Source organism: Vibrio scophthalmi LMG 19158, assembly GCF_000222585.1.
Lineage (GTDB): Bacteria > Pseudomonadota > Gammaproteobacteria > Enterobacterales > Vibrionaceae > Vibrio > Vibrio scophthalmi.
In genome coordinates this window covers 1-57,671 of the sequence record NZ_AFWE01000185.1, presented here as the reverse complement: position 1 = coordinate 57,671, position 57,671 = coordinate 1, and the positions used below count along the sequence as shown (strand labels likewise).

Below are 57,671 nucleotides of genomic sequence, written 5' to 3'. Positions count from 1 at the left end.
AGAGTACCGATTAGTGGGTAGATAAAGTACGCACCAAGAGCAGTCATATTTGGAGAAAGAGGGATTTTCTTCAGTTGGTATACAACGCCACCTGCAAGGAAACCTGCCACGATACAACCTAGGAAACCGCCGCCCATGTCAGCCATGATGCCAGAAGAAATCATGGCTGGAGCCAGTGCTGGTTTATCAGCGATTGAGTAACCGATGAAACCACCTAGAATGATTGGGAATAGTACTAAGCCTTTAATACCGATATTTGAAATATCTGCCAAGATGCCAGTTGCAGGAACCGCACCTTTACCAGATGCCATTACCGCAAGAGCCAGTAGAACACCACCCGCAACGATAAAAGGTAACATGTGAGAGGTACCAAAAAGTAGGTGCCCTTTTAATGTGCTGAGTGTCTTTTTAAAATCAGTATTGCTGGTATTTTGAGCTGTTAGGGTACTCATAAATAATCCACCTTAAGAATTGATTAAAATATTCAGAATTTCGTTTTGATCTTTCGCGTTATTAATATCTTGGATAAATTCATCACTGAATTTTCCAAATAGTTCTTGTAGTACATAAATATGATGGTCTGCACCGTTATCAGGTGAGGCAATCATAAAAAATACGGTTGGTTTGATACCGTCTTCGTCACCATAGTCAATACCTTCGCGCTTTACACCAACAGCGATTGCAGGATCGATAACGGCCTTGCTTTTCGCATGTGGGTAAGCGATGCCTTCGGTTGAAGTGACGCTGACAGATTCACGAGTTTCAATATCTTGTAAAAATGATTCTTTATTGCTGATTCGATTTTCATCAAATAGCATTTGAGCCAATTCTTCGAACACTTCTTTTTTATTAGTTGCTTGAAGTTCGTGTTTAATTAATTTGACGTTTGTTAGTGTAGTAATCATGTTTAACTCGGGTGTTGAAGTAATGCGATAAAATTAATCCAAGCGAGTGTTTTGCGAAATAGCAAAAAAAAACCATCCACTGTAGATTTGTATCAAGCGGATTTAAGTGTGATAGAAGTCATTATTAAAACGGTGAGATATTTGGCAATGGGCCGCTTGAGAATTGAGAATTGAGAATTGAGAATTGAGAATGGAGAATTGAGAATTGAGAATGGAGAGAAAAAAGCCCCGCGAATGCGAGGCTAAAGAAACATGGTTGTCGACTAACTGTAAGCGCGAGCCACACGTCCTTCGCAATCAATCGTGTAGTTTTGAGCGTAAGCAGGAATGAAAACCGATTGACCTTTTTCAATCAAACAAGATTCCCCATTAGTGTGTGTTAGTACCATTGCACCATCCAAAGGTAGCAATATCTCGGCGCTATCCGTGTGGATCTGACGTTGCTGTGAATGGGACACAATGGCGAATTTGAAATCATCAACCGGGATTGGGTATTCCAACATCGCATCACGTTCAATAGGATTTAATAACAAGCTGTCGTGGGGTTTCTCGTCAAATTTTGTACATGAAACAAGTTCGTTAATGTCCATAAATTTAGGTGTAAGACCGGCACGCAGTACGTTGTCTGAGTTGGCCATAATTTCAAGGCCCGTGCCTTTAAGGTAAGCATGAGGTGTTTCCGCATCAAGGAACATGGCTTGGCCGGGCTGCAGAGTGATCACATTGAGCATCAATGGAGCAAACAAACCAATGTCACCTGGGTATTGGGTTTCGAGCTCTACAATCAGTTGATATAGCGGTTCTTCGGCATTTCCTGCTCGCACAAGAAGTGCGGTGATTGCTTGATCTTTTTGCTCTCCATCGACAGAGAGTAGATCTGAGAAAAACATCGATAATCCGCGTGCGGTTGGGTTTGCTTTCAATTGAGCTAACAGTGGCTCAATGGTCGGAATCGCAAGGCGAGTAAAGTTCTCAATGATCTCGTTCACGGATCGAAAGCCGTTCATTGCATGGTATTCTGTTAATGCATAGACCAATTCTGGCTTATGGTTCGTGTCTTTGTAATTTCGATTCCCAGCACTTTGCGGAATGCCGAGCTGTTCTTCAAGAGCAAATCCGCGTTCTGCTTGGCTCTTATTAGGATGAACCTGAATAGATAACGCTTTTTCTGCAGCGAGCACTTTAAATAAGTAGGGTAATTCACCAAAGCGTGTTGCCACCTTTTCACTCAAGAATGAATTGATATTCTGCGCAATAAGCGAAGACAGCTTAGTCGGCTCTCCATTTTGGTTGTGCACGGTTGAACAACCGTTAGGGTGTGCCCCCATCCAAATTTCAGCTTGTGGCTCACCGGTTTGGTTTGCCATGCCAAATAATTGATTGAATGATGATGAACTCCCCCAAGCGTAGTTTTGTATTACGTTGGTCATCGGAAAAAAAACAGGGTTTGGCGCAAGATCAGACATAGCAATCACCGTAAGGACGAGTGTGGACGTTAAGAGACTTATGGGTAGTGATGGTGGTCATCGACGTTGCATGGCTGCACCTTAAAGTGAGATGCAGATATAAAACGCGATCACTGAGCGACCATCTCTCCGTTATTTGATGTGTTTTGTTACCTAGCGGATATTTTGCTGGGAGAGGGAGGCGTGCTGTAGTGAAGAAAAAACTCATTTACTGGAAGATTGTATCGGGATGCTGGTTGTGTGATTTAGATCGAGTAACACCTAATAAGAAGAGTTTTTCTAGGATGTGGAGGTTAACTATTTGTTATTTATAGCTTCATTCTCTAGATGGCTATTTGTTGAATGATAATAATGAGAGAGAATGGCAAGCTGCAATATTGGTGCTTTTGCTGGATTTTTGTAACGTAAGTTCTGAACTGTGACTTTACTCAGTAGCACGAAATGAGCGGGCGATGTATATCTATCTCAAGAGCATTTTTGGTGTATGCAAAGAGTAAATAATGATTTTCCACGATTTGATTTCGTCAGTATTGGCTGAGCGCGAGCCTCTGCATAACATATGGTTTGCTGGTGATTTTCATACCCCACCTGAATTTAGTTACCAAGTGAATTTTCCACGCTTAGAGTTGGTACTTGATGGCGAATATGTCAACGAGATGGAAAGCCACGATCGCAAAGTGACTCATATCACCGCGAAAGCTGGAGATGCGATTTTTATTCCGCCAAACTGTTGGAATAAACCTGATTGGGACACTAACTGTTCTGTTCTGAGTATTTTGTTTGGTCGTCGCCAATTAGGGCTTAGCTTGGTAAGCAAGCGCAAGGGTGAGACAGGTTTTTATGATATCCAAAAGCACAGCATCCAGACGCGTTCAGGATTTGCGATTGATAATATTCTTGAAGCACTGAGTTCGCTGGCGCGTGAGAGCCATAAAAAACCAATGGATGAACTGTTACTGCAAGCATTACTGCAATACAGCAAAACTATGTTGGAGGCGCCTGTCGAGCAAACTCACAGTCGCGTACAAGATCTCTATCAAGGGATTTGTATTTATATCCAAGAAAACTTTCACCGCCCGATTACGCGCGACAGTATTGCAGAGCGCTTTAGTATCTCTTCAAACCATTTGTCCCGCTTATTTCGTCAACAAGGCCACATGACATTGGCGGACTACATTACTTGGGTGCGTGTCGACCGCGCTAAGTTCATGTTGAAGAAATATAATTTTAAGTTGAGTGATGTTTCGGTACGTTGTGGATTTAAAGATGTGAACTATTTTTGCCGAGTCTTTAAAACGCGAACTGGCCGCACGCCAACGGAATATCGTGGTTCAGCTTAATTAAACATTGGGTTGATAATTGAAACTGAAATCGGCGCTTAAATTATGCGATTAGGCGCGACATTGAATACATCAATAGGGCTTGTAGGTCGACACTGCTTCTGGTTGATAACAGTCGTTCGGCCATTTGCCCGCTCAGCAGGTTACGGGTGAGGTTGGTGGCGGAAACGATTTGATCACGAGTGGGTTTGGCAGGAATTACCAGTGCTATTGCGATATGTACATCGCCCATCTTTGATGCCCAGTCTATTGCCTTATCATTCACTATAACGGCGATAGAAACGTGTTCAACACCACTAAACATAACATGTGGTAAAGCGATGCCGGGGGTGACGCACGTTGAGGAACGCTCTTCACGTTTGATGAAAGCCAGAATGAGCTCATCGGGGTTTTCTGGATGAATTAACTGGGCAAGCCCTTTTAAACATTCAAACTTTGTCAGCTCAGTGCGCGCTTTGGCATAGTGCCAATGAATTTCGCTTGGCGGGCAGATTTGCGGCAAGCGCTGAGCCAATTGACTGGAAAACTCATAATTGATCTGTGAACCCACCAGGGTGAAGTGATCAGCAATGATGTCTTTGATGACAAAACATGCCAGTTCCGCGTCAATACCGATCGCGGTAATTTGGCATAAATCGCCTTTCAAGAGCCCTGCTTGTAACATCGCCATTGACTGCGTCAACTTGGCGCAACGGTCTTGGGTGATGTTGAGGATATGCAGGGAGCTTTTGAATTTTTTAGCAATGCGATGCAGCGGCGAAGCGACATGAGCACTGGCGTTAGCATCATCAACTAGAAAGGTAATTTGGTATTCGTTCATCCGCAGTAGGCGCTTTTATTTGTCTATCGGCAATGAACAAGAAAGACTTTGTCGACGTTCAACAATACGTCTTCAATCGGGATTTTCACGATGTTCATACCTTCAAATCGGCCTGCTTGTTCAATCTCAATATCAGAGACGATCAGCACGCGATCTGCATGGGTAATATCAACAGGGGTTAATGGGTTTTCAATGCCCATCGCGCCTTGGGTTTCAACTTTAATTTGGACGTTAAATTTAGATGCCGCTTTTACTAAAGCGTCTGCGGCCATATAAGTATGTGCAATGCCTGTAGGGCAAGCTGTCACAGCAACAATTTTCATCATGAATCTCGACTCTATTTTTGCTGGATACTAGCATATCAAAGCGATAAAAGATCGATTTAAACCACTGATAGATAAGAGCCTCATCACAGTTTGAAATGAGTGTTACATTTTTCTAGTTAATGCTAGATTCCTCCTGTATCTCACCGAGACAAGTGTGGCTAATCTATGCACAAACCAGAACACTCCTCGGTCTTCTTAGCTATAGGTCATTTGGGTAAAACAGTAATGGATATCACCAATCTCATAGAGCCAGAGACGATTAGTTTAGAGTTAAAAGCTCAAACAAAAGAAGAAGTATTGCTGGAGCTTGTCGAGTTGTTAGAAACGGCAGGCAAATTGGACAATAAAAATGAATTTTTAGCGGATATATGGAAGCGAGAGAAGATAGGTAATACCGGTTTTGAGCAAGGTATTGCGATTCCTCATGCCAAAAGTTATGCGGTTTCGACTCCAGCGGTTGCTGTTGGCATTAGCCGCAGCGGTATTGATTATGGTGCGGAAGATGGTGAGCTATCGGACGTATTCTTCATGCTGGCTTCACCAGATGGTGATGATCACCACCATATTGAAGTCTTGGCGCAATTGTCATCGAAACTGATTGAAGATGGCTTTGTAGACTCGCTTAAAAAGGTAGAGACAGTCGAACAAGCGCTGGTTTTACTTACCGATGTCGAAACTGAGCAAAGTCCCGCCCATTATCAAGATCGAGTCGATCTATCTTCGGTTTACCCAAGCCCATTAAAACAGAGCTTGGCGCGAGCGAAAGAGCACTTGCTATTTGGCACTTCCCACATGATCCCTTTTATTGTGGCTGGTGGGGTATTACTGTCGCTATCGGTCATGATTTCCGGCCATGGTGGCGTGCCAACCAACGGCATCCTCGCTGACATCGCGCAAATGGGCATTGCGGGATTAACTCTTTTTACGGCAGTGCTTGGCGGTTACATTGCTTACTCTATCGCCGATAAGCCAGGTCTTGCGCCGGGGATGATTGGGTCATGGATAGCTGTTACCCATTACAACACAGGCTTTCTTGGTGCAATTGTGGTGGGATTCTTTGCTGGTTTTGTGGTTCATCTGCTTAAAAAAATTCAGTTGCCAAGCAGTATGACCTCGCTAGGTTCGATCTTTATCTATCCGTTGGTCGGTACTTTTGTCACTTGCGGTGCAGTGATGTGGCTGATTGGTGCTCCAATCGCCAATGCGATGGAGTGGCTTAACAATTGGCTGGCGGGCCTTGCAGGGTCAGGAAAAATTATCTTAGGTACGGTCCTCGGCGCGATGACGGCGTTCGATATGGGCGGTCCAATTAACAAGGTTGCGACACTATTCGCGCAGAGCCAAGTGAATACCCAACCATGGTTGATGGGTGGGGTTGGTATTGCGATTTGTACGCCGCCGCTCGGTATGGCATTAGCAACGCTATTTTCACCGAAGAAGTTCAAGCGTGAAGAGCGTGAGGCAGGTAAAGCTGCGGGCATCATGGGCATGATTGGAATCAGTGAAGGCGCGATTCCTTTTGCCGCCGCAGACCCAGCTCGAGTCATCCCAGCCATCGTTGCTGGTGGCATTGTCGGGAATGTGACTGGCTTTATGTTCCATGTCATCAACCATGCGCCATGGGGCGGTTGGATAGTTCTACCCGTGGTGGATGGTAAGTTGGGCTACATAATCGGCACTCTTGTTGGGGCAATGACGACGGCAGCTATTGTCATCTTATTGAAAAAGACCGTTAACGAAGATGAGCATTCATCGGATGCATTGCACTTTGGCGCGGTGGAAGGTGAAGGTGAGGCCGAAGTATTGGCAGTCACATCTTGCCCTTCAGGCGTGGCGCATACTTTCTTGGCGGCAAAATCATTGGAAAAAGCCGCGCAGGCATTGGGTGTGAAAATCAAAGTCGAGACGCAAGGCGCCAATGGGATTAACAATCGTATTACGGCGAAAGATGTTGAAAAAGCGCGATTTGTTATTTTTGCTCACGATGTGGCGATCAAAGATCCTGAACGATTTAATAATATAAAAATAATTGATGTCTGCACCAAAGATGCCATGTTAAGTGCGGCGGCACTACTTAAATCGAAAGCATAGAATGGCGTAATTCTTAGTGCAGTTATTTATCCAGTTCCCCCCTAAGCTGACTAGTCTTTCCCCCTAGACTAGTTTGCTCCTGTAATCCAACGTTGTTGGGCTAAAAGCCAGTCAGTATCTTGACTGGCTTTTTTCTATTTAACAGCTTCAGTCATTCATTAATGGCTCAAATTAATTTAATTATGACACCGCAACATTGGTGTTTTTATGTGCAAAACTATCTTGTTCTTCCCTTTTTATTTTCCTATAAAGTATTAAATATCAATGCATTAACGTTAATTGCATGGGGTAGAATGTTTAGAATAATAAAAATTAAAATGTCATGCAGCCTTCAATAAAGTGAAACACAACTGTCATATTTCCTCCCTAAAGTGGGCATCGTTGAATAAACACAACGGCAATAAAGCCATTAAAGGAACTTGTGATGAAAAAGACAGTTATCGGAGCGATTGCTCTACTAAGCACACTAGCAGTGACTCCAGCTTCAGCGAAAGAAACTATCTCTGCGGTAGGTTCTAGTAGCGTAACTCCGCTGATGGAAGTTTTCTCTGAAACATACATGAAAGACAATGCGAACGTATTTATCGAAGTACAAGGACCTGGTTCTTCGGCGGGCGTAAAAGCGGCAAAAAATGGCAGCGCTGACCTAGGCATGTCATCACGCAACCTAAAAGATTCAGAAAAAGAAGCAACATTGATTGAAGAAGTGGTTGCTCGAGATGGTATCGCGGTTGTGGTTAACCCTAACAACAAACTTGAAGGCCTAACCGCTGAGCAAGTAACCGCAATCTACAAAGGCGAAATTACCAACTGGAAAGATGTTGGCGGCGCTGACAAGCCAATCGTAGCGATTACTCGCGATACGGCTTCAGGCACTCGTGGTGCATTTGAAGACATCATGAAGCTGAAAAAGAAAGTATCGGGTATGAAAGTATCGGCTATTTCTCAACGTGCTCAAGTGGCGAACGGTAACGGTGCACTGAAAACCATGGTTGCTTCTAACCCATACGCAATTGGTTACATCTCACTAGGTACTGTCGATGGTTCAGTGAATGCGCTAGACATCAACGGCACACCAGCCTCTGTTGCAAATGTGAAGAATGGCACTTACCAAGTTGCTCGTCCTTTCCTAGTACTTTACCAAGAAGGCAAGCCTTCAGCTGAAACACAAAAATTCCTAGACTGGATGTTAACAACAGACGCACAAGCACTTGTTGAGCAAAAAGGCTACATCTCAGTTAACTAATACCCTGAAACATCAATTAATTGCTCAGCCTACTTTTGGGCTGAGCCTTTTGTTACACGACTGCCCAGATAGTTTGGGCAAGTACGGTGATTTTATATGTCCATCGCAACAAATAGTGAAAAGCTTATGAACACTGAAGCGACTCAAATTTCAAAGCCTGGTTTACGAGCGAAAAAGCGCGTTGACTGGAAAGAGCGCATCTTTCATGGCTTGTTTCTCACCAGTGCCGTTATTGGTATTGTCTCTCTAGCCGTTATTGCTTACTTCATCGTGCGTGAATCGCTACCCGCTTTTCAAGAAGTAGGTGTGAGTGGCATCGTTCTTGGTCAAGATTGGTTACCACCTGCGCTTTACGGTGTAGCAACCATGATTGTGGCATCGGTTGTATCAACATTTGGTGCTGTTGTCGTTGGTGTGCCTGTTGGCGTGTTAACCGCCGTTTTTATTGCAGAAATCGCCCCAAAGCGTTTAGCTGACGTGATCCGTCCGGCGGTGGAACTGTTAGCAGGTATTCCTTCGGTTGTGTACGGTTTCTTTGGTTTGGTGATTATTGTTCCGCTCATTCAAAATGTGTTTGATGTTCCTGCGGGTAATACGATTCTTGCCGGTATCATTGTACTTGGCGTGATGATTCTACCTACCGTGATCACGGTTTCTGAAACTTCAATCCGTGCCGTGCCACGAGCGTATAAAGAAGGTTCTCTTGCTCTGGGTGCGTCAAAGATTTATACCATCTTCAAGTTACTCGTTCCGGCGGCACGTTCGGGCATTATGACCGGTGTCATTTTGGGTATTGGCCGTGCTTTGGGCGAAACGATGGCGATTATTATGGTGATGGGTAATGCTCCTGCTATGCCTGAAGGCATTCTGGATGCAGCCAGAACGCTAACGGCGAATATCGCCATTGAGATGTCGTATGCAAGCGGCGTTCACGCAAGCGCACTTTACGCAACAGGTGTTGTTCTGTTGGCATTTATTATGATGCTCAATGCAGTGCTGCTTTATCTTAATCGTCAGAAGACCAAATAGAGACGGGTAATGATTATGGATTACGCAAAACTAAAACGCTCGCGTCAGTTTAAAGATAACATGCTTAGTGCTTTCGTATGGGCTGCAGCGGCGCTAACGGTTGGCTTCTTGTTCTGGATTATTTGGTACATATTGTCGAACGGCCTTCAGCACGTAGATTGGAATTTCATTACTGACGACTATACACGTACGGGTGATGAACACGGCATTTTCCCAATGATTGTGTCGACACTGTATATGGTTATTGCATCGATTGCCGTTGCTGCGCCATTGGGTATTATGACGGCCATCTACCTAACAGAATATGCCAAAGTGGGTAGTCGATTAGTGAAAGTGATCCGCTTCTGTACAGAGTCACTCGCGGGTATTCCTTCGATTATCTTTGGCTTGTTTGGTATGACATTCTTTGTTGCCATTCTTGGATTGGGCTTTTCGATTCTGTCAGGTGCGCTTACGCTAAGTATTCTTATACTACCTGTCATAATTCGTACCACTGAAGAAGCACTAATGTCCGTACCTCAAACATACCGTGAAGGTTCTTATGCTCTAGGATCTTCACGAATTTACACCATCTGGCGTTTGATCTTACCAAGTGCGATGCCAGGTATCTTAACTTCGATCATTCTAAGTACTGGTCGTGTCATTGGCGAGTCAGCTCCGGTGTTTTTAACGGCAGGCATGGTAGCGCGTATTCCAGATTCTTTATTAGATTCAGGACGCACGCTAACCGTACACCTTTACAAACTGACCACTGAACTCTTCACCATTGAAGAGTGGAACCAAGCATACGGAACCGCCACCGTACTGATTGTTGTTGTCCTGCTGATCAATATGGTCACTAAGTTAATTGCTAAACGCTTTAATACAGCAACTTACTGATTCGAATTTAAGATTTAAGAGAAATAGTTATGAACAAATTTAACATTGAAAACCTAGACTTATTTTACGGTGAGAGCCAAGCATTAAAATCAATTAACCTGCCGATCCCGACTCGCCAAGTGACCGCTCTTATTGGCCCTTCAGGTTGTGGTAAATCGACGTTATTACGTTGCTTGAATCGCATGAATGATCTGATTGAAGGCGTAAAAATCACAGGCAAACTGACCATGGATAATGAAGATATCTATGGCAATATCGATGTGGCAGACCTGCGAATTAAAGTTGGAATGGTATTCCAAAAGCCAAACCCATTTCCAATGAGCATTTATGAAAACGTAGCTTATGGCTTGCGTGCTCAAGGTATTAAAGACAAAAAGCACCTTGATGAGGTGGTAGAGCGTTCACTGCGTGGTGCTGCATTGTGGGATGAGGTTAAAGACCGCCTTAAATCACATGCATTTGGCTTGTCTGGTGGCCAACAACAGCGTCTTTGCATTGCACGTACCATCGCAATGGAGCCTGATGTTATTTTAATGGACGAACCAACATCAGCATTAGACCCGATTGCGACACACAAAATCGAAGAGTTGATGGAAGAGCTGAAGAAAAACTATACGATCGTCATTGTGACTCACTCAATGCAGCAAGCACGACGCATTTCTGATCGCACCGCATTTTTCTTAATGGGAGAGTTGGTTGAGCACGATGAAACCAATGTAATTTTTAGTACACCACGTGATGACCGTACACAAGGTTATGTCAATGGTGACTTCGGTTAAACCGTATTACTGGTACATACTATAACTATAAGCGATGGTAACTATTGCCCCTCATAATGAGGGGTTTTTTTATGTCTGAAAAATGGAAAATAGAGGCATCAAATGTGGCCATGAAGTTATTTGTATAAAAGGCGACCATTCTGTAAATTCCTTCCCCGTTACATCTGTGATTAATTTAGATTTCTAATGATAAAGTTGTAGCTTGCTTTATTTTTCATCACTTCAAATTGCTATAAAGCCATGCTTTATTTGTGGTTAATGGGTGGTTGAATAATACAAAATAAATAAATTTATCCTATTTTAGTGTTTTTTAAATGCCGTTCTCATTTATTGGAAATTTTGCAATCTCAAAGTCTGGAACAAGTTGAATGGAGAATAATTATAGTTTGTTTTTGTCGCAAATAAATACAGACTATGTGCTTGTTGAGATGATGTTAACTGCTCATTTAGAATGAGCTTCGTTATTTCGCTATTGAAAGGAATAGGTCTAGGGCAGGGAATAGAGCATGAGAGAAATAGGTATTATAAAGCAGCATGGTGACGAGCACGTAGTCGCTTACCGTGTGTTAGATATCGCGATTATTATCGCTACTATTTTAATGACCGCCAATATTTATGCTGACAGTTGGAATATTTATTATCTTTTAGCAACCAGTGTTGCGGTGGTTTCTTTTAGTGTCATGGCCGAGCTACTTGGTGTTTATAATCCTTCATATACATCGTCTCTGCGTCAAACTTTACCACCTATTTTGCTCTCCTGGTTTTGTGCTATTGGTTTGTTACTTGTACTCGCTTTTGGTTTTAAAATTACTGACTCGTTTTCTCGCATTGCGATGACGGTTTGGTTTGTTGGCACACCGGTACTATTGACCAGTTACCGTTTAGTCAGCAGTAAGGTTCGAACTTCAGCGAAGTCGGATTCTTATGAGAAAAAAAGCATCATCATTGGCGCAACACCAGCGGGTCTAGCGTTGGCGAAGGAGATCCAATCAAGTCGCCATCACGGCCTTAACCTCGTCGGCATTTTTGATGACCGCAGCCTCGATCGTCTTGCTGATGAGAACCTTGATGTGCAACTCCGAGGCTCAATTAATGATGCTTTGCAAATGGCGAAAGAGCGTGACTTCCGCCATGTTTACGTTGCCTTGCCAATGAAAGCCTCTAATCGAATTAAAGAAGTGATCAATTACTTCGCCGATAGCACCGCTCGTGTTTATATCGTGCCAGATTTTTTCACTTATGATCTTATTCAATCACGTTGGCGCAATGTGGGTAATATTCCCACGTTAAGTATCCATGATACGCCATTTTATGGTATGTCGACTTTTGTAAAACGTTTAGAAGATATCGTCGTTTCAGCGCTTATTCTTTTACTTATTAGCCCTGTTCTATTAGCAGTTGCTATCGGTGTGAAGTTGTCTTCTCCAGGTCCAATTATATTTAAGCAACATCGTTATGGTATTGATGGTAAGCAGATCAAAGTGTGGAAATTCCGCTCAATGCGTTCTATGGATAATGGCCAAGTAGTAAAACAAGCTACAAAAGGTGACCCACGAATTACCAAATTTGGCGCGTTTATTCGTAAAACCTCCTTGGATGAATTACCACAATTCATCAACGTACTCCAAGGCCGCATGTCAATTGTTGGTCCTCGTCCTCATGCTGTATCGCACAACGAAGAATATCGCCAAATTGTTGACCGCTATATGTTACGCCATAAAGTCAAACCTGGCATTACTGGCTGGGCACAGATTAATGGCTATCGTGGTGAAACAGATACTATTGATAAGATGGAAAAGCGTGTCGAATATGATTTGACCTACATTCGCGAATGGTCACTTTGGCTCGATATTAAGATAATTTTCTTAACCATATTTAAAGGTTTTGTAGGTAAAACCGCATATTAATTTAACCAATAAAATTAGGTGTGAAAGTGATTAACAAGCTGTTTAAAATCCTTGTGCTGAGTTGTATTTCTATTGGTTCGGTCAATGCAAATACCACAGATCTGTACCAACTTGCGGCTGGTGACGTCATCAGTATTAAAGTCTACGGTGAAGAGAATCTCACCATTGATGAGCAAAAAATCGATAACCGTGAAGTGATCGATTATCCCTATTTGGGGGTGATTAAACTCGGTGGTAAGACATTAGAGCAAGTTCAAAGTGAAATTACTCAAGGTCTGCAAGGTGATTATTTAGTTAATCCAAAAGTGAACGTTGCTATTGTCCAATATCGTAATGTTTACATTAATGGCCTCGTTAATAAACCGGGTGGCTATGAATACGAGCCGGGACTCACAGTACAAAAGGCGATTTCATTAGCGGGTGGCGTGATGAGTAAGTATCGACGTAGTGCGCGAGCTTACCGTACTAAGTCGACAGAATCTGATCAGTACGCGCATCTTAGTGCAGAGCAATTGGCTATCGAGTTTGATAAAAATACAGAAACTGAAGCTGAATTATACCAAGTCATTTACCCTGGTGACACGATTCATGTCGTTGCTTCATTTTGGTAATAACCATCACCAGCCAACTCAATTTGACGAATTATTAGGGAAAGTATGAAGTTACTAAGCGATGAGAAAACCTCGATTGAAGGGGAGTCGGTGGATTTTGGTAAGTACATCGTATTACTGAAACGCAGTTGGTTAAAAATAACACTGTTTACCACTCTTGTTACAGTACTTGCGGCGTTATTTGCGTTATCAATTGCTCCGACTTATCAAGCAACGGCGACACTATTGATTGAATCAAACACCAGCAAAGCGGTGTCTATTGAAGAAGTGGTGGGCATTGATTCAACTCAGCAAGAGTACTATTTAACTCAGTTTGAAATTCTAAAATCGCGCCGCATCGCCGAGCGTGTTATTGCTCAATTGAATTTGGAGCAAAACAAAGAGTTCAATCCCTATATTGAACCTAAGCAGTCCTTTAAATCTCTTGTGAAAGAGAAAATTCTGGCGTTACCGATGTTCAAGTCAGAAGAGGCGAAAGTGGAGCCTACCGCAGAAGAACTGGCGACTAAGGTACGTTATGCGGTGTTAGCGAACTTTCAATCGAGATTGTATATCTCGCCTATTCGTAAAACACAGCTAGTGCGTATTACTTTTGAATCTGTAGACCCACAACTTGCGGCAGATGTGGCGAATGCCGTGGGTGAGGCCTACATTCTCGAAGGACTTGATGCCCGATTAGATGCAACTGAACATGCATCGTCTTGGATTTCTGGTCGAATGGCGCAACTACAAGAACAATTGAAGCGCTCTGAAAATGCTCTAATCGAATTTCTGGCGCAGGAAAAACTGGTTGATGACGATGATAGCGGTATTGATGTTCAAGCGAGCGCAGTAATTAATGATCTTATCTTACGCTTAAGCGAAGTCACTGACCGTCGAATTCAACTGGAATCTGCTTATAGTACATTGAGCAGTGGCGGTTCATTGGCCATCACGGATGTCTCTTCAGTACCTGAAATATCTAAACACCCTCAGGTAATTAATTTGCGTGGTTTGTTGTCTAACGCCAAACATGAGCAAACAGAATTCTCGAAAACTTATGGCCCTAAGCATGAAAAGATGATCGCTGTTAGTGCTAAGCGCGCCAACCTTGAAGAGCAGTTGAATCAATTGATCCGTCAATTGGTCGGTGGGATTGGTAAAGAGCTCCAAGCCGTGCGATCTCAAGAGCGTTTGATTTCACGCGAGTTGGATAAGCGTAAACAAGAATTCCAAAGTTTGACGGTGAAAAAACGTCAATATGAAGCGTTACTGCGTGAAGAAGAGACTAACCGAAATATTTTAAATATCTTCTTAAATCGTCAAAAAGAGACCACTGCAACCAGCGATTTTGATTCACGAAATGCCCGCTTTACTGATGAGGCACTGGTACCGCAGTTCCCGGCTAAACCGAACAAGAAATTGATCGTCGGTCTTGCGATGATCGCAGCGCTGCTTCTGTCGATTTCGGTTGTATTGTTGTTGGATGCCTTTAATAACACCATTACGTCAATTAAACATTGTGAAGACCGACTCGGCATCATTCCGTTAGGCGGCATACCTAGGCTCAACAAATTTAAGAAGCGAGCGCTGGGTAGTGATGTGTTCTTTAGCGAAAAGTTCATGACATTTAACGAGTCGATCCGTTCGGCTAGGACTGCGCTAGCACTGGCTAATAAAGACAATAAGTTTATTACGATATCTTCCTCGTTACCGAATGAAGGGAAAACAACGTGCTCAATCAATCTAGCGCTCGCATTTTCAAAAGTTGAGAACACTCTTCTTATCGATTGTGATTTAAGAAAGTCAGCGGTTGCGGAGCGTTTTGGACATAAACGTTATAAGCCTGGTTTAACCAATCATCTTTTGATGAACGCGAGCTTAGATGAGTGTCTGTTTGTTGATGAGCGCTCGGGACTAACGGTACTGCCAGCGGGTATGCCAACTCAGAATCCACAAGAGCTGCTAAGTTCAGAACGCTTCTCACAGCTTTTACATCAACTTGCCGAGCGTTTTGACAAGGTCATTATCGACACACCACCAGCTCTAGTGGTCAGCGATAGCATGATCGTAAGTAAAATCACTGGCAAGGTTGTGGTGGTGCTAAGAGCGTCTAGTACACGTGTCGTCACTTTACGTAACACAATATCCAGATTTATGTCTCATGACGTGCAGTTTGAAGGTTTGCTGCTAAACCAAATTAGTGAAGGGAAAGGTAAGCAAGATTATGTTTACGGTGACTATATTCACCATTTGGACAAAGTTCCTCAAGCGCAGCAATCATAAGTGGGAAACCTAAAAATGGATTTTATGTATAGCATCGTTGTGCCGCACTACAACAGCGAGCAAGGCTTGAAACGGTTATTAGACTCGATTCCTACTAGACCGGATATTCAAATCATCGTTGTTGACGATAACAGCAGTGAAGCGCTGGATAGTCAGCGTCTAGCTGAGCAGTATAAGGGGCATCACCTAGAGTTTCTAACTAACAATACGGGTATAAAAGGAGCGGGTTCTGCTCGTAACGTAGGAATAAAACAGCTACGTAGTCGATATACCTTATTTGCGGATGCAGATGACTTGTTTTGTTCAGGGACTTTTGAACTACTCGATACGGTTTTGCATGGTGATGATATTAGTTATTTTTCTCCGACTAGCCGTTGTGATGTCACAGGTGAGCTATCGGATCGTCATCATATTTATGCCAATTTGGTACGTGCTTTTCTAGAGTCGGGTGATGAGGATATTCGTTATCACTTTTCGGTTCCATGGAGCAAAGTCTTTCGTACCGAGTTTATCCAAGAGAATGGGCTCTACTTTGACCAAGTCATTGCTTCCAATGATGTGATGTTCTCGCTGGTTTCCGGACGAAAAGCGGCTTCTATTTCGGTTCATCCCCAGGAGATTTATTGCGTGACGCGCGGTAAAGGCACCCTGACAGTGAATTTTAAACCTGCGGTGGTGCGTTCTCGTTATGAGGTGGAATTAAACAGAATCGATTACATTGCCTCCTTTGCTTTACCAACTGACAGTACCTCACTTTACAAGATGGTGAAGAACTTCCGTAAGGTGATGTCACTACGAGACTTTATGCAGGTAGTGGGTTTGGTTTTTCAAGGAAAAATTTCGGTTGTACCTAAGCGCACATACTACTACCTCAAAAAACCAATGGCATTGTTCGAGCGCTTTATCAAAAGAAAGCAATCTCTGAGCAGTCAAAAATATCAAGCGTAGTAATTCGTTACTGCCTAAAATTGAACAAAATTACGGAAGATTTATGAAGATTACAGTTGTTGGTACCGGTTATGTTGGATTATCGAATGCAGTGCTTCTGGCGCAGAATCATCAAGTGGTCGCATTGGATATTGATGAAGGAAAAGTCGCCAAAATCAATCAGCGTATTTCGCCTATTTCAGACACTGAAATTGAGTTGTTTTTGGCAGAAAAAACGCTGGATTTAACCGCAACCATCGATAAAGAACTCGCGTACAAAGAGACTGATTTCATCATCGTGGCTACGCCAACAAATTATGATGCAGAAACGAATTTTTTTGATACCAGTTCAGTCGAGTCGGTGATCAAAGAAGTCAAACAGTATGCACCACAGGGTGTGGTGGTGATCAAATCAACAATCCCTGTGGGCTTTACTGAACGAGTGAAGCAAGAGCTTGATTTTGAAAATATCTTGTTCTCGCCTGAATTTTTACGTGAAGGCAAAGCGCTACATGACAACCTTTACCCTTCGCGCATTATTGTGGGTGAAACCTCGCCTCGTGCTGAAACGTTTGCTGGGTTATTGCTTGAAGGTGCAGTGAAAACAGATATTCCAGTTCTATTCACCAATTCGACAGAAGCTGAGGCTGTTAAGCTGTTCTCTAATACTTATCTGGCGATGCGTGTGGCGTATTTTAATGAGCTGGATTCTTACGCAGAAAGTCATGGCTTAGATTCACGTCAGATCATCGAAGGTGTCGGTTTGGATCCGCGTATTGGCTCTCATTATAACAATCCTTCGTTTGGCTATGGCGGCTACTGTTTACCAAAAGATACCAAACAGTTATTGGCTAACTATCAAGATGTGCCAAACAATATTATTCAAGCAATTGTTGAGGCAAATACCACCCGCAAAGATTTCATTGCTCGTTCGATCGTCAACAAACAACCTAAAGTAGTGGGTATTTACCGTCTGATTATGAAGTCTGGTTCAGACAACTTTAGAGCTTCTAGTATCCAGGGCATTATGAAACGCATCAAGGCGAAAGGGATTGAAGTCATCGTATATGAACCACTGTTAGAAGAACCGACATTCTTTAACTCAGAAGTAGTGAATGACTTTGCTTCGTTCAAACAGATCAGCGATGTGATTGTGAGTAACCGCATGATGGAAGAACTAGCGGATGTCGCGGATAAGGTTTACACCCGCGACCTTTTTGGTAGCGACTAAGGACAAGGTTAAATACTTGATGAAACTCGTCACCATTAATCCACAAAAGTCGACCACCATGGGTGGGGTAGAGACGTTGATCAGAAGTTTGCACACTCTATTTGATTGTGAAAACTATGAGTTGTATCAGTTTGAACCTGAGAAGGAACACTATCCTGAAAGTTCAAAGATCCAATACGTTAAGTATGGCTGTGGTAACAAAATCGCGGCAAAGTTAAGCCAAATCGATGCGGTGAGAAAGCTGCAACTTTCTGCCGAAGACGTTGTGGTGTTGTTTCACCCCAATGACTTGCTTTACTTGCCTCTACAGGTGTTAAAAAATGCCAAGGTGGTATTGGTGCAGACCAACAAGTTCTCGGTCTTTTTTAAACCGCTATCAAAATTAATTATGGCTTTGTTACAAAGCAAAATTGATTTGTTTACAGTTTACACCGATCAAGACAAGCAGGCATTGGCGACGTTATTTCCGCGCTTGGTTTCGAAGGTAAAAGTGATTCCTCGCGGCTGTAAGCTTTCGACTTCGTCGGATCCACAACAGTTGAGCAAAAGGTTAGTGACGATTGCTCGAATTGATGAAGAGCAGAAGAACTTCTCAGCCATGATCGAAGTTATCGACCAGTTACCTGATGGGTATCACTTAGATATCTATGGGGATGGCCGTGAAAGCGAAGTGAACGCTTTGATTGAGCGTGTCGCGGATAACACCAAAATCCAATTTAAAGGCCCTACTAGTGATGTAGCCGATACGCTACAAAACTATGCTGCGTTTATTATGACCTCAAGATATGAAGGTTTTGGACAAACTCTCATCGAGGCACGAAGCCAAGGTCTACCGATAGTTGCTTATCAAACCTTTGATGCATTGCCATGGATTGTTGAAGAGGGAGTCAATGGTTATCGTGTTGTTGAAGGCGATAGCCGTCGCTTTGCTGAGCGAATTATCGATATTTGCAGCAACGAAGCGCGTTACACCACCTTATCAAATAATGCACTAAACAAAGCGAAAGAAACTGAAATAGAAGTTGTTAATCAGTTATGGCAGGAGGCTGTTGCATGAAATATTCCGTGATTGTACCTATTTACAACACCTTTGATTATGCCCAACGCATCGTAGAGTGGTTTGTTCAAGAAGTATCGGCCCGTGCTGAACAAGACGCAGAGTTAATACTGGTCGATGATGGCTCAAAGCAGGGACCTAACTACACGATTGATCATCCGAGTATTAGATTGATACGAAAAGAGAATGGTGGCGTTTCAAGTGCTCGTAACGTTGGTATTGAGAACGCGCGTGGTGAGTTTGTCTTATTTTTAGATTCAGACGACAAATATCAATCTGGCTTATTCAGCTACTTGGACAAAGTGCTGTTGGAACGCACCAATCTAGATACGATCTTGTTTTCGTTCGAAAAAGTATCCGATGATAAATCAGAGCAAGCTCAGAACCGTGCTCAGCAGGTGACTGGTCAACAAGCGCTGTCTCAGTATTTAACCAAAGAGATCCGTCTTCATATATGTGGTTTGATGGTATCACGTCGACTACTTTCCGAGCACTCATTGAGATTCGATGAATCTTTGCATTTCAGCGAAGACTTGCTTTTTATCATTGATTACCTGTCATTCGCCCATGATTGTTATACTAGTGATGAAATTCTCTACTTCCATGTGATGCGTAGTGGTTCCGCAATCAATAGCCCACTGACACAAAAAGATACCACGCACATCGATGCTTTTGCTCAAATTTCCACTCAAGCGAAAAAGTCGGCAAGGGAGCAGGATGTTAACTTTTTCATTTCTACCTGTTACATCAACCTAATCAAGTTCTTGATTAAAAATAAGACCCAAGATAAGGATGTATTTGAAAAAATCATCTCAAATCAACAGTTTTTATTTGGTGAGCTCGATGCAAAGTTGAGTCGATATTCCGTTATCGTGATGGTTTTGCGGTTGTTATTTAAGCTGGATGGATTAACGCAGCATCGCGTGTTACGTCGATTGAGTTATACGGGGTAGGCATGAAAGTTTTAAATATATCGGAAACCACACCGGGTGGAATCGAAACTTTTTTTGAGTCTCTGTCTCGCGCAGAGTCTGTGCAAAATGATTTTTTAGCGTTTAATTATCATCGTTCTATTTTGCCACTAAAACCCAAAGGGTTTAGACCATTCAATGTACTCGTTTTACTTTGGACTTTATTGTTTAAGCTAGAGATTAAGCAGTATCAAGTCATTTTTTTACACAGTACTTTTGCTGGTTTCTTACGTCCATTTTTATGGCCTTTTGCTAAGTGGCACAAGGTGTCAGTCGTTTTTTGTAGTCATGGCTGGTCGTTTAATGTCCACTACAGCTCAAAGTTAAAAAATACGCTCTATCGTTCGATCTATATTGGCGCTGAGCGCCTGCTGGCGCCTTTTTGTGATCAAATTTATTGTATTTCTCCTTCTGAATATCGTGAGGCGCAAAAGATCGGCCTTAAAGAGAGTAAGATCACTCTTGTCTGGAATGGAGTACAAGGTAGTGCGTTACCATTAGCTAATAGAGAATGGTCAGATCAAAATCAGCATAGCGGCGTAACGCGCATGTTATTTGTTGGTCGCTTAGATATGTGTAAAGGGTTACATCTGTTTATTGAAGCACTCAAGCAATTACCGAAGGTTGATCAACCTATCGAATTGAGTGTTATCGGGGAACCGGTACACAACGATTGTCCTGAATTGTATGAGTTATTGGATGGCTCTATCGACAATGTCACGATTAAACGACTTGGGTGGGTAAAAAACAGTGACTTAGACCAACACTTCCAACAGGCCGATTTTGTGGTTGTGCCTTCGTTGTGGGAAGGTTTTGGTTTGATCGTTGCTGAGTCTTTACGCAATGGCACGCCTGTGTTCGCTTCAAATGCTGGATCACTCGCAGATATGCTTAACGATAAAACCGGCTGGGTTTTTAATCTAGAAAGTAAGACGGATTTGTCTCAAAGTATAGAAAAGGTATTGGTGGATAAAGCTTATCTTAATATTAGTCAGCAAGATTGTGTTGAGCACTTTGAGCATAACTTTCATGAAGATATTATGAATCAGCGCTACTTCCAGTCATTTTCTACACTCAGCTAGGAGCTTCCGGTGCAAAAAGCGGTATTTCTATTTTTCTGTTTGCTAATTCCGTTTGAGAACACTGCGCTTGCCTCTATTGGTGGCGTATTTACTGCGCCACTTGGGATTACTATGATCCCGTTGCTCGCATTGCAGGTTGCTCTGTCTTATCGTTCGTTATCGGAGACGGAGTTCAATACGGTCAAATTATTGTTTGGTTTTTTTGTCTATTCCTTCTTGCTGCTGACATTCTTTTATGGAGATTACAATAAAACTTTTCTATTTGACCGAGGACTGAGATTTTTATTGCTGATCATTCCTCCTGTCGTCGTCTTCCTGACGGTGATTCGTCAAGATGAAAAAACGATTTATCAGGGATTATTAGTCATCGCTGGTGTTGTCATCTTCGCATTTTTATTAAACTTAGCGGCGCGTGGTTTCATCAATAGTTCTTCATTTTTCCACCAAAACTATGCGTTGTCGCCACATCGAATGCGAGGTTTTACTTTTGAAGCGAGTACATTTGGCTTCCAGTTTAGTTTAGTTTTGTTGATGGTTGCGGCTATTTTCCGTATTAACCTTTTTGTGATTACGCCAATCATTGTGGCCAGTGTGTTATTAATCACTTCAAAGGGAACATTGATTTGTTTCTTGATGACCATCTTTATTACTTTTGTCACCTTTAGTCGTATCAATGCTTTCCATAAGTTGTTGGCCTCATTGATTTTGCTCTTTGGTATCACCGTGTTTGTCTCTACATTTTTGGGCGGCTCTATCGTCAATGACGTTGAACGTTACACCAGTGTCGCGACTCGCGGAACCGCGGTGATGACGGCAATCATATCATTGATTTATAACCCAATTGGCAGTGGTTTCTTTGGCTATCTACCATCCATGTACGAATATGGTGTCCATGCTGTGAGCTTTGTCGATGGATTAGCGCCTGGGCTACTAAATTTTTCTGAATTCTCAAAATATTTAGTCGTGGGTGAAACCAAAAGTGTATCGACGAAGTCGTTCTTTTTTGATTGGGTCATATTTGGCGGGATTTTTTTCGTCTATGTTTATGTGAAATATGTCGGACGGCTGTTTAAGTTTTTCGTTAAACACCGCATGCAATATGATTTTGCTGTGCTGCTGTTTTTAGTGTTATCCAGTGCTTTTTTTATGACGATTGATGCAAGATATGTTGCACCATTTGCTCTAGCGTTTGTTTATGTTCGTTATCGAATCGTACAAAAAAGAGTGTTGCAGGATGATAAAGAACAAACCACACAAGGACTGTCTTATGCATGAGCGTGTCGGGATTCTAACTCTAATGGTTGGTTCATTGCTGTTGATGACGCTTTCTCTTATCAAAGGAGCGGATGACTGGCAAAATCAGACAATACGTAATTATCTTAGCGACATTAAAAAGTCGGCAGAGCAAGAAAATGGCACAATAGGGACGCTAAATAGTTTAGTGGAGCCTGTGTCCCAAGGTCCTTTTATCGACCATCAAGCTTTCGGTTTGTACTATTCATGGTTGGCTTTTACTGCGCAAGATAAGGCGTCGATAGAGAAGTTTTCATTGAAGTCCGTAGAGCAGTTTCAATTGCAATTGGCGCAGCGACCTCTCGATTCATCTGTGGTGATCGATAAAGCAAACCAAATGTGGAGAAATGGCGCAGAGTTTGATGCGGTCGTTGCTGAGTTTCATTATGCCCAATTGGTAGGTCGCTATGAGCCTTTTACGGTGATGCAGTCTTTAAAATACTATTTGGCACATTGGCCACAATTATCGTTAACAGATAAAAAACAGACAATTTCTTATTTGTTGGATCATAAAAGATATAAAATGAAACTTTGGCAATATGATTCAATATTGAAGCTGCCAGTTGTAGGTGAAAGAGCCTGTAATATTTTGGCATTTAACAGTGTAAAACCCTACTACTGCCGTAATTAAAATTAAATAGTATCGGTTCAAATGTAGTTCTATTATTAATTCGTTCTATGCAAGTAAAAAAGGATATTTATGAAAAGGCTAAAAATAGCAAGCATGGCGGTTGCACTTTCTGTTGCATCTATGGCACATGCTGAATTGATGACACAAGATCAACTCAATAGCCTGTTTCAAGATGCCTCAACAAGCCCTGCGGCATTGGTGGAACAGTTTTCTCAGTATCCTGCTGCCGATAATTTGGTGCCATTTTTGAAGGAAACAGCAAAGCAGAGAAACGAAATTTTGCCACAAGTTATCACACATGCTTTTATCAAATATCCGGAACATATTGATTTAATCGTGCAAACCGCGCGTGAACTGGGATTATCAAATCAAGATATTACCATTGCGGCAATTGAGGCTGGAATTGACCCGACGATTATCGCAGAGGCCACCGCGGCGGGTATTGAAGCTGTTGCTGAAACGCCAGTACCAAATGCACCTACGAAAAAAGATCCGATTTCCGCCAACTAAGTGATTTCGGAAAAACAAAAAATGGCTGTTGGTAACAGCCATTTTTTTGTGTTTAAACACGTGGTTGATATGGGTAACTCACTAGATTGTTAACGAGGTAGGACTTTCCTTTTCCTCGCAATGACTTCTCAATGCCCTTGATAGATATCGAATGCTCATCAAGCGGTTTACCAAGCTGCTTACCAAGCGATCGCTGCGCCGAGGGCAAAGTTAGTTTCATCAGGGGTTTGGATAGGAGAGTTGAAATTAACTTCAGCAAATAACTTGGTGTACTCAAGCGGAACTAACGACACTCCAAGGTAGCTGTTATTTTGGGTGCCAGTTAATGCAGAGTTGTCGGAGTCTTGGTTAATAACCTCATGACCAGCGTAACCAGTAAGGGCAACGGTGAATGCGATTTGACCGGCAATGGCAAAGGCGTTTTTATCTACTGAGCGTGATGGTTGTGAATCATTATTAAAATTCTGATGGTAGTAGGTAACCCCTAAATTGGTGTCACCCATTTCTAAACGAGCGGTGGTATGAAAATATAGCGCGTCAGTTTTGTTATTTGTCGCGTTAGTTTCCGTTGAACCAATACCACTGACTAATATCAGTTCTGCAAGTTTATATTGACCAAAAAATTCAGCAAGGGTTCGTTTTTGTTCACCAGACTCAAAGCCGTATGTACCATTGAGGGTAAAGAGTTCGTTATCGTAAACGTACTTTATGGTATCGCCTTTAACACCGACTGAGTTTAGGTTGGACTTACCGCCAAAAACTTCGGAGTAATCGGTTCCACTTAAGTCATCAGATGATGTACTGTGTTTACCATAAGTCAGGGCGCCGAGTGACTCTGCGTATAAACCGACAAAGTACTGTGAGATGAATATTTCATCTTCATTTTTATCTTCATCAGCATCAAGGTTGACTTGTGCTTCTGTTCCTCCCGCGATCGAAATGAGATCAGTTATTGCGTAGCGGGCACGAACACCAATTTTAGAATCACCAAATGAGTACTCATTGTCTTTTCTATCGAGAAATAAAGCGCTCGCTTTTATATCGCCATAAAAATCAAGATAAGCAATATCGTTATTGATCATCTCGTAACCGTAAGAAGGGGCGCTGACAAGAAGTATAGAGGACATCGAAACTATACGTTTATTCATGATTCTTCCGTTAATCAAAATCTGGCTGATAATCAACCTTAAAGCAAACGAGAAATATATTATAAATAGAGACTTAATTGTGTCCCAAATTTGAGAGTTAGCGTAATTATTTGGCGAATATTTTGACTTAATGACGCAGAGAATTGAGACTCTTTGGTCGAGAAATAAATATTATCAGCAAAGGACGTAAGAATGATAAATAGACTTGAACGTGGTTGTTTTGCAAGTCTAGTCGCGCTGCTCATATGGCTGCCAATACCATTAGGATCAAATAGAATTTGGGCATGGACCATTGGTGAAGTATGGATTGCGAGTACTGCTTTCGTTTTAGCTTGGGTGCTTTATAACAGCCGAGAGATGCCGAAAAATCGTCAACCTCTCTCTATTCGTCAATTGAAGCCTTTTCGTTGGCTTATCATCCCTGTTGCAGCCTTTCAAATATGGGTGTTTTGCCAAATTATACCACTGCCAATATTTATTCTAGAATGGATATCGCCAGCGTCGGCGAGTGCCTATCAGGATGTTGGCGCCGAATGGGGATACATTTCACTGGACCCGGCCGCAACCTACATCTCTTTGATTAAGGGGGTCGCTTATCTGTGTTTTATCTGCTGTTGTGCCATTTTGATTAATAGCAAAAAGCGGCTAAAAACCGTCATGCTTGCGATAGTGATTAGTGGCACGCTGCAAGCTTTGTATGGCGCGATTAATGTTTTACTTGGGGTTGAATCGTCTTGGATTTTTAGCTTGCCAGAAACAGATATTGCGACGGGGTCGTTTGTTTATAAGAATCACCTTGCTAACTATTTATTGCTCTGCCTCAGTATGGGAATAGGTTTAATCGTTATTGATCTGAGTAGTTCCCAAGAGCGCTTGTCATCATGGCAAGAGTGGGTTAATGCGCTACTTCAGTTGTTAGTTTCAAAGAAGATGTTGATTCGATTTGCGCTGATTATCATGGTTATCGCTTTGGTTATGACTCGGTCAAGAATGGGTAATAGTGCCTTTTTTGCCGCCACTTTTGTCGCTGGTGTTATTGCATTCTGTTTTTATAAACAAAGACCGCCTAAGCTGACTTGGTTGCTAATCAGCTTATTCGTTATCGATATTATCGTGCTGGGCTCTTTTTTCGGTTTAGAGAAAGTGCAGCAAAGAATCGCGGAATCTCATCTGGGCAGCGATACCAGACCTCTCGTGGTTGAATGGAGCATACCGATGATGAAGGACTTTCTGTTGACGGGAAGCGGTTTAGGGAGCTTTTATATTGTTTTTCCAAGCTACACTCAACAAGCGATTGGTTACTATGATCATGCCCATAATGAATATGTTCAATTCATTGCAGAGGCTGGGCTACCTGCGTCGCTATTTTTATCAATATCATTGATTTGGGCTTTGGGTTTAGCTATCTGGGTGATTAGTCATCGACAAAGTCGCACATGTAAAGGCGCTGCGTTGGGAGGGCTTATTGCTCTGGTTGCAATGCTACTGCACATTACGGTTGATTTTAATTTGCAGGCACCAGCCAATACCGTCACCTTTTTGGCAATATTGGTGGTTATCGGAGCGAGCTATTCTATTGCAACGCCTTTGAAGAGGGTAAGAGTGGATGTTTAAGCGGTTTTTAGTGGTGTGTAGCGGGAATATTTGCCGCTCTCCTTTAGCGGAAGTGTTGCTTAAGCAGTATTTACCGCATGTCGAAGTGCGTTCTGCAGGTACGGCAACAAAGCAGAGTGAACTTGAGGGATTCCCAGCCGACAGTACGATGGTAAGTGTCGCCAATGATATTGGTATCGCAATAGACGAGCACAAGGCTCATCAATTGACGAAAGAAGATTGTCTCTGGAGCGATATTGTTTTGGTTATGGAGCCTGAACATATTGTCAGTGTCGCGAAAGTTTCAACTCAGGCTCGGGGAAAAACATTTTTGCTTGGTCAGTGGGGAGAAGGGAGCATTGAAGACCCGTTTTTAAAATCTTTGGATTGCTACCACGCGGCAGCAACCCAAATTCGTTCAGCCTGTCAGTCTTGGAGCAAAAAGCTTAATTAATCAATAGTATCGCTCTAGAGGCGAACGGAGCGATTTTGTGTAGCAAATTTCATTTGGTACATGTTTGTGTCGGCTGTTTTAAGCAGTTCGCTGAAGTTGTTGCCTTGGGTTGGATAACTAGCAAGGCCTAAGCTGGCGCTAAGCTGAACTGAGTTTTCTAGGGATAGCGTAATTTTATCGTCAAAGCAGCCGAGAATCGCCTCTAACGTTTGCTCCATCTCTTCTTGTCTTTGCTGCGGCAGTATTAATGCAAATTCATCCCCCCCCATACGAAATGCCCGACAATGGCACTCTACATTCTCAAAACGCTGTGCCATCGTCTGTAAGGCGATGTCTCCAGCATGGTGACCATATTGGTCATTGATCTGCTTAAAACCATTGAGATCGAGCAAACAGACAGTGAAGGGGGTTTCGTTCTCTATTCTGCGATTGACATATTCTGTCATCGCAAGGCGGTTTTTAATTTTTGTTAATGCATCAGTTAAGGCTAAGTGTTTGTTGTAGTTAGACTCTAAATGTAAAACATAGCCAACTAATAGAGCGCAAATAAAGAGCAATGACATCAGAAACCATTGTGTTTGATTAAGCAGTCTCGCTTGCTCCATTTGCTGTTGGTATATCGGGCTTTTGATGCGGAAGTTGATGTTTACGTATGTGATCATGTCTTGATAGATCGATTCGAGCTGATTGGTCAGCACCATTGCTTGTCGTTTGGATTTTAGCTTCCAAAGCTCTGGCTCTAAACTAATATATCGTTGGAACAGCGAGGAAAAAAACTCACGAGCGCCAGCCAGTTGCATGAAACTGTCGGCTTCTTTCGCGTTAAGTAACAGGTCAAATCGACTCCACGTAAGCTCATAACTTAGTTCCGCTTTTTTTCTGTATTGCTCACTTTCTAATGCAAAAGGCGTGACTGATACAAGTGATGAAAACTCCTTGGTCAGTTGAAACAAAAACCAGGTTGCTTGGTTTTGCTGCTCTGAATAGGATCGAGCCAATTGCCGAGTTTCAGAAAAAACATACAAATTGGCCAGAATGAGCAAAGCAGAGAGCGCCAGTAACATTCCTTTCGAGCGCGATTGTAAGGTTGAAAACCGTTTTGTTTTACTTTTATTGGTCATTATTATTGCTATAAATTACGATTTCATCAATTTGCCACACCATTTGAGAATGGTAGGTCGTGTTATCGATTTCAGGATATTTATCCAGATTGTAAAGCATCCAAAATGGGCCTTTATGCCTAATTTTCATCGGTTCACTATTCATGGATAAAGCGATAATGGGGTGGTAATTTTTAATATCATCGATAGTGCTGGTGGCTCTATAATCATTTAAGGCGGAGAAGGTCACGGCAAAAGTATTGTTGTCACCGTAGCGTTTTATTAATTCGGTAACGGGAATACCAGTAAACTGCCGAGCATCTTCAAACCAAGGCAAATGTGTTGTGAACGTTTCCGTTTCAAACTCGCTTAACAACGTTTCTGTATCTGTGTAGATAACCGATTGATCCGGAAGTTGAATTTTAAGGGGTGAGCCAAAAACTACTGCTGAAAAAAGAATTGGCATCAAGGTAATCAGGTAGCGCATATCGATTCCTTGGGCATTTTTATAATGTAAGTAAAATTATATGTATGAATGTACCAAAATGAAACTGATTTATTAATAAATATGACATTAATTGGCGTGCAATTACTGTCATTAGACGTTTAAACGGTTGAATAATTGCTCATTGTTTGTCGATTATCAGCGGTTGTTTCGACCATAGCGAAACTTCATCTGACGGTTTAAAAGCAATCGAGAGGGGTGGTTAATTATTGTCCATATTTTCAATGTCATACGATTCTAGTAGCTGTTATTATCAAATGTGATGTTTTATCTACTCAAGGAATGAGTGAAATGCAAACCTACGCGATCCTATCTGATATTCATAGCAATGTTTATGCCTTGCGAGCGGTGGTTGAACACGCCAAGCGGCTGGGAATTAATAAATTTATCAATTTGGGTGATATTCTCTACGGACCGATAGCGCCTCAACAGACCTTTGAGTACTTGCAATCACTGAATACGATCACCATTTGTGGCAACCAAGATCGGCAAATTTTTCAAGCGACTCAGAATGATATTGACGCGAATCCAACCATGCAGTTTATCTGGCAGCAATTAAGTCAAGAAGCGATGGCGTGGATGCAAGCGTTGCCGTTCGATTATCAGATTAGTGACGATATCTATGTGTGTCATGGTACGCCAAGCGATGATCTGGAGTACTTACTGGAAGATGCCAGCCATGGGCATGCGCAATTGCGTGATGATCAATCTATTCTCGATCGCTTAGATGGACAAACTTCTGCCATCATATTATGTGGTCATACCCATACGCCTCGCTGCGTCACTCTCTCTACAGGACAAGTTGTGATTAACCCGGGAAGTGTGGGTATGCCCGCTTATACCGATGATGAACCGTTTCTTCACTCAATGGAAAACTATAGTCCACATGCCCGCTATGCCACATTAACACTGAATGCAGAGCAGCAGTGGGATGTGGCGTTTCATTGCGTGGACTACGATGTGGCTTCTGCTGTCGAGCAAGCGTTGCGCCGAGAGAGAAATGATTGGGCGCATTTTTTAACCACAGGACGTGGGTTGTCTTCGTAACTAATCTATTTTTAATAAGGTAAAAGAATGAAAACAATTGGTTTAATCGGTGGAATGAGCTGGGAGTCAACGACCAGTTATTACAAAGCAATCAATGAAGGTGTCAAAGCAAAGCTTGGCGGTTTGCATTCAGCAAAAATCTGTCTTTATAGTGTCGATTTCCATGAGATTGAACAACTGCAGCATCAAGGCCGTTGGGACGATACCGCAGAAATTTTAAGTCAAGCAGCCCAATCGGTACAGGCGGGTGGCGCGGATTTTGTGCTGATTTGTACTAACACGATGCACAAGGTCGCGCCACTGATTGAACAAGCGATTTCAATACCCATTTTACATATTGCTGATGCGACTGCGATGCAACTGGTGAGTGATGGCGTGAGAAAAGTCGGTTTATTGGGTACGCGGTTTACGATGGAACAAGATTTTTACAAACAGCGCCTAACCGAGCAGTTTGGTATTGAGGTGGTGATTCCTGATGAGCCACAGCGCAATCTTGTTCATGATGTTATCTATAACGAATTGTGCCAAGGTATCGTGTCTGAGACATCGCGACAGGAGTACCTTCAAATCATTGCAAGCCTTGCCGAACAAGGAGCCCAAGCGGTGATTTTGGGATGCACGGAGATCGCGTTGCTGGTTGAACAGAGCCATACATCTGTTCCGCTCTATGATACAACGCAGATCCATGCAGAAGCCGCGGTTATGCATGCGTTGCAAGAGGCCTAAATGAGCCTTGTGAGACAAACTCAGCACAGTCGTCAGTTTGCGCGTAAAGTATAAACATTAAGGAAGAGGAGAGAAGATGGAACTGGATATCTATATTTTAGATGCGTTTAGTGATGAGCAATTTAAAGGTAATTCTGCCGCTGTGGTACCAGTCAATGAATGGCTAAGCGATGAATTAATGCAAAATATCGCCGCAGAAAACAACCTTTCGGAAACCGCGTTTATTAAACAAGAGTCGCTTAATCAATATGTTATTCGCTGGTTTTCTCCTCTTACCGAAGTGGATTTCTGTGGTCATGCGACGCTCGCGGCCTCCTATGTGCTGTTCAATATATTTGAGAGCCAAGGCGAGTTGGAATTTCTCACCAATAAAGTCGGCTCTCTATTCGTCAATTGCAAAGATGATGGCCGGATTGAGATGAGTTTTCCAAATCAGGCACCGACTGAGGTAGAGGAGGTACCAGAAAGTCTACTTAACGGTTTATCTATTAAGCCAAGTCGCGTGTTAAAAAATCGTCAAGCCTACTTTGCGGTATTTGATGATGAGCAAGATGTCTATCAAGTTCACTATGACTCAGTGCAATTGAAGCGACTTGCTCCACTTGATGTGGTCGTGACCGCAGCCGCGAAAGATTATGATTTCGTGTCGCGGTATTTTTGGCCAGCCAATGGGGGCGATGAAGATCCTGTCACCGGTTCCATTCATTCTGGTCTTGCTCCTTATTGGGGAGCAAGACTGAGTAAAACCGAGCTGTTGGCTCATCAAGCGTCAGTGCGTGGAGGCAATTTATATTGCCGACTATTGAGTGAGCGAGTGCTTATTTCCGGTTTTGCTACGATTTATTTAAAAGGCACTATCTATGTGTAGTTAATAGGTAGTTAGTTGCTAATGTGTTGTTATAAGCTAGTTCGCTAGCTTTTTTTGTAAGTGCTCAATGGCAAAATCAATAAAAGCCCGTACTCTGGCCGGCATATATTGGGTTTGTGGATATTGCATGGCGATCGCGCCATGGTAATTACTCTTTAGTGTCCAGTCGCCAAGTACTTCGATAACCTCTCCAGTCGTGAGTGCTTCAGCGATAACGAAATCGTGGAAAATACCAATACCTAAGCCACTTTTAACACCATTTAAGCGCATTTGAGAGTGGTTTACTGCATATCGACCTCGTACTGAGATGGAGTGGTATTCATCATCTTTGAAAAAGTCCCAGATATGATCACGTTCTGTTTCAGCAAGATATAAGCATTGATGATCAATAAGCTGCGTTGGGTTATCTGGCATGCCGTATCGTTGAATATATTCAGGGCTGGCGCATAAACGTAGATGCGTCTGGCCAATCTCTTTAAGTACGAGATTCTCATCAGGCTTGTCAGTCAGTTTAAAGGCAATATCAATGCGATCACGCAGCAGATCAAACTGGCCATCCGCCACGCGCAGGCGAAGTTCAATCTCGGGGTATAGTGCCAAAAACGGCAGTACCAGAGGTTGTAACACTGAATTTAGAAACGCTTCTGGTGCAGCAACAGTAATCGAACCACTTGCTTCCGTGTGATCGCTGGTGGATAGCTCAATGGCTTGTTGCGCGGCATTCACCATCAACAATGCTTGGTCATACACTTTTTGTCCGGCTGGAGTGATGATTAATGATCGAGTCGTTCGCTCAAACAACTTTACTGACAGTGCTTTTTCTAAACGTGTGATCAATTTACTTAGAGCGGAAGGCGTTACGTCTAAAATCTTGGCGGCGGCAGTAAAACTGCCTTCGTTCACAATAAGAATGAATGACGCGAGGTCAGGTAGTAACGCGATAAGGCGATTGTTGATCATAATTAGTCACATAGTAATATATTTATAAATAAGGATTTTTTGCGATTTATATCTCGGTTTAGAACCAATGCAAAGACTAAGGTATCTCCAACGATAACCTACGAGGAGACCACGATGCTCTATGCCGATATGATGCTCGACCTTTGGTCGACACTCGAAAATATCCTGTTATTTATTGCTGCAATCATGGTGCTTGCTGGTATTCAACTCGGAACACACAGCGCTTAGTTAAGCGGATTTGTGCCTCAGATTCAATAATGTTTTTCCACTTAGTGGGATAATGCAATTTCTTCTCCTAGATTACACTTAACAGATGTAGGTTGATTGAGTGTTCACGCCTTAATCAACCTAGCGCCTGGCCAATGTACTATTCATTAACGAAAGTCGAAATGGGCGCCATTTATAAAGATAATGATAAGGAATTGAAGATGTCCTCTGCATTTTACCAACAGATCCAACAACAAATTGAAGATGTTAAAGGTGAAGGCCTTTACAAATCTGAGCGTGTAATTACTTCTCAGCAGCAAGCGCAAGTCAAAATCTCTACTGGCCAAGAAGTTTTAAACTTTTGTGCGAACAACTATCTAGGCCTTGCAAACCATCCTGCACTTATCGAAGCGGGTAAAGCAGGTATGGATGAGCACGGTTTTGGTATGGCATCAGTTCGCTTTATTTGTGGTACTCAAGACATCCATAAAGAGCTTGAGCAGAAACTATCTCACTTCCTAGGCAAAGAAGATACCATCCTTTATACCTCTTGCTTTGATGCTAACACGGGTCTATTTGAAACTATTTTAGGTGCAGAAGACGCAATAATTTCTGACGCATTGAACCACGCTTCAATCATTGATGGTGTGCGACTATGTAAAGCAATGCGTTACCGCTACTCAAACAACAACATGCAAGAGCTAGAGCAGCAATTAATTGCCGCAAAAGAAGCGGGTGCGCGTCATACTCTTATTGTTACTGATGGTGTGTTCTCAATGGATGGTGTGGTTGCCAATCTTCCTGCTATTTGTGATTTGGCTGATAAGTACGATGCTTTGGTAATGGTTGATGATTCTCACGCGGTTGGCTTTATGGGCCCAACTGGCGCAGGTACGCCAGATTTCCACAATGTAGTTGATCGTATCGACATCATCACTGGCACGCTAGGCAAAGCACTCGGCGGGGCATCAGGTGGTTACACATCTGGTAAGAAAGAAGTGATTGATTGGCTTCGTCAACGTTCACGTCCTTACCTGTTCTCAAACTCAGTGGCACCAGCAATCGTAAACGCATCACTACGTGTACTTGACCTACTGCAAGAAAGTGGCGATTTGCGTACCCATTTATGGGAAAACGCAACGCATTTCCGTACTCGCATGGAATCAGCTGGCTTCACCATGGGTGGCGCTGATCATGCCATCATCCCAATCATGTTGGGCGATGCAAAAGTTGCAGCAGAGTTTGCAGAGCGTTGTCTTGAGAAAGGCATCTACGTTGTTGGCTTCTCATTCCCAGTGGTACCAAAAGGTCAAGCGCGTATCCGTACACAAATGTCGGCAGCACACTCACGTGAGCAGCTAGACCGTGCGATCGATACCTTTATCCAAGTTGGCCAAGATATGGGCATCATCTAAGCCTGTTTTCGCTTTTTATTGTGACGGTACAAATAGTGCCGTCACGATGAAGAACGAGCTATGTTGTCATTAAGAAAAGTTTTTTTGCTACGCACAGAGCGGAGCAATTTTGGGTGAATAGAATGAAAATTAAAGCATTAGCAAAGCTAAAGCCTGAAGAAGGCATTTGGATGACAGAAGTGGATAAGCCTGAACTTGGCCATAATGATCTGTTAATCCGTATCAAGAAAACCGCCATTTGTGGTACTGACGTTCACATTTACAAGTGGGATGAATGGTCGCAAAAAACCATTCCAGTACCGATGGTTGTTGGCCATGAATATGTAGGTGAAGTGGTTGGTATTGGCCAAGAAGTGCGTGGCTTTGAGCTAGGCGACCGCGTTTCTGGTGAAGGCCATATCACTTGTGGTCATTGCCGTAACTGCCGTGGCGGCCGCACTCATCTATGTCGTAACACGATTGGTGTGGGCGTAAACCGCACTGGTTGTTTCTCTGAATACCTTGTGATTCCGGCTTTTAATGCTTTTAAAATCCCAGCGGATATTTCAGATGATTTGGCATCAATCTTTGACCCGTTTGGCAATGCTGTTCACACCGCACTTTCGTTTGATCTTGTCGGTGAAGACGTACTGATCACCGGTGCAGGCCCAATCGGCATCATGGCGGCAGCGGTTGCGAAACACGTTGGCGCTCGTCACGTAGTGATCACTGATGTGAACGAATACCGTTTAGACCTTGCTCGCAAAATGGGCGTAACCCGCGCAGTTAACGTGGCGAATGAAAGCTTAGAAACGGTGATGGAAGAGCTGGGCATGAAAGAAGGCTTTGATGTTGGTCTTGAAATGTCAGGCAACCCAATGGCGTTTAACTCAATGTTGAGCACCATGAACCACGGCGGCCGTATTGCTCTATTAGGTATTCCACCTTCAGACATGGGTATCGATTGGACACAAGTGATCTTTAAAGGCCTAGTGATCAAAGGTATCTACGGTCGTGAGATGTTTGAAACTTGGTACAAGATGGCGTCGCTAATCCAATCTGGCCTAGACCTGACCCCAATTATCACTCACCACTACAAGGTTGATGACTTCCAAGAAGGCTTCGACGTCATGTGTAGCGGGATGTCAGGCAAAGTTATCCTTGATTGGGAATAACAAAAGCTAGGGGGCATAAGTGAAAAGTGATGAGGTGAGATATTCCCAATATTACACCTTATGAAGGCCTTAAGGGGAAGATGTAACCCTATTTAGCCCACGAAAATGTCCCAGGGATGTCCCAAAAAAATGCCCCAAGAATCACTTGGGGCATTTTTCGTTATAACTACTTGAAAATTAAGATGACAGGCTATGTCTTTTGGCCTAGTTCAATGAGTTCAGTACAAACGGGAGGCTATTTCGTTCTAACAGTTTTGATAAGCCATTTGCCGTAGATTTTCGCAACCGTTTCATCTTCCGTAGAACATGCATCATGCGGCCCAATATTACGGATAGTTAGCATTCAAGTTATGAATAATAACAGATCGGCAGCACTGGCGAGGTGCGAATAACATCGCAGAATATATTAACAATAAATGTAAGTAATGGTGATGATAAAATTTGTTGATTAATTAATGCTAAAGTTTATCTAGATTGTTTATAAATTAAGTACAAGGAAGTTCGGAATGTTTAAAAAAACGCTACTTACCCTCGCGGTTATTGGTGCTCTATCTGCGTGCGATAGTGATAATAATGATGATACGAATTCAGTCTCGGCGTCGAAAACTATAACGGTGATCGATGGTTATCTGATTAATGCAAATGTGTACGCAGATCGAAATGCAAATGGTCAGTCTGAATCCGGCGAATTGATTGGCAAAACCAACGACAGTGGGCAAATAACCATTCCTGCAGCTGATGCGGGTTATGACATGATCGTTACGGTTGAGGCTGGCGTAACGAGTGACAGTGATAAGCCAGGTTTCATCACGCAGAACTATGTGATGCACGCCGGTAATGCCTCTGAAGTGGTGACACCATTTACGACCTTAGCCAAAGCGCGCAATATCTCGGTTGCAGATGTTGCTGCTGAGCTGAACATTGACGCTAGTATTATTAGTGGTGATTACATTAAAAGTAAAACCACTCAGCCAGGTATGGCAAAAAAAGCACACGCGTTGGCACGAACATTAACACTATCAGTATTGCCTGATATTGGTAACCAGTCATCAGCAGCAATAAAAGCTAGCACTAATGAGATATCTGACTTTCTTGATTCTGAAATTAATAATGGTACCGATCTAGATTTGATAGAGGTAAAAAAAGATAAAGATGGGAACCTAACTACGAAACCAGCAGTAAGAACGGTTGCTGATTTTTATCGGGGAGAAACCCTTTATTTCCTAAGTCTAAACGGACCTTATTCTGTTGAGGAAGGTATTCAGAAATTCGTCTTTAGTAACGATGACACGATAATGATCACTCGCCAAGATGGCATTACTGTTGAAGGGCCATATGCTGTCAATTTCGGCCCCAATAAGATAGATGATGCCACGGTCTTATACATGAACAGCAACACTGCATTATTGGCTGAAGAAAACTGGGATTTGACATTTTCCACCAAGTCTGAATATAGCAATGGGAGTTGGCCGAGCGTAGAGGCTAGCGATGTCACCGCTGACATGTTTACTAATCAGACCATTTATCATGTTTTTGATGATTCCACCACGAAATCGCCTAAACCTTTCCTGACTAAAATGGAGTTCTCGGCGAATACGGTTACCTTGACTGAATCCAATGGTGCGACCAGTTCTGCTGGTTGGGGCCTCGCTAATGGCACTGTCATTATCGACGGTGTCTTTGATGGTAGTGACTGGCATATTACACCAACCGCTGTTTCTGGTGATCCTCAAACTCTGCTGAATAATAATGAAGTGATGTTTGCATTGTCTGGTCGAAATGCTCAAGGGGAGGCTCATAAGTTAGCGATGTTTACATATAATAAAGCGTTAGCTGAGTCCATTTATCTTAAGTGGAACAACGTTGTTAAATGAATAACTAAAGGTGATGCGGCGAAGCAGCTGTAAATTGTCGTCCTCACGCTTTTAATCGGCACAAATAAAAAATCCCTCGAATGAATCGAGGGATTTTTATTTTTTATTTCGTTAACTAACAACAAATATACGTATGAGTATGACGCCCGTGGCAACCGCACTAAACGCTCAAGTAAAGGTGGCACTGTAGTTGAAACATATGCCTACAACGATTTAGCTCGCTTAATAAGCTACCAAAAGGAGCGCGTTAACCCATCAACTTTAGAACGTACAATTGTGACAAAGGCAACCTACAGCTACGACCCATTGGGGCGACGTATTCAAAAAGATGTTGACGGTGAAATCACGTAATTTGCTTGGCTTGGCCAGCAGTTAATCAATGAATCAGGAGCGGGCTCATCTAAGTTATACCAATATGGGCCTCAAGGTTACGCACCGTTATCGGTAAACGAAGCGGATTCCGCTTTGAGCGTGGTGAGCGATCATTTATCAGCGCCTGTCGCGTTATTGAATGGACAAGCTGAAAGTTGGACGCAAGCTAGAACGCCATTTGGCGTTGATACCCTATCGAATGATCACTCGTATAATATCGGTTTTCCTGGGCAATATTACGATACGGAGTCAGGGGTAAAGCAAAATTATTTTAGGGAGAATGATCCAAGAACAGGTCGATATATTCAGCGTGATCCAATTGGGTTGGAAGGTGGTGTAAATACACATGCATATGCACTAAACAATCCATTGCTCTTGATTGATCCTACGGGAGAGATTGCAATTATTATACCGATTGTACTTACTGGAACTGATATAGCTCTTTGGGCAGGGGTTATCTGCATTCTCTCTGATTGCGGGAGTGCTGCCGGAGAGGCTTTAGGTGATTATTGGTATAACAATGAAAACGCAGATAATGACTCCGATCCTGAGAGTTGCCCCTTCCCCGAAAACCCCGACTCGTCACCGACAGACTATAGTCCGATAAAGGGTAGTAAAGGCAAATTGAATCAGAATGATGGGTCAGTTTGGGAGCGTGATCATAGTCGTCATGGTGGTGACCAATGAAAAACAGAAAAAGTCATGAAAAGAACTCTTGTAAACCAGATAATAGTGTTTAGCCCGATGGTAGAGTGAGGACGTAGATTATGAAATTTGTACATATTGTTTCTGTTGTGAAAAGTTATTGGCCTTTGGAATTTATGTGGGAAGGAAAATCAAAATTGGTGTTTATGGAAGAATTGATTTCTGAAAAAATGATTGGAATGGAAGATGAGCTATTATACAGAGAGCTGTCCTATTCATTAATGCTATATTTCTGGGAAATGCCTCAGCCTAGTTTAAGGGTGAAAATAAATGAAGTTAACTGGGATGATGTGAAGACTATTTTTGAGCAAAGAATTGGTACCTGGAATATCGATAATGATGTTTTTACGTCTGATATGAAATCACGAAATGACCATTATAAAGATAATGATTAAGTGTCTATTCAACTAGGTAAAGAGAAAATATTGAGATCGGAGCTTGACTTTTGCCTGTTGAGATTTGTTTAAGGATGTGTTGGTGCGATTGTGCCAGCACGTTTTCGCCTAGATTTTGTTGGTGTTTACAAAATTGCTGGGCAGTTGCAAGAAGATACGCAATATGCGTATGAGTATGACGCTCGTGGCAACCACACTAAACGCTAAAGTAAAGATGGTACAGTAGTTGAAATATATGCCTACAACGACGTGGCTCGCTTAATAAGTGACCAAAAGGAGCGCGTTAACCCATCAACTTTAGAACGTACCATTGAGACTAAGGCAACCTACAGCTACGACCCATTGGGGCGACGTATTCAAAAAGATGTTGACGGTGAAATCACGCAATTTGCTTGGCTTGGCCAGCAGTTAATTAATGAATCTGGCTCTGGGGCACCCAAGTCATACCAATATGGACCTCAAGGCTATGCACTGCTATCGGTAAACGAAGTCGGTTCCGTTTTAAGCGAAAAAAGGAATGGGGTCGAAAGGAATGGGGTCGTGTCTTGTGTCTTGCTTGGTTTGATAGTTCGCTTGGTATTCGAAACACACCCATCGAGTTATTAGGGTAAAGACAAACCGAACAGAACCAAAGCACGATAAATTTGATGCATTGGGTTCCGTCTGAGTGTCATTACGAAGGCACCGGTGGCGGCGACCTCGCTCATATCCAAACGCTAGATGTCTCTGGAAACTCGACGGGCCACACTTGGTATGAATACGACGAAGCTGCTCGTTTAGTGAGCGCCGAAAATGGCGATGCGTGGGTTGGGTTTGAATACAACGCTTCAGGGCAAATCACCAAAGAAACCCTCAACGCTCAGGCGTTGAGCCAAAGCTACAACGAAGCCGACATTCGCAACCAACTGCACGGTGCTAACACGCCACTCGATTTACTCTGGCAACAGGGCCAATTGCAACAACTCAGTATTGGTGCTCATCAGCCAGTTGATTTCAGTCATAACGAGGCGGACTTTGAAACCCAAAGAGGCAACCAGCAAGGATTTAGCTTGCACCAAAAGTTGGGCTACCTGAATGAAAATACCCTTCATAATGAGACTCCCTGTGAATGTTCAGATAAAGGGTCTCACTAGATGCTTAGCCAACAATATATGAATGGTGCTTATCGGGTGTTTTAGTTATTTGTTTTTCCTCTAATTTCGCTATTACGTCTACTGTTTGGCAAGTGAGTAAATAATCATCCCGCACAACGTCCCAAAAACGTCCCAAAAGTTCAAGTGTTAATCTTAACATTCTGATAATAAAGATTTAATTTATGGCTTCTTAACGTGTTTGAAACTTGGTACAAGATGGCTTCGCTAATCCAATCTGGCCTAGATTTGACGCCAATTATCACTCACCACTACAAGGTTGATGACTTCCAAGAAGGCTTCGACGTCATGTGTAGCGGGATGTCTGGCAAAGTTATCCTTGATTGGGAATAACGAAAGCTAGGGGATACTACTGGGGTGTAGCGCGTTCTAAGTTGCACCTTAGCAGGGCGTTAAGGGAGTGTGTGACTCCATTTAATGTAGACAATTTCTCGAGATAACCCTAGCAAGCCCCAAGAATTCTTGGGGCTTTTTTTCAACGTATGGTTATAAATTGAAAAGAACACTTTATGAATCATTGCCACGTTGATTGCGTGTACCTTTCTCTGTGGTAAAGGTTTGCGCTTTACCATCATGAGGCTCAGCTACCTTGCAAACGGAGCTGTATAGAACTACGAGAACACAACGCCGCGACGTTCAAGTTCTATCACGATGGCGTCGCTCAATCCCTCACAGCTATTAATTTCGGTCAGTTGCATTTCGAGCAGTTTATGGCCATCAATGACTTTCTCAAGTTGCAGTAATTCAAGGCATTTGAGGTTAGTGAGTTTTTCAATCCCCTCAAATGACTCTAAATCGAACTCATCACCAGTTCCGTCCCAGTTAGGCATTATCATGGAGTGAGTATCACAGCATTCACCAGATAAATAATCGACGCTAGCTAATTGTTTATCACTAATTTCGATAGCAAGAATTCGCTCTCGAACTTCAGGAATACAAGCAAACCACGCATATTTTTTGTTGTCCCCATAGATAAGATCCTGAAAGCCCATTGCGTGTATGTTATCTAATTGGGACTTGATCATTTCATCTTCCAGATACAACCAACCTAAAACCAGTAATTTTAAATTGTCGTTCATAAATTAGCCTTCTTACCGAGGAGAATAATGTTTAATTTATTAAATTGCTTTAAATATTAATAACATGGATATCAACAGTATAAAGCTCGCTAAGCTGTACATGGTACTGGAGAATGAACCTCCACCTCCATAGCTAAAAGCGAGGAGCTTAGTTGTGGTGCATTGATAGTGTTTAGCAATTCGACGATACGCAAAGAAATACCAGATTGAAATTAAAGGCCATACAAGCAAAAAGAGAACTCTACCTTCAGCCTTTGATGTAACAGCCGTTAATAAAAATGGAGTGACAAGCATAAATAGATAGATCAATGCTAATCGTTTCAGTTTTTTCGCTGTCTCTTTATCTTTGCTGTTATACATTTTAGTTATTGTCGAAAATAAACCAGAATTTCATAGAAGAAAATGTACACTGAAATATCAATTATGACTATGAAAAACAAGAAGATTTACTAGAGTTGGACGGACAGCTTCGGCTTTGAAAAAATCTGAACCGCCGTAAAGTGATGTTAACCAAGCCAGCGTGTTGCGAATACGCACAAATAGTGAGAAGTTAAGGGTTTAAATGGATGGTTAGCAAGGGATGAAACGTGGAGATGTCGGTGCAAAAAGAACGGATATTAATTCAACTCTTTGAAAGAGAATCGAAGACACAGCAGTTAGTCGCTATGGTGGATGTTTGTTTCGACAGTTTGAATGAGCCTGAGTTTCTCCTCTGGCGAAGTGGGAAGCGTGACTTACTTATTTCTGATGTGGCTGACAGTCATTGGATCAAAACGTGTACCGGAGGGTACATTACCGAAGTTGTCTTTCATGCTGATGGAACATTGGATGAATATCGATTGTTTGATCGATTCAAAACGGAAGGGAAGTGGTGTTTAGAAAACGGCATCCTCGATATTGAGATTTTAAAAGGAGATAATCGCTATTGTTTTAGCGTGGTCGGTAATGCCGATATCAATATCCACTCGGCCGTAGAGCATAAAAACCACGAATTGCACTCTTATCTAAAACTTAGCCAAATAAAGTAAAAAGGCTAGCCACAGAGTGCTAACCTTTTTAGGTTTGATTGCGCTACTTTGAAGCGAGTGTGATGAATTTACTCGTAGTCAGATGCGTAAGTTTCTTCGTAAGTGTGCGAGTAAAGCTCGAATAAGTTACCAAACGGGTCTTCTAGGTAGACCATTTGCGCAGGCTTAGAATCATCTTCTGGGTGGTAACGCATAATGTCCATACGCACTTTGCCGCCAAACTCTTCAGTACGAGAAATCACACCGGCAAAGTCATCTGTTTGTAGGCAGAAATGGAAAATCCCGATGCGAGAAAAATCAACGTCGTGACGTTCTTGGCGCTCTTTCATTTCGAATAGTTCAACGCCAATGCCATCATTGGTGAGTAGGTGGGCAATATTAAAGCCTTTAAAACCTTCGCCGAACACAGCAATGCACATGCGCCCAATGGCGGTTTCACGCTCTTCTTCAACCTTAGTGTTGTTCATGACAATCTTAAGACCCAGCGCTTTGGTGTAGAACTCAACCGCTTTGTCCATATCACCCACCATGATACCAATGTGATTCATCTTCATAACTTGCTCCAACTTAATTCTAGTGTTGATTATTTAAGTGAACTGCATCTGCAATGCGTTTCGATGTGGAGAAGTATAGGTTGATAGATGTTGTGTGAAAAATTATCATAATTTATGAGAATAATAATTTTTTGTTATTGTTTTGTCTGCGCCGAAATATCTCACACAGAGACTGATGTGCTGATTGATTTTTGGTCGATAACGGGAGTGCATGAGCCGTTAGGCAGTGAGCTTTGAGCGCTTAACTCTCTTACTCGGTGGTCTGATGTTGAAATGGCCCTTGGGAACTCAAGGAGCGTGAGCTCAATGATCACTAACTGAAAAAGGTAAAATTGGAAAGCGATAAAGCAGTGAGTCACTTGTAGTTCATTCAATTTTTCTTTGTGTGAACCAAACTTCTAATCAAGTTGACTACCATTCTAATTAGGACACTCATGATCGTCGTTTGTAGCGACCAACTAGCCTAAATAGGTGCTAAGCAATGCTTGGAACCTATTTACTTTATAAATGGCGATAACAATAGAGACTGGTTGCGATTTTGATCAGCGAGATATAATGAGTCTCGCTGACCTAGATGCAAAAGGTTAGCTACAAATGCAACCTGCGCAGTTCCTTCTTATCAACTTTACCCACACTGGTTTTGGCAATTGTGTCGACAAACTTCACTTTGAGTAGCAGTGCTTCTCTCGCTAGGATACCTTTGTTGATGAAGTCTTTGGCAAAGCTAAGTAGTTCTTTTTCGGTGGCTTGAGATCCTTCCTTAATCGTGATCAGCGCTAACGGCACTTCTCCCCATTTGTTATGCGGCATGCCAATAACGGCGACTTCAGAAACCGCACGATGCTGATGGATAATATCTTCTAGTTCTAGTGAGCTAACCCATTCACCGGAGATTTTAATCATATCTTTAACTCGATCAGTGATCTTGATAAAGCCTTCACCATCGATGGTGGCAACATCACCGGTATGCAAGTAACCACCGCGCCACAGGGCTTTTGAGTTCTTGTTATCTTTATAGTAATTTGGCGTTAACCACGGCGCTCGAACGACTATTTCACCACTTGCTTCGCCATCGTGGTCGATTTTTTTCATATCTTCGTCAACAATCTCGACTTCAACCATCGCCACTTTTTTACCTGTCTTGGTTCGATATTCAGCTTGCTGGTCGATATCCAGTTTTAAGTGTTCTGAGGTCAGTTGCACAATAGATAGAATTGGACCGGTTTCACTCATTCCATAGCCTGCAAATACATCTATATCGCGCTCCAGCGCCGATTTACATAACGCTTTGGGCAGTGCAGCTCCGCCTATAACGACTTTCCAGCGAGAAAAGTCGACAGATTGAGATTTCGGTGAGCTCAATAGCAAATGCAAAATAGTTGGAACACAGTGTGAAAAGGTCACTTGTTCTTGTTCTATCAGGCCGAGTAAAGCGTCTGGGACGTATTTGCCTGGGTAGACTTGTTTCACACCAAGCATGGTCGCCATGTAAGGAAGTCCCCACGCATGGACGTGGAACATTGGTGTGATAGGCATGTAGACGTCACCTTGATGCAATCTTCCCTGAACGGCATTTGTGCCAATGGTGCTGAGTATGCCAAGTGTGTGCAGAACCAGTTGACGATGCGTAAAGAATACCCCTTTCGGCATGCCAGTTGTGCCAGTGGTGTAAAACGTGGTGGCAACGGTATTTTCATCAAAATCGGGGAAGTCGAAGTGTGCATCTTCCTGTTCGAGCAGTTGTTCATATTCACACTCTTCGTCATCTCGCAAGACAACGTATTGTGTGATGGTATCGATGCGGCCTTTAATCTGATCCAGTATAGGCAAAAACTCTTCGTGGATTAGCAGTATGTCATCTTCGGCATGGTCAATGGTGAACAGGATCTGTTCAGGAGAAAGACGAACGTTGATCATATGCAGCTTTGCGCCAATCATCGGGATAGCAAAGTAGCACTCTAAATATCGGTGTGAATCGTAATCCATGACGGCAACAGTATCGCCTTTTTTCACGCCCATTCTGGTTAGTGCATTGGCAAACTGTTTTACTCGATCGTGAAAAGTTTTGTAGTTGTGACGGCGATGGTTGGCATAAACAATTTCACACTCAGGATCAAAAGCCACAGGGGAGAAGAGTAGGTTTTTGATCAGTAGTTGATAGTTGGATGGATCATTTACGTATTGGTTCATGTTGATTCTTCGTTTTCTTTTTATTTGTTAGTTATCAAGGTCGTTGTACGTATGACGAACTTATTGATCAAGGGTGAGCTATTCTGCTGTGTAGCGCAAATATGTTGGTTTCCAACTGTTAAGCGGGTAAACCTTTTTATTATAACCTGAATCGTTAAGAGGTAGGCTCAGGCTCGATTTATACCTAAGATGGCTAGGAATATTAAACGCGTCTTTTCATGACAGCGACCAATATAACGTTATTTGCAGACGTTCGGAAAGGTAACTTAACGTGGTAGAAAGCGGAGAGTTCTTTTTGGATTGATTTAATGAATGTAAAAGCAATTAATCGTGCGGCATAAAATGAGCCATGCTGCCAGAATTGAGATGAGAGCATGGCCTTTCAATCCGTGAAAATCAGATGACTACAGTACCCAAGTTAGGGTAAGTAACAAACTGACTGTGGCTGTCGCCAAGAACATAATTGAGAGAGTGATGATTTCACTTAGAACCGAGGTCGGCTGGCTTGCTGTGCTCTCTTCTGCAGTCTTGCTGCAAGCGTCTATAGATAGTGATGTAGAATTCATATTCCTCTGCCTCTTGTGCAAGTCGTTGTCTAACAGGCAGGTATTCTACTTATTTTGTGATTAACTTCAAATAAATGATTCTAATGAGTAGCTAATTTATTTTTATTGATAGCTGCTTTGTTGGGGTGAATGTCAGTATGAGTACAAACATCGATTGACCACTGGGTTTGCGGAAAGTAAAAAAGCCGTGGATTATTCGGCTCTATCATTATACATACTCATCAATATTGTTCATTTTCATCGCAACTTTTTCACCTTGAAGTGTTTTGACAACGATACCTTCTGTATTGCGAATTTGAATTTGATTTTGTGGGCTCAGTGAAGCACTTAACTTGCTACCGTTGGTATCAAGGGAGTCATTGATATAAGCGGTGGCATTTTTTAAATCTTGTTGAATATGTGGTTGATAAATAGCATTTGCGATCCGCATAGTTCCACCAATTCAATAGAGGTTAAACATTGTACACCATTTAAAATATCAGTCGGTGGCATTTGCGTCTATCTACGAATGCTCAATATTTGGACGTGAGCGATGGTTTTTTGTGCAGAAATTACGGTGTTGATTTAGACTCCTGAGCTTAAAAGCTGAGCAATTTTGCGCACGTCCGTGCCTTTACCAAACAAAAACTCCATCTCGCCGATACCTGAGGCCCAAATTTTAAACTCGGAATCCAAATCGAATGTCCCTGCGGTTTCAACGGAAAATGCGCTGATTTTGCTGTAAGGCAGCACAAAGAATTTCGCTTTCTTACCGCGTAATCCTTGCACGTCGATAGTGATTATCCGTTTATTGGTGAGTACGAGTAGATCACGAATAGTTTTGTATTCTAACTCTACCGTTGCGTCTTCTTGAATTAAAAAACCATAGCGCTTTTGGTTTGCGCCGACTGTTTCTTCGGTTAAACCGGCAAGTTTCATTGGCTTTAACATTAGTCGCTCCTTCCCATTTGAAATGGTTTTTCTATATTGGCTCGTATTTAGATTTAGTTAGGTCACTTATACTAACACCATGCAGGCTTGTTGGTTGATACGCAAGCAGCAAGTCTTAATGGCAAAGCGCAGTACACAGAAAAAACTCGGCGTGATAGCCGAGCAATATGTGGAGGTTGCTATTTCAAAGTAGAGATGTATTTACACTTTAAATTCGGCCACCAAGTGATCTAAGTGGTGACATTGCTGTTCAAGACTCCCACAGGCATTGTCAGCACTATTCACCATTTCAACCATTTGTTGGCTACTGCCAGCGATACGATGGATATTACCATTTACTTCGTTCGCGACGCTGGCTTGCTCGGTCGCTGCAATGGCGATTTGATCGTTCATATCGTTGATACTCTCAATTGCACTGCGAATGGTGTTAAGGGAGAGGGCGGCAGATTGTGCGGTAGAAATGGTTTCATTACTGCTTTGCTGGCTAGAATCCATTACGGTGACTGCGCGCTTTGCACCGTCTTTTAGGCGTTCGATCATCGCTTGTATTTCACCAGTGCTTTGCTGGGTGCGGCTGGCGAGAGATCGTACTTCATCAGCGACAACGGCGAAGCCTCGGCCTTGCTCACCCGCACGGGCAGCTTCAATAGCGGCATTGAGCGCAAGAAGATTGGTTTGTTCTGCAATATCACGAATCACGTCTAAAATGGTGACAATATTACCTACGTCGCTATCGAGCGTATTGATTACGCTGCTGGCATTGCTGACATCGGCGGAAAGCGACTCAATAGAACTCACGGTAGAGGTAATTGTGTTATTCGTGGTTTCAGCTTCTTTATTCGCTTCACGGCTGGAATCTGCTGCGACAATAGCATGCTCGCTGACCGTCTCTGTGGTGGCCAGCATTTGCGAAACGGCTGTTGCGACCATTTCACTTTCTTGTTGTTGACTACTACTAAAGTTCGCCATGCTATGGGTTATTGACTTGATATTTTCCATTTCAGATCGAACAGCATTTGATGAAATGACCACTTGCTCGACGGTAGTGTGAATACGAGAAACAAAAGTATTAAACGATTTCGCCAGTGCACCAAGCTCGTCCTTGGTATCAATGTCAATACGTTGTGATAGATCCGCTTCACCTTGGCTAATATCATTCATTGCGAGTTGTAGTGATTTGATTGGATTAACCACAAAACGACTGTTCATCCAGAATGCGAGAATGGCAACCAATACCGCGAACGCTGCACTAAATTGAACGGCGACATTTGAGCGAGAAATCGAAGCATTTACTTCTTCAATTAAAACTTCTTTTTGTAATTCGATATCGTCTTTGATCAAACCTAGATTTTCGCGAATGACTTTGAATTGTTTTTCAATTAACTGCTCATTTTGATTGAAATAGCCTTCCGCTTGAGCAGGATTATCAAACATCGGCTTGAACGAGTCTAACCAGATATCCGTAGTCGATATCATCGTATCGTAGTTAATGCGTGTTTCGGCGCTCAATAGCCCTTGTTGATAGAGTGGTAATGCCGATTGCATGCGTGGAATGGCTTTTTTGGCATTGTCGAAATATTCTTCAGTATGATAGGCAATTTGCTCAGGATCACTGACGCGATAGATATTCATCGCGGCAACCATGACTTGGTAAAGATCGCGATAGGCATCTTCCAAATTGGTGAAGGCAGGCAATACACTCGCATTGAGTTGACGGTTTAACTCTTTTTGCGTGTTTGCTTGAAACATCGAGAACATGGTGGAGAAGAGTAGGGTAGAGAGCACGGCAATCAGGGGAATACTCACTTTGAAAGAGATTGAGAGGTTTTTCATAACGGCAGCCTTGTAACTGAGTGTTAACATATTGCTAATCGTTATACGTTAAGTTTCATAGCGATTACTATGGGGTTACATTGGTACATTAGCAAGATGGAATCGGCTTCAACTCAATCAAGAGTTTTAGTTAAAAATTCCATCGAAAGAACGATTTATCAGTATTGCAGGCGATAAAAAGAACCCCGCATTGAGCGGGGATGAAGGCTTGTGGATATTTGTAATGATTTACCGTTGACGTTGTAGTGAACGCAAGGAGAACGTTAACTGCATTAACCTTAGGTAAAGAAGTCATATTTAGCTAATTTCAATATGCAAATAATTGCCCTTTGAGTGGTGATTGGGATTTGCATCTCACTATTTTGTTTTGCATTCGCTTCCCATTCAAAATGACGAAACGATTGCGTGGTTAATATTTGTTCGCTTGAACGTTTGCGCAAAAATATGTGATGAATATCTCACACTGATGTTTATACTTTCCGCCCGGTTAAGAGCATCAGCTCTACCAATTACAAGCCGTCACAGGGAATGGTGAATGACCCCACGGACCGGACCAGCTACCAACTCAATGCTTGTAAAGGTAATCTAAAGTGAATGTATTATTTGGTTTAATCGGCGTTCTCGCTCTGATCGGGTGTGCGGTTCTATTGTCAGAAAGTCGCAAATCAATTAACTGGAAAACAGTCTCTCGAGCTCTGTTGTTGCAAGTGGGTTTTGCCGCTTTGGTTCTCTATTTCCCGCTGGGTCAAGCCGCGTTAACCAGTATGAGCAGTGGTGTGGCCGGGTTGCTCTCCTTCGCAGATGAAGGCATCAAATTCCTATTTGGTGATTTAGCGACGTCGGGTTTCATTTTTGCTGTGCGTGTCCTTCCTATTATTATCTTCTTTAGCGCGCTTATTTCAGCTCTCTACTACTTAGGCATCATGCAAAAGGTCATTGAGTTTATTGGTGGCGGTATCCAAAAATTCTTGGGTACAAGTAAAGCAGAATCGTTAGTTGCAACGGGCAACATCTTCCTTTCTCAAGGTGAGTCTCCTCTTTTAGTTCGTCCATTCTTGTCTCGTATGACACGCTCGGAACTTTTTGTTGTGATGTCAGCGGGTATGGCTTCAGTTGCGGGTAGTGTTTTAGGTGGATATGCTGGCCTAGGTGTCGATCTTAAATATCTGATTGCAGCAAGTTTTATGGCCGCTCCAGGTAGCTTAATGATGGCAAAGATCATCGTGCCTGAGCGTGATGTTCCTGTGGACCAAACTCAGATTGAGATGGACAAAGCGCAAGACAGTAACGTCATTGATGCATTGGCGAGTGGTGCGATGAATGGTATGAAAGTCGCGGTTGCGGTGGGTACCATGCTTATTGCCTTTGTTTCAGTGATTGCGATGGTGAATACCGGTCTAGAGAATATGGGCGAGCTGGTTGGCTTTTCAGGTATTACTCTACAAGGTATTTTTGGCTACTTGTTTGCTCCTCTTGCTTGGGTAATTGGTGTTCCAAAGCATGAAGTTCTGATGGCTGGTTCTTACATTGGTCAAAAGATCATTATGAATGAGTTTGTTGCGTTCATTGATTTTGTAGAACACAAGCAATTGCTTTCTGAGCACTCACAGGTGATCATCACCTTTGCGCTATGTGGCTTTGCCAATATTGGTTCGATTGCAATCCAGCTTGGCTCGATTGGTGTTATTGCTCCAGACCGTCGCTCTGAAGTGGCAAATCTAGGCCTTAAAGCTGTGGCTGCAGGCACTCTAGCGAACCTAATGAGTGCGTGCTTAGCGGGTATCTTTATTCTGCTATAAAAAGATGGTTTTTAGAAAGCGCCTCTATGATGAGGCGTTTTTTTTACTAATTTTTGCTCCAAAGTGAAAATTTTGCTTTTTAACGCCTAGTTAAGCAGAGTGTCGATTGCAGTTAATGAGAAATTTATGATTTGCAGCAAAAACATCCATAGCTGAAGGCGTAGTATCAATGCGGGAACTTTTCTTGGAACGTATTGAATATGAATAATTTGGTTGATCGCTTTTTGCGTTATGTAACTTTTGACACTCAGTCTAACCCTAGTAATCTGCGTTGCCCAAGTAGTGAAGGCCAGCATACCTTTGCTCAAGCTTTAAAGCAGGAACTGATCGATCTAGGTTTGAGTAATATCTCACTCGACGATAATGGCTACTTGATGGCTCGCTTACCGAGTAATGTTGACTATTCAGTCCCAGCGGTTGGCTTTGTCGCCCACATGGATACGGCTCCTGATGCGTCGGGTTACAATGTAAAACCGCAAATCGTTGAAGATTACCAAGGCGGTGACATCGCGCTTGGCAAAGGCGATGAAGTACTTTCCCCCATTCATTACCCTGAACTGCATAATCTGCATGGTCACGACATCATCTGTACAGATGGTACCACCTTATTGGGGGCAGATAATAAAGCTGGTATTGCTGAAATCATTACAGCGATGGCCCACTTAATAAATAACCCTCATATTCCCCATGGCGATATTTGCATTGGTTTTACCCCTGATGAAGAGATTGGCCGAGGAGCAGATCTATTTAATGTTGAGAAATTTGGTGCGGAGTGGGCATATACCATTGATGGTGGCCCTGTAGGTGAGTTGGAGTATGAAAACTTCAATGCAACTAACGCAGATGTGATCTTCCATGGCATCAATGTTCATCCGGGCACGGCGAAAGATAAGATGGTCAATTCCATTAATCTTGCGGCACGTTTTCAAATGATGATGCCTGCGGATGAAACACCAGAATGCACCGATGGCTACCAAGGCTTTTATCATCTTAAATCGGCAGAAATGTCGGTTGCTCGCAGTGAGCTTGGTTACATCATCCGTGATTTTGACCGAGCGGGGCTTGAAGAGCGTAAAGCTGTCATGCAGCGTAATGTCGATCGATTGAATGCCGAGCTACATAAAGGTCATGTGGAACTGAAACTCACTGACAGCTATTTCAATATGAAGGAAATGGTTGAGCCTTACCCGCACATCATTGAATTGGCCAAACAAGCAATGATTGAGTGCGATATTAAACCAAACATTACTCCCATCCGTGGTGGAACAGATGGTGCACGTTTGTCATTTATGGGCTTACCTTGCCCGAATATCTTTACCGGTGGCTATAACTTCCATGGTATCCATGAATTTATCACCGTACAAGGTATGCAAGATGCGGTTAACGTTATTGTGAAGTTGTCAGAAAAAACCGCACTCAATTACCGATAATTCTCTGATTGTTCTAGGATTAAGGAGTCCCCTTAACTCTGGAGTGAGTGATGATTAAAGGTGCTTTATTACTATTTTCTCATCTGTTTATCGGTGGGGTGGGCTTTGCGTTAGGTATTTACGCATTGCCCATCCTTACTCAACCAGCGTCACCGGAAATGACTTCGGTTGAACAAATCTCAAATCACGCGCTATTTAGCGGAACATTTCAACGTGAGCGGCAAGACAGTGATTTTTTGCACTGGGGAGAAGGTTCCGTCTCGTTAACGGACAGTCAGGTTGTATTCATCGGTGAGTTGGCGCCAGGGCCTGACTATAAACTCTATCTATCGCCTATCTATATTGAAACAGAAGCTGCGTTTCATCAGCATAAAAATCGTATGGCTCAAGTAGGTGACATCCGAACTTTTGACCGTTTTTCTATTGATCTCCCAGCAGATATAAAAGTGGAAGAATTTAATACCGTGATCGTGTGGTGTGAAAGTTTTGGCCAATTTATCACCTCCGCACGATATAACTAGCTGGATTTTCTGCGCTTAGTGTGGGAAGTTTATGGTTAAAGCAACGCGTTTGAATTATTGATAGGAGTAGAGCGTGGAGAAAGTACAAGTTGTTATCGATTTTCTTCTAACTCATAAGTTGGCATTCTCAGCATTGATTATCTTGCTGATTTCAATTGTACGTCGTGTCACTTTAGCGAAGATTCGCGGTGATGTCGCCTTTTTATCAGAAGATCAGCGCAACTGGATGTCACGTACCAAAAATGGCGCGTTTGCCATGATGGTACTGTCTCTGTTTATTTTGTGGCAATCGGAGATCAATGAGTTTGCATTGTCTTTAACGGCTATTGCTGTGGCGGTCGTTGTGGCAAGTAAAGAAATTATTCTTTGTTTCACAGGATCTATACAGCGTGCCAGCTCACGCTCTTTCCGAATTGGGGATTGGATTGAAGTGGGGAAATTGTGCGGTGAAGTTATTGAACACAATATGATGGCAACGGTGATTCAAGAGATCGATCTTTACCATGGCCAATACCATTTCACGGGTAAAACCGCGACATTACCGAACAGCATGTTCTTTACTTATCCGGTAAAAAACCTCAATTTTATGAAGCGCTATGTTTACCATGACTTTAGTATCGTAGTACGTGACTTTGTTAACCTCTACCCATTGTTGCCAGAACTTAATGTTAAGGTTGAAGAACACTGTTTATCATTTATTGAAGTTGCGCGTCGCTATAACTCAGTGATTGAGAAACATGCGGGTGTCGATCTTCCTGGCTCGGAGCCTCATATTCACATTAATAGTACCCCAACGGGAGAACAAGCCGTTCATGTGATGCTGTTTTGCCCCACCGAACAAGCCAATCATCTGGAGCAATTAATTCGCCAAGATTTTATGGAAATGTACAGTGAGTTGTTTACAGAACCTACCCTTAAAAATATAGGTTAACTCCATGTTATTTGTCAGATAAATCTATCCATTCCAGGTTGATGTACTTTAAATCGTAACGATAAAATATCGCGATGGAAATCTAGCGGTAGAGAAGGTAACGTGCGCCTGCTTGCTTATTCATAACATTTAATAAAATTGGCAAGTTTGCTCAGAGTGAGCAGTTAGTATGGCGCAACTGTTGATAGATCAACGACCCATAGGGGTAGAAGTTACAAGGATAGATTCGGTGCGGCAGTTTTTCTGAACATATTGCGCAATGCAAGTATTGGAAATTTAGCCTCAATGAACACAAAAACACTTTATTGTGTACTCTCAAAAATATCAGAAAACCAATACATTAATGGCTTATGTAATGTATTTCTGATGCTATTACCTATCAGTTTACTATCTGCATTTTGTATGTTGATTGGCACTGGTCTATCTATGCTCGGTTTTGCAGACTGGGCACAAAAAATTCAGCTAACGAGTACGTTAGTCTGGAAGCTTTTCCCGATTTTATTGGTTGTCTATTATTCACAATTTTTAGCCACGCTACATAAAACCTCGCGTGCTAATGTCATTACGCCTGCATTACTTATTTATGTCATCTTAGGCCATGAATGGGGGATGTTACAGCCGGGTTCAGTGATACCAACTAACTATCCATTGGCGATTATTATTCCTTTTTTGGTAAGTAAGACGACACAACTTATCGAAAAGAGACGATTGTTTGTTGAATCTGAATTGCCAAATGTCGTCGATCAAACCATTAATTTGGTTGGAGCCGCCATTTTTATGGTTGTGCTTTATGTAGGTGCCGGCACGCTCTTAAAAGATTGGATTATTGCGAGCAGTGAATTTTTTAAACTCATCCCAACCTTAAATGAGTACTCTTTGGGTGATGCGGTTATCTATGAACTTGTGCGCAATTTGTTTTGGAGCATAGGGATTAATGGCCATATTGTACTTGCACCTTTAAAGAGTGAACTGTACGAATTTTCTGCACAAAGTTATCGTTTATATGCGGACTTTGGCGTACAACTTCCAATATTAACCAGCAATTTTTACGATATCTATGCTGCGATGGGAGGCTCTGGCAACACCATAAGCCTTGTATTATGCATGTTGTTTTTTACCAAAAATAGAGGCTATCGAGCACTTGCTGCCGCTACTTTAGTGCTTAGCATATTCAATATTAATGAGCCGATTTTATTTGGCTTACCGGTAATTTTTAATCCACTGTTGATTGTGCCATTTTTACTTGCTCCGATTGTTGGTTTGGTATTGGCTTATTTTGCCACTTCGTTTGGTTTAGTTTCACCCGTTGAAACGTTCGTGAGTTGGATGACTCCTGCGTTACTGAGTGGCTACAATGCAACTGGTAATGATCCAGCCGCAGTGATATTGCAACTGAGCATCATATTGGTCGGTGTACTTATCTATTACCCATTCTTTAAACAAATGGATAAAGTAATCGGTACTAATGCGATCTTTACCAAAGGTTTATCTGATAACTTCTTCAATTATCGTGATATGGGTAATAACCGAGCTGTGATGGGGATGTTACCGCAGATGAGTGGTAATCTGGCAGCGCAGCGTAATATTAGTCAATTGCAAACGACAGGTGATTTTGTCCTGTTTTACCAGCCACAAGTTGATATGCAGCGAAACTGCATCAACTCGTTGGAAGTACTGATCCGCCATAAAAGCTACGATGGTAAAATTACCCCACCGACCTTTTTATCAAGCTTCGCGAAGTTAGGCTTATCTTCCGAAGTGGATTTGTGGGTGGTTAAACAAGCTTTGCATGAAGTGAGCCCACTAGCGGTTGATCCAAAATTTAAGGTATCGATTAACATATCACCTGATACATTTTTGATTGAAAACTTCGCAAAAATTGTGATTAAGATGATTGAGCAAAGTAATTTGGCATTCAATCAGATTGAATTTGAGATTACTGAAGATTTGCTGATTCAAGATGAAGAAACAACTTGGAACGTATTGCAAGAACTACGCAGCATAGGCATTAAAATTGCGTTGGACGATTTTGGTGCTGGATATTCATCGATTGGTTACCTGAGCCGCTATGAATTCGATAAAGTGAAAATAGACCGCTCGCTTGTTTTAAATTTGAAGCAGAAAAACGGTAAAGAGATGTTTAGCCTCACGACTCAATTGGTTCGTACTATCGGTGCAGAAATCGTGGTTGAAGGGGTTGAAGACCAAGAGGAAATTGATTTCATGCAGCAGCAAGATATCCATTTGATTCAGGGCTACTACTTCTATAAGCCAATGCCACTGAGTGAGATCATTGAGCAAGATATGTTTTGTTAACTAGAAAGAGGGCGCAAGCCCTCTTTCTATTTCTGCTAGATGATTTAGCGACTTGTTGTTGGGGATATTGAAGCTTGAATAGGGTATTTCTGTTTTAGCTTTAATGCCACGTTAACCAGTGCGATTAGTACAGGCACTTCGATTAATGGCCCAATGACTCCAGCAAAAGCTTGGTCAGAATTTAAGCCAAATACCGCTATAGAAACGGCAATCGCGAGCTCAAAATTGTTGCCTGTCGCAGTGAAAGCGATTGACGCATTCTTGTCGAATTCGATCCCCATACGTTTTCCCACATAAAAGCTAACGAAAAACATTACGACAAAGTAGATCGCTAATGGGATAGCCACACGCACGACATCCATTGGCAATTCTAAAATCATCTCTCCCTTTAAGCTAAACATCAGCACGATAGTCGCAAGCAGCGCAACTAAAGTAATTGGCGAGATTCGGGGAATGAAAACCTCGTTATACCAACGTTCTCCCTTCGCTTTTACTAATAATTTACGGCTGAGGAAGCCAGCAAGGAATGGAATACCAAGATAAATGAGTACGCTTTCTGCGATAGTAAAGATTGAGATATCAACATCAAAGCCTTGATACCCCAAAAGCGGCGGTAACACACTGATAAACAGCCATGCCATAAAGCTATAAGTGACAATCTGAAATGCGCTATTCACGGCAACCAGCGCTGCGCCGTATTCTTTATTGCCACCACCCAGATCATTCCATACGAGAACCATTGCAATACAACGCGCTAAGCCAATTAAAATGATGCCGACCATGTAACCTGGTTTATCTCCTAAGAAGGTAATCGCGAGAACAAACATCAGGATAGGTCCGACAACCCAATTCATAATCAAAGAGAGCTTTACCGCTTGCTTATCTTTGCGCACGTTACCCAGTAGACGGTAATCGACTTTAGCAAGTGGTGGATACATCATCAGAATGAGACCAATCGCTAATGGAATATTGGTCGTCCCGACAGACATAGCCTCGTTCCAGTGTGCAACTTGCGGCCATAGTGCACCTATCGCAACCCCAATAGCCATCGCTAAAAAGATCCACAGTGTTAAGTAGCGATCCAAGAAACTCATGCTTGGTGGCGTGAGTGGTGGAGTTGTATTATTCATAGCAAAACCTTTCGTTTATCGTCGAATTGCGATTAATTGAGTTAATAAAAAGGTAGCACAAGCTACCTATATTTGTTCAATCAGTATTAGTCTAGTAGTTGGCTGAACAAGGCTGAAAAAGTTTCCGCTGTTTGACGGTTGATGCGATAACACATTTTAGGCGGCATGGGTTCTGCACTAATAAATCCGGCTTGTTTAAGGATGCGTAGATGTTCAGAGACCGTCGATTGGGCAAGGCCAAGCTCAGAAACCAAGTCACTGTTTAGGCAGCCACCCAAATTATCGAGTGTAAATAGAATTTTGAGTATACGAACGCGAGCTGGATGAGCGAGTGCTTTTGCGAGTGTTGCAAATTGTTGCTCTTTTTCCAGTTGCGCTGGATCGGTCATTAATGCTTTAGCGGTTATCTCTTTACATTTATTCATAGCACTTTGCATAGTGTATCGTCGAATGACGATTATCCTATCGTGTTACTTTGAGGCGATCAAGTTTTACCGGTTATATTTGTTTCTTCCCCCCATTTGAAGATTTGCTGATCAAGTTTGCCAAACGATTTTCACTTAGTGCTCGAACGTATGGTATTGCGTAAAGTGGTGGATCTGCTTAGGTACAAACGTGCTATAGATCAAACTCGTATGACTACGAGGTGTCAGGATATGATCGGTCATCCCATCAATCATGGTTTCTTCTACTGTCACCGTGCCATCAGATTGAATACTTCTATCCATCATGAGCAATGCTCTCGCACCAATGGGTAATGTTCCTGCAATACATCCTAGCCTTTGTGGAAACTCCCATCGGTCTTCATGTAGATCTAATCCGTGCTGCGGTGAGTTACCGAGAATAGAGGCGAAACCTAACTGTTTTATTCGTCCGACGATGGAAGCGCCTTTAATTGGGGTACCAATAGTGACGATATGGCTAATAGATTGAATAGTGGGTTTACGAGAGGCAAGATAACGTTTGATGATAATCCCGCCAAGGCTATGGCCAACGAGAATATTCGTTTCGCTGCTGGATAAGGCGTCATCGAGTTTACTGAAAACAGCATTGTCATCAATTGCAACAGTGTTGTAGGTAATCGTTTGAGTATTAAAGCCCATCTGGCGAAGCTTGTGGCTTAGCGGCTGCATAACAATGCTATGCATATACAGCCCATGCAGAATGATAACCTTCATCGGTTTGTCTCCCCAATACACTCATTTCCACTAAAGAGTAAATTGCCAGATTTTTTATAATAAAACAATGTTCATTTGCTGGGTTTATACAGCCGTCGGAAAATATATTCCAAATTGTATTTTTGATTTATCTCTTATGATCAAGCCGCTATCGGCCCCCCTAGATCTCATTTAGGTTTTAATTGGACATATTGGTTTGGATTCAGCGTGATTATGGCGTATTGAACGATGGTCAGATCGCGATGAGTTATGTGTCTATTATGTGCGCCATGCCCTGCCAAAATTGCCATTTGGACTACTATTAAATGAGCCGAGTTATACGGCGAGTTTATTATTGTATAAAGTAGGACAGGTGTTGTTATGGGACTTGGGGCTTATCTATCAATTGCGAATGTTGCGGGTGCTATTGTTGTTAGTGCTGATGGGAATGTAAGAAACCTTAAGGAAGGGGAGAGTCCTCTACCAGGTGATATAATAATGTTACCTGATGGCACATTTACGGAAGCCGGTACTCCAGTTGTTAACGCTGCTATCGCAGAACAAGATGGATCGCTTCGTGATGTCAGCGATGATGTTCAACAAATCATCGCGGCCGTTGAAGAGGGGCAAGACCCAACTCAAGTTGATGAAGAGTTTGATCCCGCTGCTGGTGAAGAAAATGGTTCCAGCGGTACAAGCTTAGATTCAGTGCAGCGTACTGGTGATGAGGCAATTGCTCAAACGTTATTTGAAACGCAAGGTTTTGAAAGCCTCGGACTATCAACCACGCAAAGCCTAGGCCTGATAGAACGAATTATCACATTAGTAAATGAGCCAATTCTTACACCAACTCCAGAACCAGATACGCCGCCACAAGCTCGCAGTTTTGATGTGTCACTTGATGAAAGTGGCAGAGCAGCGATCATTTTCAATGATGATGTTGATTCAACGAAAGACCATATTTCCGATGCCGAAGATGATGCCGCTAATTCACCGCTAAGGGTCGTAATCACTAGTCTGCCAGAATCGGGAGTGCTGTTTTATGATGGTGTCGCACTGACTGAAAATGATCTAACCGTATTCAACAACCTTTCAGTATCCGATAGCCTTTCTCAATCTAATGGCGATGTGATTGGTGAGCTTAAAACCTTCGATCCAACGCTATTC

Annotated in this window: 54 protein-coding genes and 2 pseudogenes (1 of these 56 running past the window's edge); 37 read left to right on the top strand and 19 right to left on the bottom strand. The window is 42.5% G+C overall.

Going from position 1 to position 57,671, the window contains the following annotated elements; all coding sequences use genetic code 11:
* The 3 genes from RH88_RS16075 to manA all read right to left on the bottom strand — a co-directional run.
* Positions 1–452, bottom strand: the 5' end (the start) of a protein-coding gene (locus RH88_RS16075) for a PTS fructose transporter subunit IIBC (RefSeq protein ID WP_005597905.1). It extends 946 nt beyond the left edge of the window; only the first 452 of its 1,398 coding nucleotides appear in the window; its start codon is at positions 450–452; its stop codon lies beyond the left edge, outside the window.
* A gap of 12 nt (positions 453–464) precedes the next feature.
* Positions 465–905 carry a PTS sugar transporter subunit IIA gene (locus RH88_RS16070; protein WP_005597903.1) on the bottom strand — a complete coding sequence of 147 codons (441 nt, stop codon included), beginning with the start codon at positions 903–905 and terminating at the stop codon, positions 465–467.
* A 263-nt stretch (positions 906–1,168) separates the two neighbouring features.
* Positions 1,169–2,371, bottom strand: a complete 1,203-nt coding sequence (manA, locus tag RH88_RS16065; RefSeq protein WP_005597902.1) for a mannose-6-phosphate isomerase, class I — start codon at positions 2,369–2,371, stop codon at positions 1,169–1,171.
* A gap of 500 nt (positions 2,372–2,871) precedes the next feature.
* Between manA and RH88_RS16060 the strand changes: the two genes are divergently transcribed.
* Complete coding sequence (locus tag RH88_RS16060) at positions 2,872–3,711, top strand: helix-turn-helix transcriptional regulator (RefSeq protein ID WP_005597900.1); 840 nt, start codon at positions 2,872–2,874, stop codon at positions 3,709–3,711.
* Positions 3,712–3,754: 43 nt separating this feature from the next.
* Here the strand turns inward: RH88_RS16060 and RH88_RS16055 are convergent, their stop codons facing one another.
* Positions 3,755–4,531 carry a PTS sugar transporter subunit IIA gene (locus tag RH88_RS16055; protein ID WP_005597898.1) on the bottom strand — a complete coding sequence of 259 codons (777 nt, stop codon included), beginning with the start codon at positions 4,529–4,531 and terminating at the stop codon, positions 3,755–3,757.
* A gap of 23 nt (positions 4,532–4,554) precedes the next feature.
* The gene (locus RH88_RS16050; protein ID WP_005597896.1) at positions 4,555–4,854 is read right to left on the bottom strand and encodes a PTS fructose transporter subunit IIB; all 300 of its coding nucleotides are present in this window, start codon (positions 4,852–4,854) and stop codon (positions 4,555–4,557) included.
* Between the two features lie 228 nt (positions 4,855–5,082).
* Here RH88_RS16050 and RH88_RS16045 point away from each other — a divergent pair, with 228 nt between their 5' ends.
* The 16 genes from RH88_RS16045 to RH88_RS15970 all read left to right on the top strand — a co-directional run bounded on the left by RH88_RS16045 (position 5,083) and on the right by RH88_RS15970 (position 23,366).
* Positions 5,083–6,948 carry a fructose-specific PTS transporter subunit EIIC gene (locus RH88_RS16045; protein ID WP_005597895.1) on the top strand — a complete coding sequence of 622 codons (1,866 nt, stop codon included), beginning with the start codon at positions 5,083–5,085 and terminating at the stop codon, positions 6,946–6,948.
* Positions 6,949–7,372: 424 nt separating this feature from the next.
* Positions 7,373–8,194, top strand: coding sequence for a phosphate ABC transporter substrate-binding protein (locus tag RH88_RS16040; RefSeq protein ID WP_005597893.1), 822 nt, complete (start codon positions 7,373–7,375; stop codon positions 8,192–8,194).
* Between the two features lie 96 nt (positions 8,195–8,290).
* Positions 8,291–9,223 carry a phosphate ABC transporter permease subunit PstC gene (gene pstC, locus RH88_RS16035; RefSeq protein WP_005597891.1) on the top strand — a complete coding sequence of 311 codons (933 nt, stop codon included), beginning with the start codon at positions 8,291–8,293 and terminating at the stop codon, positions 9,221–9,223.
* A gap of 15 nt (positions 9,224–9,238) precedes the next feature.
* Positions 9,239–10,102, top strand: a complete 864-nt coding sequence (gene pstA / locus RH88_RS16030) for a phosphate ABC transporter permease PstA (RefSeq protein ID WP_040758001.1) — start codon at positions 9,239–9,241, stop codon at positions 10,100–10,102.
* A gap of 29 nt (positions 10,103–10,131) precedes the next feature.
* Entirely contained in the window at positions 10,132–10,881 is a 750-nt protein-coding gene (gene pstB / locus RH88_RS16025; RefSeq protein WP_005597887.1) for a phosphate ABC transporter ATP-binding protein PstB, read from the top strand.
* 506 nt (positions 10,882–11,387) lie between these two features.
* Positions 11,388–12,788: an undecaprenyl-phosphate glucose phosphotransferase gene (locus RH88_RS16020; protein ID WP_005597886.1), complete on the top strand. Its 1,401-nt coding sequence runs from the start codon at positions 11,388–11,390 to the stop codon at positions 12,786–12,788.
* A gap of 26 nt (positions 12,789–12,814) precedes the next feature.
* A complete protein-coding gene (locus tag RH88_RS16015) occupies positions 12,815–13,399 on the top strand; it encodes a polysaccharide biosynthesis/export family protein (protein ID WP_005597885.1) in 585 nt (194 codons plus the stop codon).
* 45 nt (positions 13,400–13,444) lie between these two features.
* Positions 13,445–15,664: a GumC family protein gene (locus RH88_RS16010; protein ID WP_005597884.1), complete on the top strand. Its 2,220-nt coding sequence runs from the start codon at positions 13,445–13,447 to the stop codon at positions 15,662–15,664.
* Between the two features lie 15 nt (positions 15,665–15,679).
* Complete coding sequence (locus RH88_RS16005) at positions 15,680–16,612, top strand: glycosyltransferase family 2 protein (protein ID WP_005597883.1); 933 nt, start codon at positions 15,680–15,682, stop codon at positions 16,610–16,612.
* A 43-nt stretch (positions 16,613–16,655) separates the two neighbouring features.
* Positions 16,656–17,822 carry a nucleotide sugar dehydrogenase gene (locus RH88_RS16000; RefSeq protein WP_005597882.1) on the top strand — a complete coding sequence of 389 codons (1,167 nt, stop codon included), beginning with the start codon at positions 16,656–16,658 and terminating at the stop codon, positions 17,820–17,822.
* A 19-nt stretch (positions 17,823–17,841) separates the two neighbouring features.
* A complete protein-coding gene (locus RH88_RS15995; protein ID WP_005597881.1) occupies positions 17,842–18,879 on the top strand; it encodes a glycosyltransferase in 1,038 nt (345 codons plus the stop codon).
* Entirely contained in the window at positions 18,876–19,832 is a 957-nt protein-coding gene (locus RH88_RS15990; RefSeq protein WP_005597880.1) for a glycosyltransferase, read from the top strand. The genes RH88_RS15995 and RH88_RS15990 overlap by 4 nt, the downstream gene beginning before the upstream one ends.
* Before the next feature lie 2 nt (positions 19,833–19,834).
* Complete coding sequence (locus tag RH88_RS15985; protein WP_005597879.1) at positions 19,835–20,932, top strand: glycosyltransferase family 4 protein; 1,098 nt, start codon at positions 19,835–19,837, stop codon at positions 20,930–20,932.
* A gap of 9 nt (positions 20,933–20,941) precedes the next feature.
* Complete coding sequence (locus tag RH88_RS15980) at positions 20,942–22,207, top strand: hypothetical protein (protein WP_005597878.1); 1,266 nt, start codon at positions 20,942–20,944, stop codon at positions 22,205–22,207.
* Positions 22,200–22,856 carry a hypothetical protein gene (locus RH88_RS15975; RefSeq protein ID WP_005597877.1) on the top strand — a complete coding sequence of 219 codons (657 nt, stop codon included), beginning with the start codon at positions 22,200–22,202 and terminating at the stop codon, positions 22,854–22,856. Before RH88_RS15980 ends, RH88_RS15975 begins: the two co-directional genes overlap by 8 nt.
* 69 nt (positions 22,857–22,925) lie before the next feature.
* Positions 22,926–23,366, top strand: a complete 441-nt coding sequence (locus tag RH88_RS15970; protein WP_005597876.1) for a hypothetical protein — start codon at positions 22,926–22,928, stop codon at positions 23,364–23,366.
* Positions 23,367–23,545: 179 nt separating this feature from the next.
* Here the strand turns inward: RH88_RS15970 and RH88_RS15965 are convergent, their stop codons facing one another.
* Complete coding sequence (locus RH88_RS15965; RefSeq protein WP_005597875.1) at positions 23,546–24,514, bottom strand: porin; 969 nt, start codon at positions 24,512–24,514, stop codon at positions 23,546–23,548.
* Positions 24,515–24,706: 192 nt separating this feature from the next.
* Between RH88_RS15965 and RH88_RS15960 the strand changes: the two genes are divergently transcribed.
* Both RH88_RS15960 and RH88_RS15955 read left to right on the top strand, forming a co-directional pair.
* Complete coding sequence (locus RH88_RS15960) at positions 24,707–26,128, top strand: O-antigen ligase family protein (RefSeq protein ID WP_005597874.1); 1,422 nt, start codon at positions 24,707–24,709, stop codon at positions 26,126–26,128.
* Positions 26,121–26,561 (top strand): low molecular weight protein-tyrosine-phosphatase, encoded by a 441-nt coding sequence (locus tag RH88_RS15955; RefSeq protein WP_005597871.1) that lies wholly within the window; start codon positions 26,121–26,123, stop codon positions 26,559–26,561. Before RH88_RS15960 ends, RH88_RS15955 begins: the two co-directional genes overlap by 8 nt.
* 14 nt (positions 26,562–26,575) lie before the next feature.
* On the opposite strand, the gene RH88_RS15950 is transcribed toward RH88_RS15955, so the two are convergent.
* Positions 26,576–27,682 carry a GGDEF domain-containing protein gene (locus RH88_RS15950; protein ID WP_005597869.1) on the bottom strand — a complete coding sequence of 369 codons (1,107 nt, stop codon included), beginning with the start codon at positions 27,680–27,682 and terminating at the stop codon, positions 26,576–26,578.
* Positions 27,672–28,148, bottom strand: a complete 477-nt coding sequence (locus RH88_RS15945; RefSeq protein WP_005597868.1) for a putative pterin-binding protein — start codon at positions 28,146–28,148, stop codon at positions 27,672–27,674. The genes RH88_RS15950 and RH88_RS15945 overlap by 11 nt, the downstream gene beginning before the upstream one ends.
* Before the next feature lie 309 nt (positions 28,149–28,457).
* Between RH88_RS15945 and RH88_RS15940 the strand changes: the two genes are divergently transcribed.
* The 3 genes from RH88_RS15940 (at position 28,458) to RH88_RS15930 (ending at position 30,807) form a co-directional block, all read left to right on the top strand.
* Complete coding sequence (locus RH88_RS15940; protein ID WP_005597866.1) at positions 28,458–29,213, top strand: metallophosphoesterase family protein; 756 nt, start codon at positions 28,458–28,460, stop codon at positions 29,211–29,213.
* 27 nt (positions 29,214–29,240) lie between these two features.
* Complete coding sequence (locus RH88_RS15935; RefSeq protein WP_005597864.1) at positions 29,241–29,939, top strand: aspartate/glutamate racemase family protein; 699 nt, start codon at positions 29,241–29,243, stop codon at positions 29,937–29,939.
* 76 nt (positions 29,940–30,015) lie between these two features.
* The gene (locus RH88_RS15930) at positions 30,016–30,807 is read left to right on the top strand and encodes a PhzF family phenazine biosynthesis protein (RefSeq protein ID WP_005597862.1); all 792 of its coding nucleotides are present in this window, start codon (positions 30,016–30,018) and stop codon (positions 30,805–30,807) included.
* 36 nt (positions 30,808–30,843) lie between these two features.
* Here the strand turns inward: RH88_RS15930 and RH88_RS15925 are convergent, their stop codons facing one another.
* Complete coding sequence (locus RH88_RS15925) at positions 30,844–31,767, bottom strand: LysR family transcriptional regulator (RefSeq protein ID WP_005597861.1); 924 nt, start codon at positions 31,765–31,767, stop codon at positions 30,844–30,846.
* A gap of 428 nt (positions 31,768–32,195) precedes the next feature.
* Here RH88_RS15925 and RH88_RS15920 point away from each other — a divergent pair, with 428 nt between their 5' ends.
* The 8 genes and pseudogenes from RH88_RS15920 to tdh (RH88_RS23060) all read left to right on the top strand — a co-directional run.
* Entirely contained in the window at positions 32,196–33,389 is a 1,194-nt protein-coding gene (locus RH88_RS15920; RefSeq protein WP_005597857.1) for a glycine C-acetyltransferase, read from the top strand.
* A gap of 122 nt (positions 33,390–33,511) precedes the next feature.
* The gene (gene tdh / locus RH88_RS15915) at positions 33,512–34,543 is read left to right on the top strand and encodes an L-threonine 3-dehydrogenase (protein WP_005597855.1); all 1,032 of its coding nucleotides are present in this window, start codon (positions 33,512–33,514) and stop codon (positions 34,541–34,543) included.
* Positions 34,544–35,049: 506 nt separating this feature from the next.
* Complete coding sequence (locus tag RH88_RS15910; RefSeq protein WP_005597853.1) at positions 35,050–36,417, top strand: hypothetical protein; 1,368 nt, start codon at positions 35,050–35,052, stop codon at positions 36,415–36,417.
* Positions 36,418–36,891: 474 nt separating this feature from the next.
* Positions 36,892–37,476: an RHS repeat-associated core domain-containing protein gene (locus RH88_RS15905; RefSeq protein WP_005597852.1), complete on the top strand. Its 585-nt coding sequence runs from the start codon at positions 36,892–36,894 to the stop codon at positions 37,474–37,476.
* An 80-nt stretch (positions 37,477–37,556) separates the two neighbouring features.
* Positions 37,557–37,889 carry a hypothetical protein gene (locus RH88_RS15900; RefSeq protein ID WP_005597849.1) on the top strand — a complete coding sequence of 111 codons (333 nt, stop codon included), beginning with the start codon at positions 37,557–37,559 and terminating at the stop codon, positions 37,887–37,889.
* A 249-nt stretch (positions 37,890–38,138) separates the two neighbouring features.
* Positions 38,139–38,495 carry a hypothetical protein gene (locus tag RH88_RS15895; RefSeq protein WP_005597845.1) on the top strand — a complete coding sequence of 119 codons (357 nt, stop codon included), beginning with the start codon at positions 38,139–38,141 and terminating at the stop codon, positions 38,493–38,495.
* A 41-nt stretch (positions 38,496–38,536) separates the two neighbouring features.
* The gene (locus RH88_RS15890) at positions 38,537–39,022 is read left to right on the top strand and encodes a hypothetical protein (RefSeq protein ID WP_005597843.1); all 486 of its coding nucleotides are present in this window, start codon (positions 38,537–38,539) and stop codon (positions 39,020–39,022) included.
* A 195-nt stretch (positions 39,023–39,217) separates the two neighbouring features.
* Positions 39,218–39,373: pseudogene (gene tdh, locus RH88_RS23060) on the top strand (L-threonine 3-dehydrogenase); the annotation flags it as partial.
* Positions 39,374–39,651: 278 nt separating this feature from the next.
* Here tdh (RH88_RS23060) and RH88_RS15885 read toward each other — a convergent pair.
* Complete coding sequence (locus RH88_RS15885; RefSeq protein WP_005597838.1) at positions 39,652–40,119, bottom strand: DUF6892 domain-containing protein; 468 nt, start codon at positions 40,117–40,119, stop codon at positions 39,652–39,654.
* A gap of 593 nt (positions 40,120–40,712) precedes the next feature.
* Here RH88_RS15885 and RH88_RS15875 point away from each other — a divergent pair.
* Positions 40,713–41,147 (top strand): hypothetical protein, encoded by a 435-nt coding sequence (locus RH88_RS15875; RefSeq protein WP_005597836.1) that lies wholly within the window; start codon positions 40,713–40,715, stop codon positions 41,145–41,147.
* A 68-nt stretch (positions 41,148–41,215) separates the two neighbouring features.
* Here the strand turns inward: RH88_RS15875 and RH88_RS15870 are convergent, their stop codons facing one another.
* The 6 genes from RH88_RS15870 to RH88_RS15850 all read right to left on the bottom strand — a co-directional run bounded on the left by RH88_RS15870 (position 41,216) and on the right by RH88_RS15850 (position 47,220).
* A complete protein-coding gene (locus RH88_RS15870) occupies positions 41,216–41,701 on the bottom strand; it encodes a VOC family protein (protein WP_005597834.1) in 486 nt (161 codons plus the stop codon).
* 588 nt (positions 41,702–42,289) lie between these two features.
* Entirely contained in the window at positions 42,290–43,891 is a 1,602-nt protein-coding gene (locus tag RH88_RS15865; protein WP_005597833.1) for a long-chain fatty acid--CoA ligase, read from the bottom strand.
* Between the two features lie 404 nt (positions 43,892–44,295).
* Positions 44,296–44,457, bottom strand: a complete 162-nt coding sequence (locus RH88_RS23615) for a hypothetical protein (RefSeq protein WP_156773183.1) — start codon at positions 44,455–44,457, stop codon at positions 44,296–44,298.
* A gap of 208 nt (positions 44,458–44,665) precedes the next feature.
* Positions 44,666–44,887: a hypothetical protein gene (locus RH88_RS15860; protein ID WP_005597830.1), complete on the bottom strand. Its 222-nt coding sequence runs from the start codon at positions 44,885–44,887 to the stop codon at positions 44,666–44,668.
* A 134-nt stretch (positions 44,888–45,021) separates the two neighbouring features.
* Entirely contained in the window at positions 45,022–45,387 is a 366-nt protein-coding gene (locus RH88_RS15855; RefSeq protein WP_005597828.1) for a PH domain-containing protein, read from the bottom strand.
* A 201-nt stretch (positions 45,388–45,588) separates the two neighbouring features.
* Positions 45,589–47,220 (bottom strand): methyl-accepting chemotaxis protein, encoded by a 1,632-nt coding sequence (locus RH88_RS15850; RefSeq protein WP_040757999.1) that lies wholly within the window; start codon positions 47,218–47,220, stop codon positions 45,589–45,591.
* Between the two features lie 590 nt (positions 47,221–47,810).
* Here RH88_RS15850 and RH88_RS15845 point away from each other — a divergent pair.
* From RH88_RS15845 to RH88_RS15825, 5 genes are all read left to right on the top strand, one after another.
* On the top strand, positions 47,811–49,019 hold the full coding sequence (locus RH88_RS15845; protein ID WP_005597824.1) for a NupC/NupG family nucleoside CNT transporter: 1,209 nt from the start codon (positions 47,811–47,813) through the stop codon (positions 49,017–49,019).
* A 200-nt stretch (positions 49,020–49,219) separates the two neighbouring features.
* Positions 49,220–50,449: a peptidase T gene (gene pepT / locus RH88_RS15840; protein ID WP_005597821.1), complete on the top strand. Its 1,230-nt coding sequence runs from the start codon at positions 49,220–49,222 to the stop codon at positions 50,447–50,449.
* A gap of 53 nt (positions 50,450–50,502) precedes the next feature.
* Positions 50,503–50,970 (top strand): DM13 domain-containing protein, encoded by a 468-nt coding sequence (locus tag RH88_RS15835; RefSeq protein ID WP_174269660.1) that lies wholly within the window; start codon positions 50,503–50,505, stop codon positions 50,968–50,970.
* A 73-nt stretch (positions 50,971–51,043) separates the two neighbouring features.
* Positions 51,044–51,901 carry a mechanosensitive ion channel family protein gene (locus tag RH88_RS15830; RefSeq protein WP_005597817.1) on the top strand — a complete coding sequence of 286 codons (858 nt, stop codon included), beginning with the start codon at positions 51,044–51,046 and terminating at the stop codon, positions 51,899–51,901.
* Positions 51,902–52,186: 285 nt separating this feature from the next.
* Positions 52,187–54,217 carry an EAL domain-containing protein gene (locus RH88_RS15825; protein WP_005597815.1) on the top strand — a complete coding sequence of 677 codons (2,031 nt, stop codon included), beginning with the start codon at positions 52,187–52,189 and terminating at the stop codon, positions 54,215–54,217.
* Between the two features lie 44 nt (positions 54,218–54,261).
* On the opposite strand, the gene arsB is transcribed toward RH88_RS15825, so the two are convergent.
* The 3 genes from arsB to RH88_RS15810 form a co-directional block, all read right to left on the bottom strand.
* Positions 54,262–55,347 (bottom strand): ACR3 family arsenite efflux transporter, encoded by a 1,086-nt coding sequence (arsB, locus tag RH88_RS15820; protein WP_005597813.1) that lies wholly within the window; start codon positions 55,345–55,347, stop codon positions 54,262–54,264.
* A gap of 86 nt (positions 55,348–55,433) precedes the next feature.
* Positions 55,434–55,784 carry an ArsR/SmtB family transcription factor gene (locus RH88_RS15815; protein ID WP_005597811.1) on the bottom strand — a complete coding sequence of 117 codons (351 nt, stop codon included), beginning with the start codon at positions 55,782–55,784 and terminating at the stop codon, positions 55,434–55,436.
* A gap of 123 nt (positions 55,785–55,907) precedes the next feature.
* Positions 55,908–56,525 carry a PGAP1-like alpha/beta domain-containing protein gene (locus RH88_RS15810; protein WP_005597810.1) on the bottom strand — a complete coding sequence of 206 codons (618 nt, stop codon included), beginning with the start codon at positions 56,523–56,525 and terminating at the stop codon, positions 55,908–55,910.
* Between the two features lie 360 nt (positions 56,526–56,885).
* Between RH88_RS15810 and RH88_RS15805 the strand changes: the two are divergent.
* A pseudogene (locus RH88_RS15805) lies at positions 56,886–57,671 on the top strand (hypothetical protein); the annotation flags it as partial.

Excerpts from the sequence above, each read along its gene's own strand:
- RH88_RS16070 (WP_005597903.1), bottom strand. The coding sequence starts at position 905 with ATGATTACTACACTAACAAACGTCAAATTAATTAAACACGAACTTCAA.
- manA (WP_005597902.1), bottom strand. The coding sequence starts at position 2,371 with ATGTCTGATCTTGCGCCAAACCCTGTTTTTTTTCCGATGACCAACGTA.
- RH88_RS16060 (WP_005597900.1), top strand. The coding sequence starts at position 2,872 with ATGATTTTCCACGATTTGATTTCGTCAGTATTGGCTGAGCGCGAGCCT.
- RH88_RS16055 (WP_005597898.1), bottom strand. The coding sequence starts at position 4,531 with ATGAACGAATACCAAATTACCTTTCTAGTTGATGATGCTAACGCCAGT.
- RH88_RS16050 (WP_005597896.1), bottom strand. The coding sequence starts at position 4,854 with ATGAAAATTGTTGCTGTGACAGCTTGCCCTACAGGCATTGCACATACT.
- RH88_RS16045 (WP_005597895.1), top strand. The coding sequence starts at position 5,083 with ATGGATATCACCAATCTCATAGAGCCAGAGACGATTAGTTTAGAGTTA.
- RH88_RS16040 (WP_005597893.1), top strand. The coding sequence starts at position 7,373 with ATGAAAAAGACAGTTATCGGAGCGATTGCTCTACTAAGCACACTAGCA.
- pstC (WP_005597891.1), top strand. The coding sequence starts at position 8,291 with ATGTCCATCGCAACAAATAGTGAAAAGCTTATGAACACTGAAGCGACT.
- pstA (WP_040758001.1), top strand. The coding sequence starts at position 9,239 with ATGGATTACGCAAAACTAAAACGCTCGCGTCAGTTTAAAGATAACATG.
- pstB (WP_005597887.1), top strand. The coding sequence starts at position 10,132 with ATGAACAAATTTAACATTGAAAACCTAGACTTATTTTACGGTGAGAGC.
- RH88_RS16020 (WP_005597886.1), top strand. The coding sequence starts at position 11,388 with ATGAGAGAAATAGGTATTATAAAGCAGCATGGTGACGAGCACGTAGTC.
- RH88_RS16010 (WP_005597884.1), top strand. The coding sequence starts at position 13,445 with ATGAAGTTACTAAGCGATGAGAAAACCTCGATTGAAGGGGAGTCGGTG.
- RH88_RS16005 (WP_005597883.1), top strand. The coding sequence starts at position 15,680 with ATGGATTTTATGTATAGCATCGTTGTGCCGCACTACAACAGCGAGCAA.
- RH88_RS16000 (WP_005597882.1), top strand. The coding sequence starts at position 16,656 with ATGAAGATTACAGTTGTTGGTACCGGTTATGTTGGATTATCGAATGCA.
- RH88_RS15995 (WP_005597881.1), top strand. The coding sequence starts at position 17,842 with ATGAAACTCGTCACCATTAATCCACAAAAGTCGACCACCATGGGTGGG.
- RH88_RS15990 (WP_005597880.1), top strand. The coding sequence starts at position 18,876 with ATGAAATATTCCGTGATTGTACCTATTTACAACACCTTTGATTATGCC.
- RH88_RS15985 (WP_005597879.1), top strand. The coding sequence starts at position 19,835 with ATGAAAGTTTTAAATATATCGGAAACCACACCGGGTGGAATCGAAACT.
- RH88_RS15975 (WP_005597877.1), top strand. The coding sequence starts at position 22,200 with ATGCATGAGCGTGTCGGGATTCTAACTCTAATGGTTGGTTCATTGCTG.
- RH88_RS15970 (WP_005597876.1), top strand. The coding sequence starts at position 22,926 with ATGAAAAGGCTAAAAATAGCAAGCATGGCGGTTGCACTTTCTGTTGCA.
- RH88_RS15965 (WP_005597875.1), bottom strand. The coding sequence starts at position 24,514 with ATGAATAAACGTATAGTTTCGATGTCCTCTATACTTCTTGTCAGCGCC.
- RH88_RS15960 (WP_005597874.1), top strand. The coding sequence starts at position 24,707 with ATGATAAATAGACTTGAACGTGGTTGTTTTGCAAGTCTAGTCGCGCTG.
- RH88_RS15955 (WP_005597871.1), top strand. The coding sequence starts at position 26,121 with ATGTTTAAGCGGTTTTTAGTGGTGTGTAGCGGGAATATTTGCCGCTCT.
- RH88_RS15950 (WP_005597869.1), bottom strand. The coding sequence starts at position 27,682 with ATGACCAATAAAAGTAAAACAAAACGGTTTTCAACCTTACAATCGCGC.
- RH88_RS15945 (WP_005597868.1), bottom strand. The coding sequence starts at position 28,148 with ATGCGCTACCTGATTACCTTGATGCCAATTCTTTTTTCAGCAGTAGTT.
- RH88_RS15940 (WP_005597866.1), top strand. The coding sequence starts at position 28,458 with ATGCAAACCTACGCGATCCTATCTGATATTCATAGCAATGTTTATGCC.
- RH88_RS15935 (WP_005597864.1), top strand. The coding sequence starts at position 29,241 with ATGAAAACAATTGGTTTAATCGGTGGAATGAGCTGGGAGTCAACGACC.
- RH88_RS15930 (WP_005597862.1), top strand. The coding sequence starts at position 30,016 with ATGGAACTGGATATCTATATTTTAGATGCGTTTAGTGATGAGCAATTT.
- RH88_RS15925 (WP_005597861.1), bottom strand. The coding sequence starts at position 31,767 with ATGATCAACAATCGCCTTATCGCGTTACTACCTGACCTCGCGTCATTC.
- RH88_RS15920 (WP_005597857.1), top strand. The coding sequence starts at position 32,196 with ATGTCCTCTGCATTTTACCAACAGATCCAACAACAAATTGAAGATGTT.
- tdh (WP_005597855.1), top strand. The coding sequence starts at position 33,512 with ATGAAAATTAAAGCATTAGCAAAGCTAAAGCCTGAAGAAGGCATTTGG.
- RH88_RS15910 (WP_005597853.1), top strand. The coding sequence starts at position 35,050 with ATGTTTAAAAAAACGCTACTTACCCTCGCGGTTATTGGTGCTCTATCT.
- RH88_RS15900 (WP_005597849.1), top strand. The coding sequence starts at position 37,557 with ATGAAATTTGTACATATTGTTTCTGTTGTGAAAAGTTATTGGCCTTTG.
- RH88_RS15890 (WP_005597843.1), top strand. The coding sequence starts at position 38,537 with ATGCATTGGGTTCCGTCTGAGTGTCATTACGAAGGCACCGGTGGCGGC.
- RH88_RS15885 (WP_005597838.1), bottom strand. The coding sequence starts at position 40,119 with ATGAACGACAATTTAAAATTACTGGTTTTAGGTTGGTTGTATCTGGAA.
- RH88_RS15875 (WP_005597836.1), top strand. The coding sequence starts at position 40,713 with ATGTCGGTGCAAAAAGAACGGATATTAATTCAACTCTTTGAAAGAGAA.
- RH88_RS15870 (WP_005597834.1), bottom strand. The coding sequence starts at position 41,701 with ATGAAGATGAATCACATTGGTATCATGGTGGGTGATATGGACAAAGCG.
- RH88_RS15865 (WP_005597833.1), bottom strand. The coding sequence starts at position 43,891 with ATGAACCAATACGTAAATGATCCATCCAACTATCAACTACTGATCAAA.
- RH88_RS23615 (WP_156773183.1), bottom strand. The coding sequence starts at position 44,457 with ATGAATTCTACATCACTATCTATAGACGCTTGCAGCAAGACTGCAGAA.
- RH88_RS15860 (WP_005597830.1), bottom strand. The coding sequence starts at position 44,887 with ATGCGGATCGCAAATGCTATTTATCAACCACATATTCAACAAGATTTA.
- RH88_RS15855 (WP_005597828.1), bottom strand. The coding sequence starts at position 45,387 with ATGTTAAAGCCAATGAAACTTGCCGGTTTAACCGAAGAAACAGTCGGC.
- RH88_RS15850 (WP_040757999.1), bottom strand. The coding sequence starts at position 47,220 with ATGAAAAACCTCTCAATCTCTTTCAAAGTGAGTATTCCCCTGATTGCC.
- pepT (WP_005597821.1), top strand. The coding sequence starts at position 49,220 with ATGAATAATTTGGTTGATCGCTTTTTGCGTTATGTAACTTTTGACACT.
- RH88_RS15825 (WP_005597815.1), top strand. The coding sequence starts at position 52,187 with ATGAACACAAAAACACTTTATTGTGTACTCTCAAAAATATCAGAAAAC.
- arsB (WP_005597813.1), bottom strand. The coding sequence starts at position 55,347 with ATGAATAATACAACTCCACCACTCACGCCACCAAGCATGAGTTTCTTG.
- RH88_RS15815 (WP_005597811.1), bottom strand. The coding sequence starts at position 55,784 with ATGCAAAGTGCTATGAATAAATGTAAAGAGATAACCGCTAAAGCATTA.
- RH88_RS15810 (WP_005597810.1), bottom strand. The coding sequence starts at position 56,525 with ATGAAGGTTATCATTCTGCATGGGCTGTATATGCATAGCATTGTTATG.